Annotated in this window: 54 protein-coding genes and 1 tRNA gene (1 of these 55 only partly in view); 27 read left to right on the forward strand and 28 right to left on the reverse strand. The window is 62.9% G+C overall.

Features of this window, described 5'->3' with window-relative positions:
- Positions 1-189 precede the first annotated feature (189 nt).
- Together cpdR and NKI20_RS10970 are read left to right on the forward strand one after the other, a co-directional pair.
- Positions 190-552, forward strand: coding sequence for a cell cycle two-component system response regulator CpdR (gene cpdR / locus NKI20_RS10965; RefSeq protein WP_006199474.1), 363 nt, complete (start codon positions 190-192; stop codon positions 550-552).
- 116 nt (positions 553-668) lie between these two features.
- A tRNA-Val gene (locus NKI20_RS10970) sits at positions 669-743 on the forward strand.
- Between the two features lie 126 nt (positions 744-869).
- Here the strand turns inward: NKI20_RS10970 and NKI20_RS10975 are convergent.
- The gene (locus NKI20_RS10975) at positions 870-2,024 is read right to left on the reverse strand and encodes a dihydrodipicolinate synthase family protein (RefSeq protein WP_352830494.1); all 1,155 of its coding nucleotides are present in this window, start codon (positions 2,022-2,024) and stop codon (positions 870-872) included.
- A 241-nt stretch (positions 2,025-2,265) separates the two neighbouring features.
- On the opposite strand from NKI20_RS10975, the gene NKI20_RS10980 reads away from it, so the two are divergent.
- The 13 genes from NKI20_RS10980 to NKI20_RS11040 all read left to right on the forward strand — a co-directional run bounded on the left by NKI20_RS10980 (position 2,266) and on the right by NKI20_RS11040 (position 16,878).
- Positions 2,266-3,324, forward strand: a complete 1,059-nt coding sequence (locus NKI20_RS10980; RefSeq protein ID WP_352830497.1) for a LacI family DNA-binding transcriptional regulator — start codon at positions 2,266-2,268, stop codon at positions 3,322-3,324.
- Positions 3,321-4,337: a Gfo/Idh/MocA family protein gene (locus NKI20_RS10985; protein ID WP_352830500.1), complete on the forward strand. Its 1,017-nt coding sequence runs from the start codon at positions 3,321-3,323 to the stop codon at positions 4,335-4,337. Before NKI20_RS10980 ends, NKI20_RS10985 begins: the two co-directional genes overlap by 4 nt.
- Complete coding sequence (locus NKI20_RS10990; protein ID WP_352830502.1) at positions 4,334-5,935, forward strand: acyl CoA:acetate/3-ketoacid CoA transferase; 1,602 nt, start codon at positions 4,334-4,336, stop codon at positions 5,933-5,935. The genes NKI20_RS10985 and NKI20_RS10990 overlap by 4 nt, the downstream gene beginning before the upstream one ends.
- Positions 5,928-6,704: an enoyl-CoA hydratase/isomerase family protein gene (locus NKI20_RS10995; protein ID WP_352830505.1), complete on the forward strand. Its 777-nt coding sequence runs from the start codon at positions 5,928-5,930 to the stop codon at positions 6,702-6,704. Before NKI20_RS10990 ends, NKI20_RS10995 begins: the two co-directional genes overlap by 8 nt.
- Positions 6,705-6,713: 9 nt before the next feature.
- Positions 6,714-8,225: an aldehyde dehydrogenase family protein gene (locus NKI20_RS11000; protein WP_352830507.1), complete on the forward strand. Its 1,512-nt coding sequence runs from the start codon at positions 6,714-6,716 to the stop codon at positions 8,223-8,225.
- A gap of 58 nt (positions 8,226-8,283) precedes the next feature.
- The gene (locus NKI20_RS11005) at positions 8,284-9,537 is read left to right on the forward strand and encodes an ABC transporter substrate-binding protein (protein WP_031260305.1); all 1,254 of its coding nucleotides are present in this window, start codon (positions 8,284-8,286) and stop codon (positions 9,535-9,537) included.
- 88 nt (positions 9,538-9,625) lie between these two features.
- The gene (locus tag NKI20_RS11010) at positions 9,626-10,582 is read left to right on the forward strand and encodes a carbohydrate ABC transporter permease (RefSeq protein WP_023759717.1); all 957 of its coding nucleotides are present in this window, start codon (positions 9,626-9,628) and stop codon (positions 10,580-10,582) included.
- Entirely contained in the window at positions 10,579-11,523 is a 945-nt protein-coding gene (locus NKI20_RS11015) for a carbohydrate ABC transporter permease (protein WP_023759716.1), read from the forward strand. Before NKI20_RS11010 ends, NKI20_RS11015 begins: the two co-directional genes overlap by 4 nt.
- Positions 11,524-11,527: 4 nt before the next feature.
- On the forward strand, positions 11,528-12,643 hold the full coding sequence (locus NKI20_RS11020) for an ABC transporter ATP-binding protein (protein WP_352830511.1): 1,116 nt from the start codon (positions 11,528-11,530) through the stop codon (positions 12,641-12,643).
- Between the two features lie 4 nt (positions 12,644-12,647).
- Positions 12,648-14,147 (forward strand): GMC oxidoreductase, encoded by a 1,500-nt coding sequence (locus NKI20_RS11025; RefSeq protein WP_352830513.1) that lies wholly within the window; start codon positions 12,648-12,650, stop codon positions 14,145-14,147.
- Positions 14,144-14,905 carry a 3-ketoacyl-ACP reductase gene (locus tag NKI20_RS11030; RefSeq protein ID WP_352830516.1) on the forward strand — a complete coding sequence of 254 codons (762 nt, stop codon included), beginning with the start codon at positions 14,144-14,146 and terminating at the stop codon, positions 14,903-14,905. The genes NKI20_RS11025 and NKI20_RS11030 overlap by 4 nt, the downstream gene beginning before the upstream one ends.
- Before the next feature lie 12 nt (positions 14,906-14,917).
- The gene (locus NKI20_RS11035; RefSeq protein ID WP_352830518.1) at positions 14,918-16,546 is read left to right on the forward strand and encodes a GMC family oxidoreductase; all 1,629 of its coding nucleotides are present in this window, start codon (positions 14,918-14,920) and stop codon (positions 16,544-16,546) included.
- A 17-nt stretch (positions 16,547-16,563) separates the two neighbouring features.
- Entirely contained in the window at positions 16,564-16,878 is a 315-nt protein-coding gene (locus NKI20_RS11040; protein WP_352830520.1) for a Dabb family protein, read from the forward strand.
- Between the two features lie 105 nt (positions 16,879-16,983).
- On the opposite strand, the gene NKI20_RS11045 is transcribed toward NKI20_RS11040, so the two are convergent.
- The 14 genes from NKI20_RS11045 to NKI20_RS11110 form a co-directional block, all read right to left on the reverse strand.
- Positions 16,984-17,829: an EamA family transporter gene (locus tag NKI20_RS11045; RefSeq protein ID WP_352830523.1), complete on the reverse strand. Its 846-nt coding sequence runs from the start codon at positions 17,827-17,829 to the stop codon at positions 16,984-16,986.
- On the reverse strand, positions 17,826-18,728 hold the full coding sequence (locus NKI20_RS11050) for an endonuclease/exonuclease/phosphatase family protein (RefSeq protein WP_352830526.1): 903 nt from the start codon (positions 18,726-18,728) through the stop codon (positions 17,826-17,828). The genes NKI20_RS11045 and NKI20_RS11050 overlap by 4 nt, the downstream gene beginning before the upstream one ends.
- A 180-nt stretch (positions 18,729-18,908) precedes the next feature.
- Complete coding sequence (locus NKI20_RS11055) at positions 18,909-20,459, reverse strand: cation:proton antiporter (protein ID WP_352830528.1); 1,551 nt, start codon at positions 20,457-20,459, stop codon at positions 18,909-18,911.
- Between the two features lie 261 nt (positions 20,460-20,720).
- Entirely contained in the window at positions 20,721-21,785 is a 1,065-nt protein-coding gene (locus NKI20_RS11060; protein ID WP_352725244.1) for an ABC transporter ATP-binding protein, read from the reverse strand.
- An 11-nt stretch (positions 21,786-21,796) separates the two neighbouring features.
- The gene (locus tag NKI20_RS11065) at positions 21,797-22,588 is read right to left on the reverse strand and encodes an ABC transporter permease (protein ID WP_023759707.1); all 792 of its coding nucleotides are present in this window, start codon (positions 22,586-22,588) and stop codon (positions 21,797-21,799) included.
- Complete coding sequence (locus tag NKI20_RS11070) at positions 22,585-23,499, reverse strand: ABC transporter permease (RefSeq protein WP_023759706.1); 915 nt, start codon at positions 23,497-23,499, stop codon at positions 22,585-22,587. The genes NKI20_RS11065 and NKI20_RS11070 overlap by 4 nt, the downstream gene beginning before the upstream one ends.
- Before the next feature lie 63 nt (positions 23,500-23,562).
- Positions 23,563-24,669: an ABC transporter substrate-binding protein gene (locus NKI20_RS11075; RefSeq protein WP_352830531.1), complete on the reverse strand. Its 1,107-nt coding sequence runs from the start codon at positions 24,667-24,669 to the stop codon at positions 23,563-23,565.
- Positions 24,670-24,910: 241 nt separating this feature from the next.
- Positions 24,911-26,083, reverse strand: a complete 1,173-nt coding sequence (locus tag NKI20_RS11080) for an iron-containing alcohol dehydrogenase (protein ID WP_352830534.1) — start codon at positions 26,081-26,083, stop codon at positions 24,911-24,913.
- Between the two features lie 17 nt (positions 26,084-26,100).
- On the reverse strand, positions 26,101-27,486 hold the full coding sequence (locus NKI20_RS11085; protein WP_352830537.1) for an aldehyde dehydrogenase family protein: 1,386 nt from the start codon (positions 27,484-27,486) through the stop codon (positions 26,101-26,103).
- Between the two features lie 15 nt (positions 27,487-27,501).
- Positions 27,502-27,921, reverse strand: coding sequence for a type II toxin-antitoxin system VapC family toxin (locus NKI20_RS11090; RefSeq protein ID WP_352830540.1), 420 nt, complete (start codon positions 27,919-27,921; stop codon positions 27,502-27,504).
- Positions 27,911-28,348, reverse strand: coding sequence for a helix-turn-helix domain-containing protein (locus NKI20_RS11095; RefSeq protein WP_352830543.1), 438 nt, complete (start codon positions 28,346-28,348; stop codon positions 27,911-27,913). Before NKI20_RS11095 ends, NKI20_RS11090 begins: the two co-directional genes overlap by 11 nt.
- A gap of 60 nt (positions 28,349-28,408) precedes the next feature.
- The gene (locus NKI20_RS11100; RefSeq protein ID WP_352725235.1) at positions 28,409-29,779 is read right to left on the reverse strand and encodes a glutamine synthetase family protein; all 1,371 of its coding nucleotides are present in this window, start codon (positions 29,777-29,779) and stop codon (positions 28,409-28,411) included.
- An 88-nt stretch (positions 29,780-29,867) separates the two neighbouring features.
- The gene (locus NKI20_RS11105) at positions 29,868-31,430 is read right to left on the reverse strand and encodes an amino acid permease (protein WP_352830545.1); all 1,563 of its coding nucleotides are present in this window, start codon (positions 31,428-31,430) and stop codon (positions 29,868-29,870) included.
- A 53-nt stretch (positions 31,431-31,483) separates the two neighbouring features.
- A complete protein-coding gene (locus NKI20_RS11110) occupies positions 31,484-32,323 on the reverse strand; it encodes an N-formylglutamate amidohydrolase (RefSeq protein WP_352599562.1) in 840 nt (279 codons plus the stop codon).
- A gap of 233 nt (positions 32,324-32,556) precedes the next feature.
- Between NKI20_RS11110 and NKI20_RS11115 the strand changes: the two genes are divergently transcribed.
- The 3 genes from NKI20_RS11115 to NKI20_RS11125 all read left to right on the forward strand — a co-directional run bounded on the left by NKI20_RS11115 (position 32,557) and on the right by NKI20_RS11125 (position 37,867).
- Positions 32,557-33,384, forward strand: coding sequence for a MurR/RpiR family transcriptional regulator (locus NKI20_RS11115; protein ID WP_023759697.1), 828 nt, complete (start codon positions 32,557-32,559; stop codon positions 33,382-33,384).
- 194 nt (positions 33,385-33,578) lie between these two features.
- Positions 33,579-34,739 carry an efflux RND transporter periplasmic adaptor subunit gene (locus tag NKI20_RS11120; protein WP_352830549.1) on the forward strand — a complete coding sequence of 387 codons (1,161 nt, stop codon included), beginning with the start codon at positions 33,579-33,581 and terminating at the stop codon, positions 34,737-34,739.
- On the forward strand, positions 34,736-37,867 hold the full coding sequence (locus NKI20_RS11125; protein WP_352830551.1) for an efflux RND transporter permease subunit: 3,132 nt from the start codon (positions 34,736-34,738) through the stop codon (positions 37,865-37,867). Before NKI20_RS11120 ends, NKI20_RS11125 begins: the two co-directional genes overlap by 4 nt.
- Positions 37,868-37,903: 36 nt before the next feature.
- Here the strand turns inward: NKI20_RS11125 and NKI20_RS11130 are convergent, their stop codons facing one another.
- The 5 genes from NKI20_RS11130 to NKI20_RS11150 form a co-directional block, all read right to left on the reverse strand.
- Positions 37,904-38,314, reverse strand: coding sequence for a GtrA family protein (locus tag NKI20_RS11130; protein WP_023759695.1), 411 nt, complete (start codon positions 38,312-38,314; stop codon positions 37,904-37,906).
- The gene (locus NKI20_RS11135) at positions 38,311-39,120 is read right to left on the reverse strand and encodes a ChbG/HpnK family deacetylase (RefSeq protein WP_352830553.1); all 810 of its coding nucleotides are present in this window, start codon (positions 39,118-39,120) and stop codon (positions 38,311-38,313) included. The genes NKI20_RS11130 and NKI20_RS11135 overlap by 4 nt, the downstream gene beginning before the upstream one ends.
- Entirely contained in the window at positions 39,117-40,106 is a 990-nt protein-coding gene (locus NKI20_RS11140; protein ID WP_352830556.1) for a glycosyltransferase family 2 protein, read from the reverse strand. The genes NKI20_RS11135 and NKI20_RS11140 overlap by 4 nt, the downstream gene beginning before the upstream one ends.
- A complete protein-coding gene (locus NKI20_RS11145) occupies positions 40,099-41,262 on the reverse strand; it encodes a glycosyltransferase family 87 protein (RefSeq protein ID WP_023759692.1) in 1,164 nt (387 codons plus the stop codon). The genes NKI20_RS11140 and NKI20_RS11145 overlap by 8 nt, the downstream gene beginning before the upstream one ends.
- A gap of 278 nt (positions 41,263-41,540) precedes the next feature.
- Positions 41,541-42,782, reverse strand: a complete 1,242-nt coding sequence (locus tag NKI20_RS11150; protein WP_023759690.1) for an acyl-CoA dehydrogenase family protein — start codon at positions 42,780-42,782, stop codon at positions 41,541-41,543.
- A 115-nt stretch (positions 42,783-42,897) separates the two neighbouring features.
- On the opposite strand from NKI20_RS11150, the gene NKI20_RS11155 reads away from it, so the two are divergent.
- The 5 genes from NKI20_RS11155 (at position 42,898) to NKI20_RS11175 (ending at position 46,449) form a co-directional block, all read left to right on the forward strand.
- A complete protein-coding gene (locus NKI20_RS11155; RefSeq protein WP_352830560.1) occupies positions 42,898-43,713 on the forward strand; it encodes an SDR family oxidoreductase in 816 nt (271 codons plus the stop codon).
- 39 nt (positions 43,714-43,752) lie between these two features.
- Positions 43,753-44,238 carry a MaoC family dehydratase gene (locus NKI20_RS11160; protein WP_263495443.1) on the forward strand — a complete coding sequence of 162 codons (486 nt, stop codon included), beginning with the start codon at positions 43,753-43,755 and terminating at the stop codon, positions 44,236-44,238.
- A complete protein-coding gene (locus NKI20_RS11165) occupies positions 44,235-45,269 on the forward strand; it encodes a phosphotransferase family protein (protein ID WP_352830562.1) in 1,035 nt (344 codons plus the stop codon). Before NKI20_RS11160 ends, NKI20_RS11165 begins: the two co-directional genes overlap by 4 nt.
- Before the next feature lie 139 nt (positions 45,270-45,408).
- A complete protein-coding gene (locus NKI20_RS11170; RefSeq protein ID WP_352830565.1) occupies positions 45,409-46,053 on the forward strand; it encodes a TetR/AcrR family transcriptional regulator in 645 nt (214 codons plus the stop codon).
- Between the two features lie 147 nt (positions 46,054-46,200).
- Positions 46,201-46,449 carry a DUF680 domain-containing protein gene (locus NKI20_RS11175; protein WP_352830567.1) on the forward strand — a complete coding sequence of 83 codons (249 nt, stop codon included), beginning with the start codon at positions 46,201-46,203 and terminating at the stop codon, positions 46,447-46,449.
- Positions 46,450-46,491: 42 nt separating this feature from the next.
- Here the strand turns inward: NKI20_RS11175 and NKI20_RS11180 are convergent, their stop codons facing one another.
- From NKI20_RS11180 to NKI20_RS11215, 8 genes are all read right to left on the reverse strand, one after another.
- Positions 46,492-47,541: a Gfo/Idh/MocA family protein gene (locus NKI20_RS11180; protein WP_352830569.1), complete on the reverse strand. Its 1,050-nt coding sequence runs from the start codon at positions 47,539-47,541 to the stop codon at positions 46,492-46,494.
- Positions 47,542-47,589: 48 nt separating this feature from the next.
- Positions 47,590-48,375 (reverse strand): ThuA domain-containing protein, encoded by a 786-nt coding sequence (locus NKI20_RS11185; protein ID WP_023759683.1) that lies wholly within the window; start codon positions 48,373-48,375, stop codon positions 47,590-47,592.
- Between the two features lie 77 nt (positions 48,376-48,452).
- Positions 48,453-48,683 (reverse strand): hypothetical protein, encoded by a 231-nt coding sequence (locus NKI20_RS11190; protein ID WP_023759682.1) that lies wholly within the window; start codon positions 48,681-48,683, stop codon positions 48,453-48,455.
- A gap of 58 nt (positions 48,684-48,741) precedes the next feature.
- Positions 48,742-49,329: a sarcosine oxidase subunit gamma gene (locus NKI20_RS11195; protein WP_352830573.1), complete on the reverse strand. Its 588-nt coding sequence runs from the start codon at positions 49,327-49,329 to the stop codon at positions 48,742-48,744.
- Positions 49,322-52,315 (reverse strand): sarcosine oxidase subunit alpha, encoded by a 2,994-nt coding sequence (locus NKI20_RS11200; RefSeq protein WP_352830576.1) that lies wholly within the window; start codon positions 52,313-52,315, stop codon positions 49,322-49,324. Before NKI20_RS11200 ends, NKI20_RS11195 begins: the two co-directional genes overlap by 8 nt.
- On the reverse strand, positions 52,312-52,623 hold the full coding sequence (locus tag NKI20_RS11205) for a sarcosine oxidase subunit delta (RefSeq protein WP_023759679.1): 312 nt from the start codon (positions 52,621-52,623) through the stop codon (positions 52,312-52,314). The genes NKI20_RS11200 and NKI20_RS11205 overlap by 4 nt, the downstream gene beginning before the upstream one ends.
- Before the next feature lie 11 nt (positions 52,624-52,634).
- On the reverse strand, positions 52,635-53,057 hold the full coding sequence (locus tag NKI20_RS11210; protein ID WP_352830578.1) for a hypothetical protein: 423 nt from the start codon (positions 53,055-53,057) through the stop codon (positions 52,635-52,637).
- The gene (locus NKI20_RS11215; protein WP_127416521.1) at positions 53,057-54,310 is read right to left on the reverse strand and encodes a sarcosine oxidase subunit beta; all 1,254 of its coding nucleotides are present in this window, start codon (positions 54,308-54,310) and stop codon (positions 53,057-53,059) included. The genes NKI20_RS11210 and NKI20_RS11215 overlap by 1 nt, the downstream gene beginning before the upstream one ends.
- Positions 54,311-54,529: 219 nt before the next feature.
- Between NKI20_RS11215 and NKI20_RS11220 the strand changes: the two genes are divergently transcribed.
- From NKI20_RS11220 to NKI20_RS11235, 4 genes are all read left to right on the forward strand, one after another.
- Positions 54,530-54,898, forward strand: a complete 369-nt coding sequence (locus tag NKI20_RS11220) for a YrdB family protein (protein WP_352830582.1) — start codon at positions 54,530-54,532, stop codon at positions 54,896-54,898.
- A 193-nt stretch (positions 54,899-55,091) separates the two neighbouring features.
- Complete coding sequence (locus NKI20_RS11225; protein ID WP_352725199.1) at positions 55,092-55,478, forward strand: SET domain-containing protein; 387 nt, start codon at positions 55,092-55,094, stop codon at positions 55,476-55,478.
- Between the two features lie 323 nt (positions 55,479-55,801).
- A complete protein-coding gene (gene rpsU, locus NKI20_RS11230) occupies positions 55,802-56,080 on the forward strand; it encodes a 30S ribosomal protein S21 (RefSeq protein WP_023810129.1) in 279 nt (92 codons plus the stop codon).
- Positions 56,081-56,221: 141 nt separating this feature from the next.
- Positions 56,222-56,580, forward strand: the start of a protein-coding gene (locus NKI20_RS11235; RefSeq protein ID WP_352599519.1) for a tetratricopeptide repeat protein. It continues 484 nt past the right edge of the window; only the first 359 of its 843 coding nucleotides appear in the window; it begins with the start codon at positions 56,222-56,224; its stop codon lies off the right edge, out of view.

Consider the following 56,580-nt stretch of genomic DNA (forward strand, 5'->3'; position numbering starts at 1 on the left):
GCGCATCCTGACCCCGTTTAAAAGGTCAAGACTTACCGGACAGATCGTGTGCTACCTAAACCGGACATATCGTGTGCTACCGACACGCCGTCCGCGTTCACTTGATGTTTACCCTCACCTCCTCATATACAGGATGGTTAACGGGCTTGCCCAACGGCAATCTCGGGCGGGTGATTCGGACGGGACATCATGGCACGCATTCTTCTGGCGGAAGACGACGACGATATGCGTCGGTTCCTCGTCAAGGCGCTGGAGCGCGCCGGTTACCAGGTCAGCGATTTCGACAATGGCGCCAGCGCCTATGAGCGGCTGCGCGAGGAGCCGTTCTCGCTGCTGTTGACTGACATCGTCATGCCGGAGATGGACGGCATCGAGCTGGCGCGTCGCGCTACCGAGATCGATCCTGATTTGAAGGTCATGTTCATCACCGGTTTCGCCGCCGTTGCGCTGAACCCGGATTCCAAGGCACCGAAAGACGCCAAGGTGTTGTCGAAGCCATTCCATCTGCGCGATCTCGTCAACGAGGTCGAGAAGATGCTTCAGGCGGCCTGAGCCGCTTTCCAAGCGAGGCGCCGCACCTCTTCGCCACTGCGGCGAGACGACGCCTTCTTTCCTTTTTCCTGCTATTGACGCGCTGGATCAAAAATGGTGTATGCGCGGCTTCGGATGGGCGTGTAGCTCAGCGGGAGAGCACTGCATTGACATTGCAGGGGTCACAGGTTCAATCCCTGTCACGCCCACCATCCAATCCAGACATTGGCGAGCTTGAGCGCAATGCGCCCGTCCCGGCACTGACCAGAGCGGGCATGCGTGAGATGATATCCGGGTTAGAAGCCAGGACATTGGTTCCGCGAGGGGACAGTCCCAGCTCAGACGCCCGCAACGGCGCAGAGGCTCCTCATCCTGGCAACCGCCAGGTCCGGATCGGCCAGCAACCCAGCCTGGTCGGCAAGGCGGAAAATATCGGCATAGTGACGGATGCTGCGCGCCGATTGCATGCCGCCGACCATCGCAAAATGGTCCTGATGGCCGTTCAGCCAGGCCATGAAGACGATGCCGGCCTTGTAATATTCGGTCGGCGCCTCGAAGATTTTTCGCGATAGCGGCACGGTCGGCGCCATCAATGCGTCATAGCCGGCGCGATTCCTCTCCGCCAGTTTCGCCAAGGCGGCATTGGCGACCGGCGCGATGGCGTCGAAAATGCCGAGCAGCGCATGCGAATGTCTTTTCTCGTCACCGGCGATCAGTTCGGGGTAGTTGAAGTCGTCACCGGTGAACATCACGACGCCGTCAGGCAGGCGGGTCCTGAGCGCGATCTCCTTGCCGGCATCGAGCAGCGAGATTTTTATCCCTGCCACCTTGTCGGCGTGGCGTTCGATGATGGCGATGACGGTATCGAGCGCGGCCTCGAAATCGCTGCTGCCCCAGTAGCCCTTGAGCGCCGGATCGAACATGTCGCCCAGCCAGTGCAGGATGACCTTGCCGGAGGCCTGGCCGAGAATGCGGTCGTAAACATGCACATAGTCATCCGGGCCCTTGGCTGTCGCCGCGAGCGCCCGGCTGGCCATCATGATCACCTTGCCGCCCAGCCCTTCGATAAAACCGAACTGCTCCTCATAAGCGGTGATGACATCGTCGAGCGTCTTGGCAGCGGCCGGCGCCAGATGGTCGGTGCCAGCGCCCGAGGCCAGGTCGGCGCCATCGACGGTACGCGCCTCGGCGATCGAGCGGCGGATCAATTCCTGCGCGTTTGTCCAGTCGAAACCCATGCCACGCTGCGACGTGTCCATCGCCTCGGCGATGCGAAAGCCTAGCCGCCACAGATGGTGCCGGAATGCCATCGTCCTGTCCCAGTCGACCATCGGCCTGGACCACGGATCGGTCATCGCAAGCGGATCGGCAACGACGTGTGCGGCGGCATAGGCGATGCGCGTAAACCGCGCGCCGATCACCGGCTGCACCGGCTGGCCGGCAAGCGCGTAGCGGGCACTGCGGCCATCCTCGCCAGGCAAGGAAATGTCCATCGATCTCTCCCTTTTCCGCGCCTATAAATGGAACGTTCCAATAAATCAAGAACCTTTAGGATTCAGAGTTCATTCAGGCAAATGCTGCATTGCAACAGACAAAGCCTTATACAATATGGCGTTGGAGCACCTGCAATCGTTCATTCAGGGTCGGGAAAAGATCTGGGGTTGACTCAAGATCCAACCGATGATTAGAACGTTCCAATAAAACGTGATCATAAAGTTGGGAGGATGCATCTGGATGGCCAGCCGGGCCAAGGCGACGATATTCGACATCGCCCGTGAAGCAGGCGTGTCCAAATCGACGGTATCGCTCGTGCTCCAGGGAAGCGGGCTGATCCGGCCTGAGACAGCAAGCAAGGTTCGCAAGGCGATCGACGATGTCGGTTACGTTTACAACCGCGGCGCCGCCAACCTGCGCAAGGCTCACTCCAACGTCATAGGCATGGTCATCAACGATCTCACCAATCCTTTCTTCGCAGAACTGGCGGTCGGCATGGAACGCGTCTTCCAGTCGGCCGGGATCGTGCCATTCATCGCCAACACGGCTGAAAATCCGGTGCGCCAGGAGGAAGTGCTGAAATCGCTGATGGAGCAAGGTGTCGCCGGTCTCATCGTGTCGCCGGCCCGCGGCACGACGCCGGGCGCCTTTCGGCGGATCGAAACGGCGGGCCTGCCTGTGGTCTTCGCCATGCGCCGGCTGCCGGAAAGCCGCATCCCCGTGATCGCGCCGGACAATCATCGCGGCGCCTATCTCGCCACCGCTCATCTGATCGGCAAGGGACATCGCCGGCTGGTCTTCTTCGGCGGCTCGTCCGATCTGGTGGTCTATCATGAGCGGCTTGGCGGATTTCGCGAAGCCTGTGAGACGCAGGGGATCGCCGCCCGGGACGCACTTGTCGTCGAAGGCGAGACCAGCCGCAGAGGTGGTATCGCGTGCCTGGAGACCGCTCTCGCGATGGCTGAACCGCCGACCGCGGCACTCTGCTTTAATGACGCCGTCGCCTTTGGCGCGATGCTGGCGCTGCGCAAGCGTGGGCTTGAGCCGGGCGCTGATTTCGCCATCGTCGGCTTCGACGACGTGGCCGAGGCCGAGCATCATATGCCGGCTCTGACCAGCGTCGCGGTGGACTCGGCGGGCCTGGGCGAACGTGCCGCGCATGTCATGCTGAAAATGATCCAGTCGCGCACCACGCGGGCCGAGGACCATATCGGCGCGGTCAATCTCGTGGTCAGGGAAAGCTGCGGCCCGGATCGCCGCACCCGAAACAGCCTCGCAGGTTCGAGGAGCGCGACATGAGCGTCAAATGGGGCTTGATCGGCGCCAGCACGATCGCCAGACAGTTCATGATCAACGCCATCCGCGCGCAAAGCGACGGCGAGGTCGCGGCAGTAATGAGTTCCAGCCCCGAGCGCGCCACCGCCTATGCCGGGGAAAACAACATTCTGCTTGCCGTTTCGACGCTCGATGGCCTCCTCGGCGCCGATATCGACGCCGTCTACATCTCGACCACCAATGAATTGCACCTCGAGCAGGCGCTCGCCGCCGTCAGGGCGGGAAAGCACGTGCTGTGCGAAAAGCCGCTGGCGCTAAGCAGCAGCGACGCCCGCAAGATGGTTGCCGCCGCCAAGGCCGCCGGCGTCGTGCTCGGCACCAACCATCATCTACGCAACGCCGGCGCGCACCGCACCATGCGCGAGGCGATCGCCGCCGGCCGCATCGGCAAGCCGATTGCCGCGCGCGTCTTCCATTCCGTCTATCTGCCTGAGAATCTGCAGGGCTGGCGCATCACCAAACCCGAAGCGGGCGGCGGCGTGGTGCTCGACATCACCGTGCATGATGCCGACACGCTGCGCTTCGTGCTCGGCGACGATCCGGTCGAGGTTTCCTGCTTCACGCAGTCGGCCGGCATGGCCGGCAGCGGGCTGGAGGATGGCGCCATGTGCATCTGGCGCTTCAAATCGGGCGTCATTGCGCAGTCGCATGAGGGCTTCACCACCAAATTCGCCGGCACCGGCTTCGAGGTGCACGGTTCGGAAGGGTCGCTGATCGCCAGCAACGTGATGACTCAGAAGCCGATCGGCTCGGTGCTGCTGCGCACGGCAGCAGGCGAAGAGGAATTGAGCTTCGACCGCGAGGATCTTTATGCGCGCTCCGTGCGCCAGTTCCACACCGCGATCCGTGGCGAGGGCCGGCCTGCCGCAACCGGCGAGGACGGCATCTGGTCGCTGACCGCTGCCGAAGCAGCGCTGCAATCGGCAAGTTCCGGCAAGGCCGTCAGGATCGACCCGAAACTCGGGAGCATGAATTGAGCAAGGTCGTTTCCGCAACTGAAGCCGCCGGCCTTATCAAGGACGGCATGGTCGTGTCGGTGTCCTCGTCGAGCGGCCTCGGCTGCCCTGACGCCGTGCTGGCCGCGATCGGCGAGCGCTTCGATGGGGAAGGCCATCCGAAGAACATCACCACGCTGCATCCGATCGCCGCGGGCGACATGTATGGCGTCAGGGGTATCGACCATCTGGCCAAGCCCGGCCTGCTGAAGCGGACTTTGTGCGGTTCCTATCCGTCCGGCCCCTCCTCTTCCGAACCGCCGCAGATCTGGAAGATGATCGGCGACAATTCGGTCGCCGCCTACAACGTGCCGTCCGGCATCCTGTTCGATATGCACCGCGAGGCTGCCGCCAAGCGGCCGGGCGTGCTGACCAAGGTCGGTCTCGACACCTTCGCCGATCCCCGCCACCAGGGCTGCGCCATGAACGCCGCCGCCAGCGAGCCGATCGTTTCCGTGCAGCAGTTCGACGGCGAGGAATGGCTCTATTTCCGCTCCATCGTGCCGGATGTCTCGATCATCCGCGCCACCACGGCGGACGAGCGCGGCAACCTCACCTACGAGCATGAGGGCGCCTATCTCGGCGGGCTGGAGCAGGCGCTTGCTGCCCGCAACAATGGCGGCATCGTCATCGCGCAGGTCAAGCGCGTCGTCGAGAACGGCACGCTGAAGCCGCATGACGTACGCGTGCCCGGCGTGCTGGTCGACCATATCGTCGTCGCGCCCGACCAGTTGCAGACGACGCTGACGCCTTACGATCCGGCAATCTCGGGCGAGATCTTCCGGCCGCTGTCGAGTTTCCGCAACGCGGAGATGAATATCCAGAAGGTGATCGCGCGCCGCGTCGCCATGGAATTGCGCGACGGCATGGCCGTCAACATCGGCTTCGGCATTTCCGCCAATGTGCCGCGTATCCTGCTCGAGGAAGGCCAGCATGGCAAGGTCACCTGGGTCATCGAACAGGGCGCGGTCGGCGGCGTACCGCTGCTCGATTTCAAGTTCGGCTGCTCGTCGAATGCCGACGCCTTCATGCCCTCGCCGCACCAGTTCATCTATTTCCAGGCCGGCGGCTTCGATGCGTCGCTGCTGTCCTTCCTGCAGATCGACCGCCATGGCTCAGTCAATGTCTCGAAGCTTTCGGCGCGGCCGCATGTCACCGCCGGTGCCGGCGGCTTTGTCGACATCACCGCGCGGGCGAAGAAGATCGTCTTCTCCGGGTTTTTCAACGCTGGTGCCAAGCTCTCGCTGGCCGATGGCGGCATCCGCATCGACCAGGAGGGCAAGGTCAAGAAGGTGGTCGCGGAGGTCGAGCATATCTCGTTCTCGGGCAAGCGCGCGGTCGCGCAAGGGCAGGACATCACCTACGTCACCGAGCGCTGCGTGATGAAGCTGACGCCAGAAGGCTTGGTCGTCACTGAACTGGCGCCTGGCATCGACCTGCAACGCGATGTGCTGGCGCAGTCGGAAATTCCGTTGGGCGTTGCCAAGGACCTCAAGACGACACCAGAGGCGCTCTACCTGGACCAGCCAATAGGCCTGTCGCTGAATGACGGCGCCTCGCTCGGAGGCGTGGATGGCTGAACGTCTCGTCACCTTCGAGCAGGATGGCGCCATCGGCACCATCACGCTGCGCCGGCCGGAGAAATTCAACGCGCTCGACATCCCGATGCTGCGGGCGCTAGCGACGGCGCTCGACGCGGCTGAGATGGCGGAAGGCGTGCGTGTCGTGCTGCTGCGCGGCGAGGGCAAGGGTTTTTGCGCCGGCGGTGATGTCGAGGCCTGGGCGCAGATGAGCGCGGCCGATTTCCAGGTGCAATGGGTGCGCTACGGCCACCGTGTGTTCGACCGGCTGGCGCGGCTGCGGCAGCCGACCATCGCGGTCCTGTCCGGCCATGCGCTGGGCGGCGGCCTGGAACTGGCTGTGGCCTGTGATTTCCGCGTCGCGGAAACACAGGTGAAATTGGGCTTCCCGGAAACCTCGATTGGAGTGGTGCCCGGCTGGTCCGGCACGCAGCGCGCGGTGCGTCGTTTCGGTGCACAGACGGTGCGTCGCATGGCGCTGGGCGGCGAGATCTTGCTCGCGCCCGAAGCGAGGGCCCTGGGTGTGGTCGACCGGGTGGTCGAGACCGGCAAGGCCCACGACGAAGCCAGGACTTGGGCCGAAAAGATCGCCGAGCGCGGGCCGCTGGCGACGGAGGCCGCCAAGCTGATGATCGCTGTCGCCGAAGGCGAGGAAAGTGCGGCCGCCACCGAAGCGCTGGCCAGCGGCTTCATCGCGATGTCCGGCGATCTCAAGGCCGGTGTCGGCGCTTTCAAGGCCAAGCACAAACCGGCCTTTTCGAGATCCTAGAGGAAACACATGAACGCACCTCTCAAGATTTCCATGCCGGCCGAGGCGTCCGCGGCGCCGAAGGCGTACAAGCTGCTGATCGACGGCAAGCATGTCGATGCCCGCGACGGCCGCACGATTGCGCGCCAGAGCCCCGGCCACGGCTTCACCGTCTCGCACTATGCGCAGGCCGGCGAGGCCGAAGTGGAAGCCGCTGTGCAGGCTGCGCACAAAGCTTTCGAAACGGGCCCATGGCCGCGCATGAAAGCTGCTGAACGTGCCGCGATTCTGCTCAAGGCGGCCGACTTGATCGAGGCGCGGCTCGAAGACATCGCCCGGCTCGACGCGCTGGAATCCGGCAAGCCGATTGCTCAGGCGCGCGGCGAGATCGGTGGCGCCGTCGACATCTGGCGCTACGCCGCCTCGCTCGCCCGCACACTGCATGGCGAATCCTACGCCAATCTCGGCGATGCCATGCTGGGTGTCGTGTTGCGCGAGCCGATCGGTGTCGTCTCGATCATCACGCCCTGGAATTTCCCCTTCCTGATCGTCAGCCAGAAACTACCCTTCGCGCTCGCCGCCGGCTGTACGGCGGTGGTCAAGCCGAGCGAAATGACCTCGGCTTCCACCTTCGTGCTCGGCGACATCCTGATGCAGGCCGGCCTTCCTGCCGGCGTTGTCAACATCCTCGCAGGGCTCGGCGCCGATGTCGGCGCCCCGATGGTCAGCCATCCGCTTGTCGAGATGGTGTCGTTCACCGGCTCGACCCGCGTCGGCAGAATGACGATGGCCTCGGCCGCGCAGTCGCTGAAGAAAGTCTCGATGGAACTCGGTGGCAAGAACGGCCAGATCGTTTTCCCCGACGCCGACCTCAAGGCGGCCGCCGACGCGGCGGTGTTCGGCGGCTTCTTCAATGCCGGCGAATGCTGCAATGCCGGCAGCCGGCTGATCGTGCACGAGGCGATCGCCGACGATTTTCTCGGAGCCGTCAAGGCGCTCACCGCCAGGCTGAGGGTCGGCGATCCGCTCGATGACCGAACCAAGGTCGGCGCGATGATCTCATCCGATCATCTGGCAAAGGTGACAGGTTACGTGGCAGCAGCCGCGACCGAAGGCAGCAGTGTTTACAGGGGCGGCCAGCAGCTGGCCTCCAATGCCGGTCAATACCTCGATCCCACCATCATCCGCGGCGTCACCGAGGATATGGCCATTGCGCGCGAGGAAGTGTTCGGCCCGGTGCTCTCGGTGCTGACTTTTGGATCGATTGAAAAGGCGTTGCACATCGCCAACGACACGCCCTATGGTTTGTCGGCGGGCGTGTGGAGCGCCAGCATCGACACTTGCATGTCGATAGCGCGTGGGGTGCGTTCGGGGACCGTCTGGGTGAACACATTCATGGAAGGTTATCCCGAGCTGCCTTTCGGAGGCTACAAGCAGTCCGGTCTCGGACGCGAACTCGGCAAACGCGCCGTCGAGGACTATACCGAGGAAAAGACAATCCAGTTTCATCGCGGCCAACGCACCGGATGGTGGGTCGGCTGAGTTGAGAAGAACCCGGTGGGCCTCCACCGGTCGTGTAATGAAACAAGGGAGGAAGTACATGTTGCGCAAACTGCTTATCGGAACGGCTCTCGCATCGGGTCTGGCTTTCGCGGCCCATGCCGCGGACGTCAAGGAAGTCCAGATGCTGCATTGGTGGACGTCGGGCGGCGAAGCGGCTGCTCTCAACGTCCTCAAGGGCGACCTGGCCAAGGAAGGCTATGCCTGGAAAGACGTGCCGGTGGCCGGTGGTGGCGGCGACGCTGCCATGACCGCGCTGAAGGCGATGGTCGCGGCCGGCAATTACCCGACTGCCTCGCAGATGCTCGGCTACACCGTGCTCGATTATGCGGCGGCCGGCGTCATGGGCGATCTGACCGAGACGGCGAAGAAGGAAGGCTGGGACAAGTCCGTTCCGGCAGCCCTGCAGAAGTTCTCGGTCTACGAAGGCAAATGGGTCGCGGCTCCGGTCAATGTCCACTCGGTCAACTGGCTGTGGATCAACAAGGCCGTCATGGACAAGATCGGCGGCACCGAGCCGAAGACCTTCGACGACTTCGTTGCCCTGCTTGACAAGGCCAAGGCAGCAGGCGTGATCCCGCTCGCTCTCGGCGGCCAGAACTGGCAGGAAGCCACCATGTTCGACTCTGTCGTGCTGTCGACCGGCGGACCTGAGTTCTACAAAAAGGCCTTCAACGACCTCGATGACGCTTCGCTCAAGTCCGACACGATGAAGAAATCGTTCGACAATCTCGCCAAGCTGGTCACCTATGTCGATCCGAACTTCTCGGGCCGCGACTGGAACCTTGCCACCGCCATGGTCATCAAGGGCGATGCCCTCGTGCAGGTCATGGGCGACTGGGCCAAGGGTGAGTTCCACGCCGCCAACAAGACCCCGGGCACGGACTTCCTTTGCTACCGCTTTCCGGGCACCGACGGCTCGGTGATCTACAACTCGGACATGTTCGGCATGTTCAACGTTCCGGACGACCGCAAGGCCGCCCAGATCGCACTGGCCACCGCTACCCTGTCGAAGAGCTTCCAGTCGGCCTTCAACGTCGTCAAGGGTTCGGTTCCGGCTCGTACCGACGTTCCGGATACCGACTTCGACGCTTGCGGCAAGAAGGGCATCGCCGACCTGAAGGCAGCCAACGAAGGCGGCACGCTGTTCGGTTCGCTGGCCCAGGGCTATGGCGCGCCTCCGGCGGTCGCCAATGCCTATAAGGATGTCGTCTCCAAGTTCGTCCATGGCCAGATCAAGACCTCGGACGAAGCCGTGACCGAACTGGTCAAGGCCATCGACGACGCCAAGTAAGCGCAACACAAGAAAACGCCTTCCCTGCTCCGGTGGGGAAGGCTCCGATCCGCGAAACCGTTGGTCGCGCGTCGACGGGAGGAGCTTCATGAGCACGGTAGCGACAAGCCAGATCAAGCTGACGCCGGAGCACGCACGCCCGCGCGCCTCGGTGCGCTCGCGCCTGCAGGACGCGCTGCCGAAGATCGTGCTGGCGCCGAGCTTCGCCATCACCATCGTCTTCGTCTACGGCTTCATCCTGTGGACGATCTACCTGTCCTTCACCAATTCCAAGACCTTCCCGTCCTATGCCATCACCGGCTCGCGTGCTTATCAGCGGCTGTGGGGCTGGACCTTCGACACCGACCCGCCATCGAGCTGGTACACGTCGATCACCAACATGGGCATTTTCGGTTTTCTCTACATCTTCATCTGCCTGGCGCTCGGCCTGTTCCTGGCCATCCTGCTCGACCAGAAGATCCGCGGCGAAGGCGTGCTGCGGCCGATTTATCTCTACCCGATGGCGCTGTCCTTCATCGTCACCGGGGTTGCCTGGAAATGGTTCCTCGATCCCGGCCTCGGCCTCGAGCAGACCTTGCATCAATGGGGTTGGACGAGCTTCCATTTCGACTGGATCAAGAACAAGGATTTCGTCATCTACACGGTGGTCATCGCCGGTGTCTGGCAGGCCTCGGGCTTCATCATGGCGATGTTCCTGGCCGGTCTGCGCGGCATCGACGGCGAGATCATGAAGGCGGCGCAGATCGATGGCGCCACCACCTTCCAGCTTTACCGCCGCATCGTCATCCCGCTGCTGCGGCCGATCTTCCTGTCGGCCTTCATCGTGCTCGCGCACCTCGCCATCAAGTCGTATGACCTTGTCGTGGCGCTGACCAGCGGCGGCCCCGGCGGCTCGGCCTGGCTGCCCTCTAATTTCATGTACGAGTACACCTTCAAGCGCAACGAGATGGCCGTCGGCTCGGCCAGCGCCGTGATCATGCTGATGACCATCATCGCCATCATCGTGCCCTATCTCTATTCGGAACTCAGGGAGAAGCCGCGATGAGCGCCGTCACCACTCCCGCCCGTCAGGCCTCAGGCGGCGTCAACGTCAAGCTCATCAACCGCGTCGTCATCTACGGGCTCTTGGCGCTGTTTGCGCTGTTCTACCTGATGCCGCTGTTCGTCATGCTGGTGACCTCGTTCAAGACCATGGAAGAGATCCAGAACGGCAACATGCTGGCGCTGCCGCAAGCGCCGACCTTCGACCCATGGATAAAGGCGTGGAGCGAAGTTTGCTCGGGCCTGACCTGCGTCGGCATGAAGGGCTATTTCTGGAACTCGATCAAGATGGTGGTTCCGGCAGTCATCATCTCGACCCTGCTCGGCGCGCTCAACGGCTATGTGCTGACAAAATGGCGCTTTCGCGGGGCGACGCTGGTGTTCGGGCTGATGCTGTTTGCCTGCTTCATCCCGTTCCAGTCGGTGCTGTTGCCGATGGCGACCATTCTTGGCAGCATCGGCCGTTTCGGCGTGACTTTGCAGAATGCGACCGGAACGAGCTTCGGCCTCGGTAATTCGACAGTCAACCTGGTCTTCGTCCACGTCGTCTACGGCATCGGCTTCACCACGCTGTTCTTCCGCAACTACTACGAGACGTTCCCAACCGAACTGGTCAAGGCGGCGCAGGTCGACGGGGCAAGCTTCTTCCAGATCTTCCGGCGCATCATGCTGCCCAACTCACTGCCTATCATCGTTGTGACGGTGATCTACCAGTTCACCAACATCTGGAACGACTTCCTGTTCGCCTCCGCCTATGCCGGCTCCGGCGACGTAATGCCGATGACGGTGGCGCTCAACAACGTCGTCAACACCTCGACAGGCGTCGTCGAATACAACGTCAACATGGCCGCCGCGATGATCGCGGCACTGCCCACCCTTCTCGTCTATGTGCTCGCCGGCCGCTACTTCGTGCGCGGTCTCATGGCTGGCGCCGTCAAAGGATAATCTGATGGCTTTTCTGGAAATTGATGGTCTGAGAAAGCGCTTCGGCCAGGTCGAGATCCTGAAAGGGATCGATGTCGAGCTTGAGAAAGGCGGCTTCCTGGTGCTGGTCGGCCCGTCCGGCTGCGGCAAGTCCACGCTGCTCAACACCATCGCCGGGCTGGAGACAATCACCTCGGGCGAAATCCGCGTCGACGGCCGCCAAATCAACGATCTGCATCCCTCCAAACGCGACATCGCCATGGTGTTCCAGAGCTACGCTCTCTACCCGAACATGACTGTGGCCGGAAACATCTCGTTTGGCATGGAGATGCGCGGCGTGCCGGCGGCGGAGCGCCAGAAGGCGATCGACAAGGTAGCCAAGGTGCTGCAGATCGGTCACCTGCTGCAGCGCAAGCCGAGCCAGCTTTCCGGCGGCCAGCGCCAGCGCGTCGCCATGGGCCGGGCCCTGGTGCGCGACCCCAAACTGTTCCTGTTCGATGAACCTTTGTCCAACCTCGACGCCAAGCTTCGCGTCGACATGCGCATCGAGATCAAGCGCCTGCACGCCACCACCGGCACCACCATCGTCTACGTCACCCATGACCAGATCGAGGCGATGACGCTGGCGACCAAAATCGCTGTCATGCGCGACGGCGAGGTACAGCAGTTCGGCACCCCGGCCGAAATCTACAACAACCCGACCAATCTCTTCGTCGCCGACTTCATGGGGTCGCCGGCAATGAACCTGATCCCGGCGACGATCGGCACCAACGGCAACGCGCTGTCCGTCGTGCTCCAGCGTGAGGCGCGCGCGCCGATCAACCTGCCGATGGCCAATGCACCGGCCGGCCTGTCGGCATTTCAGGGCAAGCCGATCATCTTCGGCGTCCGCCCTGAAGCGCTGACCGATCCGGAAGGCGCCGAACGCAACGCCTCGAACATCGCCACGGCCGACTGCCATATCGAGGTCGTCGAACCGGCGGGCTCCGACACCTTCGCCGTCACCAATCTCGGAGGCAAGGGCGTGGTGGCGCGGCTGCGTGCCGACGCCAACATCCAGCCGGGCACCAACACGCCGCTCGCCTTCAACCTGACAAAGGCAGTGTTCTTCGATCCGGCGACCGAGAACCGCATTCGCTGACGCTATGAGCAACCCGGACATCGTCATCATCGGCTCCGGCATTGGCGGCGCTACGATCGCCTGCGGCCTTGCCGGCAGCGGCGCCTCGATCCTGATGCTGGAGCGTGGCGAGCCGTTGCCGGCGACGCCGCACGCGCGTGACACGCGTTCGATCTTCGTCAACGGCCACTACCGGCCGAAGGAGATGTGGCGCGAAGCCGGAGGTGCTGCCTTCAATCCCGGCAACTACTACTATGTCGGCGGCAATTCGAAATTCTATGGCGCTGTGCTGATCCGCTACCGCAAGGAAGACTTTGCCCCCATGGAGCACTTCGGCGGCGTCTCACCGGCCTGGCCGTTTTCCTATGAGGAGTTCGAGCCCTGGTATTCGAAAGCCGAACAGCTGTTTCGCGTCCGCGGCGCACTGGGCGAAGACCCGACAGAGCCGTTCCACTCGATCCCGTATGCCTACAAGCCAGTGCCCGACGAAGCCCCCATCGCCCGCGCCCGCGCCGAACTCAAGAGCCTCGGCCTACATCCGGCCTCGCTGCCGCTCGGCGTCGACATCGACACCTGGCTGAAGGATGGCAGGACCGGCTGGGACGCGTTTCCCAATACCGGTCAGGGCAAGGTCGACGCGCAGACCGGACCGCTGACTGCGGCACTTGCAGACACCAATATCCAGCTTGAGACCGGCGCCTACGTCGAATATCTCGAAGCATCGACAGATGGCACAACCATCGCTGCAATTCACTATCGGCAGAATGGCGAGGCGAAGAAGGTCACGCCGAAGCTGGTCATCCTCTCCGCGGGTGCGGTCAATTCCGCCGTCATCCTGCTGCGCTCGCCCTCGCCAGACGGCAAAGGCCTCGCCAACCGCTCCGACCAGGTCGGCCGCAATTTCATGAACCACAATTCGAGCGCCATGCTGGCGATCGACCCGCGCCGCAGGAACGATGCCGTCTACCAGAAAACGCTGATGCTGAACGACTATTATCTGTCCGACGGCAAGGGCGGCAAGCCGCTCGGCAATGTCCAGCTTCTCGGCAAGATCGACGGCAACATGCTGAGGGCCAATGTAAAGTTCGCGCCGAAATTCGCGCTCGATTTCATGGCTCGTCATGCGGTCGACTGGTACCTGATGTGCGAGGATCTGCCCGATCCCGAAAGCCGCATCATGGTCGACGGCAAGGACATCGTCATGCAGTGGCGGCGTTCCAACATGCAGTCACTTGACGGGTTGACCAAGGTGATGCGCGAAAACTTCCGCGCCTGCGGTTATCCCCTGGTGCTGTCGCGGCCTTTCGACAAGCGCACCCCTTCGCACCAGTGCGGCACGGTCAAGATGGGCGACGATCCGGCGACCGCGCCGCTCGACCCCTTCTGCCGATCCTTCGATCACCGGAACCTGTTCGTCGTCGACGGCAGCTTCCTGCCGAACTCGGCCGCCGTGAACCCGGCCCTGTCGATTGCGGCACAAGCACTGCGCGTCGCCGACCATATCCGCAAGACGGAGCTCCAATGACCCGGCCATCTGCCATCATCACCGGCGGCACACGCGGCATCGGGCTTGCATGTGCTCAAGCACTGGCGGACAGCGGCTTCGACATTCTGATCGCCGATCTTGCCGACCAAGCTTCAGACGAACTTGCCGCCGACATCATCTCGCGCGGCTCAAAGTTCGCCTATGTGCGTTGTGACATCGCCGACCTCGATGACCACCCAGCCCTCATCGCCGCCGCCACGGGGGCCTTCGGCCGCATCGACTGCCTGGTCAACAATGCCGGCGTCGGCGCTGCCATGCGCGGTGACCTGCTGGACCTCAAACCGGAAAATTTCGACCGCACGCTGGACATCAATCTGCGCGGCACCGTCTTCCTCAGCCAGGCTGTCGCCAAGGCAATGCTGGCTACACCGGGCGACCACACGAAATCGATCATCACCATCACGTCGGTCAGCGCCGAAATGGCATCGTCCGAGCGGCCCGACTACTGCATCTCCAAGGCCGGGCTTTCGATGTGGGTGAAGAACCTGGCGCTGCGGCTGGCGCCCGAAGACATCGGCGTGTTCGAGGTGCGGCCCGGCATCATCCGCACCGACATGACATCAGGCGTGGCCGCCAAATACGACGCCCTGATCGACGGCGGGCTGGTGCCGGCCAAACGCTGGGGCGAAGCGGCCGACATCGGTGCGGTGGTGGCGACGCTCGCCGGCGGCAAGCTCGGTTTTTCGACCGGCTCGATCATCAATGTCGACGGCGCGCTCTCCGTGCCGCGACTGTAAGTGGACAGTGTCATGACCGACTACATCATCGTGGGCGCCGGTCCGGCCGGCTGCGTTCTGGCCAACCGATTGAGCGAGGATCCGGGCAATTCGGTCCTGCTTCTGGAGGCCGGCGGCAAGGACTGGCATCCCTATATCCATATGCCGGCCGGCTTTGCCAAGATGACCAAGGGCATTGCCTCCTGGGGCTGGTCGACCGTACCGCAGAAACACATGAAGGACCGCGTCTTCTGGTACACGCAGGCCAAGGTCGTCGGCGGCGGCTCGTCCATCAACGCCCAGATCTACACGCGCGGCAATGCCCGCGACTATGATGCCTGGGAGAAGGAAGAGGGTCTCGCCGGCTGGGGCTATCGCGATGTGCTGCCTTACTTCAAACGCGCCGAGAACAACCAGCGATACGCCAACGACTTTCACGGCGACCAGGGTCCGCTCGGCGTGTCGAACCCGATTTCGCCGCTGCCGATCTGCGAGGCCTATTTTCGAGCCGGCCAGGAAATGGGCATCCCCTTCAACCCGGACTTCAATGGCGCCAGCCAGGAGGGCGTCGGCTACTACCAACTGACCCAGAAGGACGCCCGGCGCTCCTCCGCGTCGGTCGCCTATCTCAGACCGATCCGCTCCCGCAAGAACCTCACCGTCAGGACCGATGTGCTGGTGACGCGCATCGTCGTCGAGAAGGGCCGCGCCATCGGCGTCGAAATTGTCGACAGGCCAGGCGGCGAGAAGAAAATCCTGCGCGCCGAGCGCGAGGTGATCGTCTCGTCCGGCGCCATCGGCTCGCCGAAACTGTTGATGCAGTCGGGCATCGGTCCGGCCGATCATCTCAAATCGGTCGGCGTCACAGCGGTTCATGACCTGCCCGGCGTCGGCTCCAACATGCAGGATCATCTCGATCTGTTCGTCATCGCCGAATGCACCGGCGACCACACCTATGACAACTACGCGAAGCTGCACCGCACGGCCTGGGCCGGCCTGCAATACCTGCTGCTGAAGAAGGGGCCGGTGGCCTCCAGCCTGTTCGAGACCGGTGGCTTCTGGTACGCCGACCCGACTGCCGCTTCGCCCGATATTCAGTTCCATCTCGGTTTGGGCTCCGGCATCGAGGCCGGCGTCGAGAAGCTGAAAAATCCGGGCGTCACTTTGAACTCGGCCTTCCTGCGCCCGCGCTCGCGCGGCACGGTGCGGCTGAAGAGTGCAGATCCCGCCGATCACCCGCTGATCGATCCGAACTACTGGTCCGATCCCTATGACCGCGCCATGTCGATCAGGGGGCTGAGACTGGCGCGTGAGATCATGCGGCAGAAGGCGCTCGCCCCCTATGTGCTGCGCGAGGTGCTGCCCGGTCCATCGCTCGCCAGCGACGACGAACTGTTCGACTACGCCTGCCGCAGTGCCAAGACCGACCACCATCCGGTCGGCACCTGCCGCATGGGTCATGACGACATGGCTGTCGTAACACCGGATCTGCGGCTGCGCGGCGTCGAGGGGCTGCGCGTCTGCGACGCCTCGGTGATGCCGCGCGTCCCCTCCTCCAACACCAATGCGCCGACCATCATGGTCGGCGAAAAGGGCGCCGACCTGATCCTCGGCCGCGAGCCGCTGCCGCCGGCTGTGTTTTCCGGAAACCGAGCCGCTTAGCCACTAAGGAGCAAGAAATGATCAGGCACTGTGTTTTCGCCAGATTCCGCAACGATGTTCCCGCCGCTGAACGCAAGGCGATCCATGCCGACCTCGAGGCGCTGCGACAGGTTATCGACGGCATGGACGCGGTAAATTTCAGCGCCAATGTCAGCCCGGAGCCGTTCGCGCGCGGCTTCACCCACGGCTTCACCATCGACTTTCGCGATGCCGCCGCGCGCGACGCCTATTTGGTGCATGAGGCGCATCAGCGCGCCGGCGCAAGACTGGTCGCGGCGCTCGAAGGCGGCACGGACGGACTGATGGTCTTCGACCTGAGGATTGCTCCTTAAGATAAAACGCCCACGTCCAATCGAAAAATTGGGGCACATTTATAAATCTGTGCTTAGTTTCGTCGCCCCATTGGTGAAATGGGTGATCGCGAGACGACACCTGGACTAACCGAGCCTGAGCGCAACGACACCGGCGACGATGCTGACCGCGGCGGCACCGCGCCAGCCCGTCATCTTCTCGCCGAGCGCGAAGACCGAGATCATCATGGCAAACAGGATCGAGGTCTCGCGCAGCGACGCCACCGAGGCGATCGGCGCCTTGGTCATCGCCCACATCACGATCCAGTAGGCCGCGCCGCTGAGCACGCCGGTGAACAGTCCTGCCTTCCAGTCGCGCGCCAGCACCGGCAGCGCCTTCGGCCCACGGAAGATAAGGCACAGCACCAAGGCGCCAAAAGCATCGCAGATGAACAGCCAAGCGGCATAGCTCTGCGCCGTGGCGGCCAGCCGTGCGCCGCTGCCGTCCGACAGTGTGTAGCTGGCGATGAAAATCGAGGTGGCCAGCGCAAAGCCGACCGCGCGCAAGTTGAGCCTCTCCAGATGCGCACCGCCGCGAAACGACATCACCAGCGTGCCGGCAGACAACAGAAAGATACCCAGAATGGCAAGCGGGGCCGGAACCTCGGCGACGACGAACATGCCGCCAAGCGCCGCCAGCAGCGGTGCGGTGCCGCGCGCCAGCGGATAGGTCTGGGCGAAGTCGCCGGCCCTGTAGGCGCCGATCAGGAAAGTCCGGTAGCCCATGTGGAAAAACACGGAGGCGATGATGTAGGGCCACACTTGCGCTTTTGGCATTTCGACGAAGGGCTGCACCAGGAGGGCCGCGGCACCCATGCCTAGCGTCATCAGCGTGATCGACAGGAAGCGGTCGAGATGGACCTTGACCAGCGCGTTCCAGGTCGCATGCATGGCGGCGGCCGCAAGCACTGCGAAGAAGACGAAAAGTGTCATGGGGCGATGCCGGGTGTTTCCAGGTCGATGTCGACCCGAAGCGGGAAATGATCCGACGCAACCTCGCCGATGTCGGCACTGATCGAACGCACGCGCCCGGCGAACATGCCGCCGACGAAGCAATGGTCGAGCCGCCGCTTTCCTACCTTACCGTCGATGGTCTTCACATGGGTGTGGAAATCCGCGGCCGGCTCGCTGGCAATGGCGGCGGCATCGACGAAGCCGTCGAGATAAGCAGCACCGCGATGGTAGGGCGTGCTGCCGACGATGCGGCGATACTCGGCACTGCCCGGCTCCGTGTTGAAATCGCCCATCCAGATCGCCGCCAGTGGATTTTCCGGCTCAGCTTCGCCGCTGGTCCAATTGCGTACGGGCTCGTCGTCGACACCACTCCACGGCCCGCCATCCGACGGTGCCCGCCGGTGCTCGGCCATGAGATAGTCGATCTGCTCCAAGCGCTCCTCGACCGCGATATGGGCGAGATGCAGCGACAACACCCGCACCGGGCCCGCTGGCGTGCGGATCATGCATTCGAGTGCCGCATTGCGCGTGTTGAGCGGCCGCAGCGTACGGCGCATCGGCAGCGCATGCAGTCGCGACCAGACGATCGGCAGCTTCGACAGCACCATGGTGCCGAACTGCCGACGCCGGTTGACAAGACGACCGTCGCGCCGCTCGCTGGCATCCATGTCGAAGGCCGGGCCGTAGACCCAGTGATAGTCCGGCAGCAGGCGGGAAAGCAGTTCCGGCTGGTCGTCATAATTGCTGCGCTGCCAGTGCCGCTCGACCTCCTGCAAGGCGATGATGTCGGCACCGGCAACGATGCCTGCGGCGCGCGCCAGATCATAGCGGCCGTCGCCGCCGAACCCGTACTGGATGTTGTAGCTGACCAGCTTCATTGCTTATCCGGCTCAATTTTGAATGGCAGTAGCGGTTCGGCAGATTGGTTGCAATGTGCCGGGCGGGCGACGGGGCTGGGCCAGCCGCTGGAAAAGTGGAACCCGGTTTTTGGAATAGATCATTACTCAAACGGGAATAAGAGCCTGCTTCATCTTGATTCCATCGGGATGGAGCAGGCTCTATGTCGTCAGCGGTTGGAACCGGCCGGGTGGCGACGCCGCCAGCTCGGTCCAATCGATCTCTTCCTCGAGGCGGTGATAGGCTTCGTCACCGATCGTGCCGTTGCGGCGCAGTTCCTCCAGCACGTCGCGCTGGCTCTTGATGGCATAGAGGCGCAAGCGGTCATATTCGGTGGCCGCCTGGGCATCGTCAGGATTTTTGGCGATCTTGCGTTGAGCGGCATATTGCTCGCGCACCGCAGCCGCCGCGTCCGATGTCTTGCGGCTCAATATGTCGAGGGCGGCCTGCATGACCAGAACGCGTGCCTGCGCAACCTCTCGGTCGACCGTTTCATCCGGGTCGAGATTGAGCAGGCGCAGCAGCGGTTTCAAGCTCATGCCCTGGAGCACCAGCGTGCCTAGCACGACCGTGAAGGCACCGAGCACGATCGGGTCGCGGGCGGGGAATTCAGCCGGCAAGGCAAATGCCGCCGCAAGCGTCACAAGACCGCGCATCCCGCACCAGCCGATAAGCATGCCGCCGCGCAACGATGGCGCATCTCGCTGACGATCCGCGTTGCCGAAACGGGCCAACCACCTGATGGCCGCGCCGCAGCCCAGCACCCAGGCCAGACGGGAAACGATGACGATGGCAAGTACGGTCCCGGCCAGCAAGAAGGCATCGGTCTGCTCCTCTCCGGCAAGCCTGCCGACAATCGAACGCGCCTGCAGGCCCATCAGCACGAAAGCCAGCACGTTGAGCACGAACACCGCCGTTTCCCAAACCGAATAGGAACTGATGCGGTTTCTGGCCGGCATGCGGCGCGGCGCGGTGCGAGCGATTGTCATGGCATAGACCACGATGGTGATGATGGCGGAAAGGCCCAGCCTGTCGGCCAGGATCCAGACCCCGAATGTGCCGGCAAATTGCACCACAGTGCCGCTCGCGGGGTCTTCGATACGGTCCAGCGTCATCAGGGACAGCCGGCCAAGCAGATAGCCGGCGGCAAGGCTGCCCAGGGTGGACAGCAGGATCATCGGAACGGCGCTGCTCAGCAGGATGGAGCCTGCTGCCGCCGAAACCGCCATCCGGTAAATCAGCAGCGCGGTGGCGTCGTTGAGCAGGCTCTCGCCTTGCAGGATGGCTGTGATTCGATGCGGCACCTTGAACTGGCCAAGCACGGCCGACGCCGCCACCGCATCGGGCGGCGCCACAATGGCGCCGAGGGCTATGGCCGCGGCGATCGGCAGGCCTGCCATCGTCCACCCGACCAGAGCAACGATCGCCGTCGTGAAAAGGACAGCACCAAGTGCCAGCAGCACAAGCGGCACCCTGTAGCGATTGAGGTCACGCAAAGACGTATCATAGGCGGCATCGAGCAGCACCGGCGCGATAAACAGGGCAAGCGCCAGTTCCGGGTCGATCTCGATCGTCGGCACGCCAGGCACGAAGGCGATGCCCACCCCTGCCAGCGCCAGCAAGGAGGGATAGGGGACCTGCACGCGCCGCGACAGCGCCGTCAGCGCAACGGCGATCAACAGCAGAATGAGTGTCAGTTCGAACAGGGCCATGGCTTGTTATAGCCGGGAAGCGGGATTGTCGGCAGTGGCAAAGCAGCTGGAAAACGCTTGGCCGGCAAGCTCAGGCTGGCAGGCAATGTACCCCTACCCGGCTTTTCTTCCACCTCTACTGATTTCGGCGAGCGCATCGATCAGATGTCGAAATCACCGCGCCGTTATTGGAAGCCTATGCCACGCGAATGGAAGCACTGCCGGTTTTTCAGGCGGTGTTGCATCCATTCATGGTGCCAGCCTGAGGGAGAGCTGTCACGCCTAGTGCAGCACCAGCATATCGCTCGACGAGAACGATATCTCGGCCTTTTCACCCACCGCGGGAGGCGGCGTTGCCGGGCTGTTGAACGTATCGAGCGAGACCGTGCTGCCGCCAATGCCGACGCGAACCCGGATCACCGATCCGAGGAAATGCACTTCTGAAATTTCTCCCGAAAGGCTGGAGTCACGGCCGGGCTGGCGGCCCAGCGAGATCGCCTCGGGCCGCAACGCCAGCGACAGCGTGTCGCCCGACTTGGAACCGTTGAGCTTGCCCTGCAGCGATATCTGTTCGGAATTGACCCGCACCGTGCCCGCAGCGGGATCGGTGACGGTTCCCTCGAGCACGTTCAGCGTGCCGACGAAATTGGCGACGAACTTGGTTGCCGGGCGGTTGTAGATCTCGAACGGCGTGCCGACCTGCTCGGCCTTGCCGCCATACATGACGGCGATGCGGTCGGAGATCGACAGCGCCTCTTCCTGGTCATGCGTGACGAAGATGGTGGTGATGCCGAGCTTCTTCTGGATCGAGCGGATTTCCTCGCGCAGCGACACGCGCACCTTGGCGTCAAGCGCCGACAGCGGCTCGTCAAGCAGCAGCAGCTTCGGCTTCGGCGCGATGGCGCGGGCCAGCGCGATGCGCTGCTGCTGACCGCCCGAGAGTTGATAGGGATAGCGATCCGCCATCTGCGGCAGCTTGATGATGCCGAGCATCTCGGCGACACGGGCATCGATGTCCGCCCTCGGCATGCCCGCGACCTTGAGGCCGAAGCCGATATTCTGCGCCACGGTCAGGTTCGGAAACAGCGCATAGGCCTGGAACACCATGCCGACATTGCGCTGGTTGGGCTTCAGCCTTGTGATGTCCTTGCCACTGACGACGATCTTGCCGGCGCTCGGCTCCTCGAAGCCGGCGACCATCCGCAGCACGGTGGTCTTGCCGCAGCCGGACGGGCCAAGAAAGGAGACGAATTCGCCGCTCTCGACGTCGAGATTGAAATCCTCCACCACCGTGGTGGCGCCGAAGGATTTTCGAACGTGCTGGATGGACAGAAACGGATCGGCCATGGCTTTGACTTTCAGTTCGGACGGTTCGCCGATCTCGGCGCGAAGCGGGACAGGATCTGGATCAGCGACATGCAGCCCCAGGTAATGGCGAAGGCGATAATGGCGAGCGCTGCCGGCTCATAGGCGCGGTTGGCGCCGATATTCTGCAGATAGGGGCCGAAAGCCGGCCGATTGAGCAGGCTCGCCATGGTGAACTCGCCAATGACGATGGCGAAGGTCAGGAAGGCGCCCGACAGCACCGCGATCAGCACATTGGGCAGGATGACACGGGTGATGATCGTCCCCCAACCAGCACCAAGGATCTGTGCCGCTTCCGTTAGGGTACGCACGTCGATGGTGCGAAGCCCAGTGTCGACGGCGCGATACATATAAGGCAGCGCCAGTGTCGCATAGCCGATGACCAGCAAGGCATTGGTGCCTGTATCGGTCGCCAGGAACGGCAGCGGCGAATTCGACCCGTACATTCTGATGTAGCCGAAGACGATGACGATGGCCGGGATGACCAGCGGCAGCAGCGTGATGAACTCGACGATCGGCCGCAACTGCGGCAGGCGAAGCCGGATCCAGTAGGCAGCAGGCACCACGATGAGCACACCCAGAATGATGGTGAAGACGGCGGCAAGCACCGAATAGCCGAAGGTCGCCTGGAAGCGGGCATCGCCGAGCACGACCTTGTAGGCGTCGAAGGAGTACTCGCCACGCCGCATGCGCATGGAGAACTCCACGGTCGCGATCAGCGGAATGAAGAAATAGGCCGCGCCCAGGGCGAAAACGAGCCAGGCCCAGAACTTTCCCGACTTCATTTCAGCCACCTCTCGGAACGGGTCCGGAACCAGATGTAGAAGACATTGGCTAGGCCGGTAATGAAGATCATGCCGAAGGCTATGGCATAGCCAAGATGGGCATTGTGCAGCACGTCACCGCGGATCTGCGCATAGAGCAGGATCGGCACGATGTTGAGCGACGAGCCAGTCAACGCATAGGCGGTGGCTATCGCGCCGAATGCGTTGGCGAACAAAAGGATGACGGTGCCGAGAAAGCTCGGCCAGATCACCGGGATGACAACCATGCGCCAGTATTGCGCCATGGTCGCCCCAAGCGTTGCGGCGGCCTCGCCCCATTCCTTCTTCAGCCCATCGATTGCCGGTACGATGATCACCACCATCAGCGGAATCTGGAAGTAGACATAAGTCAGCGTCAGTCCCCAGAATGACAGGATGTTGAAGCCATGCGCATAGATGTTGAGACCGAACAGGGTGTTCAGGATCACCGTCGCAAGGCCGAGCCGGCCGAGCGTGGCGAGGAAGGCGAAGGCCAGCGGCACGCCGGCAAAATTGGAAGCGACCCCGGAAAAGGTCAGCGTCGCCGAGCGTATCCACTCCGGCAGGCCGCCGCGCACAATGGCGATGGCGATGGCGAGACCTGCGAAGGCGCCGATCAGCGATGAGGCGAGGCTGACCTTGATCGAAATCCAGTAGGCGGCAATGATCGAAGGCTGCGCCAGTGCGGCAATATTTTCGAAGGTGAATTCACCCGCCTCATTCTGGAACGCGCCCAGCATCAGGTAGAGCGTGGGCAGGATCAGGAACATGATGGCGAAGATGAAGAACGGCGCGACACCCAGCCATTGCGTGGGCAGCCGCATGCTGCGTGCTTCGGCGGGAGGCGCTGTCTTGCCGGTAACAGCGTGGTCGGACATTGAGATATCGGTCATGCGCCGGCTACCGTCTTCGAGAGAAGGACCGGGCGACCCAGAGGCCGCCCGGCATGGTGTAACTTACTTGACGTTGGCGCCGACAACGGCATCCCAGTTCTTGGTGATGGCTTCCTTCGCCTTGCCCTGCTCGTCGAGCGTCGGGAACGCCGCGGCCGCATAGGATTCAGCCGGCGGCAGCTTGGCCAGCACGTCCGCCGGGATCTTGTTGTTCTTGGCAAGATCGTTGAAGCGGATCGGGTGGCAATAGCCCTTCAGCCAAGCGATCTGGCCTTCGTCGGAATAGAGGTATTCCAGCCAGAGCTTGGCTGCGTTCGGGTGCGGCGCGTAGGCGCTGATCGCCTGCACGTAGACGCCGGCGACGACACCGGTCTTCGGCACGACGACGTCGACGGGCGGGTTGCCCTTCAGCGTGTCACGGCCGGCGAGCGCGTTGTAGTCCCAGGTGACGAGGATCGGAGTCTGACCCTGGGCGAGCGTGGCGGCCTTGCCGATGACCGGCACGAAATTGCCGGCGGCGTTGAGCTTCTTGAAGAAGTCGAGGCCAGCGGTGCCGGCTGCCTCGCCAGCAGCCGCACCCGATGACAGCCCAGCGGCATATACCGCTTGGATGGCCTGGTTCGACGCGCGCGGATCACCGGCCAAAGCGACCGAGTTGGCGAATTCCGGCTTCAGCAGGTCGGCCCAGTCCTTCGGCGATTCCTTGACCAGATCCTTGTTCACCTGGAAGGACAGCACGCCGTAGTAGTCGCCGGTCCAGAACCCTTCGGCATCCTTGGCGCTGTCTGGGATCGAGTCCCAGGTCGACACCTTGTAAGCCTGGATCAGGCCATCCTTCTTGGCCGACGGGCCGAACGACAAGCCGACGTCGATGACGTCGGGCGCCTGCGGGCCCTTGTTGTCCTTGTTGGCCTTGATCGCCTCGACCTCGTCGCCGGATCCGGCATCGGGGTTGAGTTCGTTGACGGTAATCCCAGGATACTTGGCCTTGAAGCCATCGATGACGGCACCGTAGCCGCACCAATCATGCGGCAAAGCGATGGTAGTGAGCTGGCCTTCCGCCTTGGCGGCCTTGACGAGATCGTCCAGCGAAGCCGCGGACGAAATCACCGACGACACCATCAGGGTCGCGGCCGAAAGGGAAAGCACTTTCCCCGTGAATTTCAACATGTGTTCTCTCCGTTGAACTGACGCCGTTGGACGCCTGCGATGCGGTATCGTTTTCATGTGACAGCCAGATGAAAGCTTTATGAAACCGGCTGCTCGCAGTGCGAAAAGTAAACTCTTTTTAACCGGCTGTAGCAATCGCTTCGCGATTCTTTTTCCGGCTAACTAATTTCTGCCTTGCCCGTCATCCTCCCCCTTGTTTTTGTAGCCCCTTTTCAAATCACTTTGCGATGCGGAAAACGCCTCAGACCGTGCCGGCGATGGCGTTTTCGAGCAAGGTCAGCGCCGCCTTCTTGGTCAGCTTGACCGGGTTGCCGCCTGCGGTCGGATCGACCACGGCCATGTCGGCGATCAGCGCCTTGCGCTTCTTGTCCATGTCGAGCCCTTTGATCAGGCCCGGCAACGCGTGCGGTACCTTCAGTTCCTTGCGCAGCTTGATGACTGCCTTGGCAAAGCCGTCGAAGCCGCCCTTGATGCCGCAATAGGCGGCGAGCCGGCCGATACGCTCCTCAATGGGATCACGATTGAAGGCCAGCACATAGGGCATGAACACCGCGTTGGTCATGCCATGATGAGTGTCGTAGAGCGCGCCGACTGGATGCGACAGCGAATGGATGGCGCCAAGCCCCTTCTGGAAGGCGGTGGCGCCCATCGCGGCTGCGCTCATCATATGGGCGCGCGCGACGAGATCCTTGCCGTTGGCAAAAGCCTTCGGCAGGTTCTCGAAAACCAGCCTCACACCTTCGACAGCGATGCCATCGGCCATCGGATGATAGCCCGGCGCGCAAAAGGCTTCGAGACAATGGGCAAGCGCATCCATGCCGGTGCCGGCGGTGATGAAGCCGGGCATGCCGACCGACAGTTCCGGATCGGCGATGACGATGGCCGGCAGCAATTTGGGATGGAAGATGACCTTCTTGGTGTGGGTCGCCTCGTTGGTGATGACGCCGGCGCGGCCGACTTCCGATCCGGTGCCCGCGGTGGTCGGCACGGCGATGATCGGCGCGATGGCCTCCGAATTGGCGCGCGTCCACCAGTCGTCGACATCCTCGAAGTCCCACACCGGCCGCGTCTGCCCGGCCTGGAAAGCGATGAGCTTGCCGAGATCGAGCGCCGAACCGCCGCCGAAGGCGATGACGCCGTCATGCTTGCCCTTCTTGAACACGGCGATGCCGGCGGTCAGATTGGATTCGACCGGGTTCGGCCTGACCTCCGAGAAGACGCCATAGGGGACCTTAGCGTCGTCAAGGATCTTCAGCGTCGAGGCGACGACCGGCAGCTTCGCCAGGCCTGGATCGGTGACGAACAGCGGCCGCTTGATGCCGGTGGCCGCCAACGCCTCAGGCAATTCCTTGATGCGCCCGGCGCCGAAGCGGACGGTGGTGGGGTAGTTCCATTTGGAGATCAGCTTGGACATTTTTGTCTTTCAATAAATCAGATGGCTTCGCGCAGATGGAAAGATTTCGGCCTGGTCAGATTGTCATAGCCGATGGCCGACAAGCCCGCCCCCTTGCCGGTATCCTTGACGCCGGTCCAGACCAGCGCCGGGTCGAGGTAGTCGCAGCGGTTCATGAACACCGTGCCGGTCTCGACGCGGTTGCCGATCGCCACCGCATGCTCGGTATCGCGCGTCCAGATCGAGGCCGTCAGCCCGTAGGGACTGTCGTTCATCAGCGCGATCGCCTCTTCGTCGTTGCGCACCTTCATGATGCCGACGATCGGGCCAAAGCTCTCCTCGCGCATGACGCTCATCTGATGGTCGACATTGGTCAGCACTTCCGGCGCCAGATAGGGCGAACCGGCTTTGTCGTTCGCCACCTTCATGTTGATGTGCGCCACCGCGCCTTTGCGCAGCGCCTCGGCCTTCTGCTCACGGATCAGGTCGGCGAAGCGCGCCTGCGCCATCGGCCCCATCGTCGTCGCCTGGTCGAGCGGATTGCCGACGACATAGTTCTTCGTCTCGGCGATGAAACCTTCGACAAACTCGTCATAGACTTTCTCGTGCACATAGACGCGCTCGATGCCACAGCAGCACTGGCCGGAATTGTAGAAGGCGCCGTCGACCAGATTGGCGACCGCATGGTCCATCTTGGCATCGGGCAGCACATAGGCCGGATCCTTGCCGCCAAGCTCTAGGCCGAGCGTCATGAAGGTGCCCGCCGCCGCTCTTTCAATGGCGCGGCCGCCGGCGACCGAACCGGTGAAATTGACATGGTCGATCTTGCCCGAGCCGAGCAGCTTCTCGGTCTGGGCGTGGTTGAGCACGATATTCTGGAACACACCCTTCGGCAGACCGGCCTTCTCGAAGGCCTGCTGAAAGCGCTCGCCAACCAGCAGCGTCTGCGCCGCATGCTTGAGGATGACGGTGTTGCCGGCCATCAGCGCCGGCACGATGGTGTTGACGGCGGTGAGGTAAGGATAATTCCACGGCGCGATCACCATGACCACGCCGAGCGGATCCTTCTTCACATAGCGGCGGAAGCCATCCTTCGGGTTAGAGGCTGGCACGGACTTGAGCGCCGCCTCGGCGATCTCGACCATGTAGTTGGTGCGTTCCTTGACGCCGCCGAACTCGCCGCCATAGCGAACAGGCCGCCCCATCTGCCAGGCAATCTCCGGCACGATCTCGTCGGTCATCGCGACCAGCGCTTCCAGCATCGCCAGCATGTACTTGCCGCGCTCGACGATCGGTGTCTCAGCCCACTTCTCCTGCGCCGCTTTGGCGCGCTCGACCGCGGCGTTGATCGCCAGGTCCGTTGCCACGGGCCTTTCGGCATAGATCGAGCCATCGACGGGGGATATGAGTTTCACGGTTTCCAATTAAACGTCTCCAAATCAACAAGGAACTGTTTTGACGAAGCCAGCCGAGCCATAGGCAAGGATCGCGCGATCGCGGGTGATGATTTCCAAATTCTTCGAGCGCGCCGTAGCTATGATGATCCGGTCTGTTGGATCATTGTGAACGACGCCGGGCAGGAACGAAGACTCGACCAAGAGCTCACTGTCGATTCCTTCAACACTCGTTGCACCAGCCTTCACGAACCGTTCAAACCATGCGAGCGGTGACTTGATGAACGGAAGCCGGCCTTTAGAAACCAGCATTCCGATTTCCCAAGCGGACATGACGGAAACGGCGATCACGTCGCCATTTTTCCGCGCGCTTGTCACCCTCTCAACCGCCGCTCTCGCGACCGGTTGTTCCGTCGACAGCCACAGTATGAAGCATGTGTCCAGGAGCACCCCATCAGTCGTCATACACCTTGCCCCAATCCGGATCCGCGGGTGCGGTGTAATCGACGTCCGGAAGAAGCGTGAGCGTCCCAGCCATGCATCCAAACAACGGATCGCCGCCTCGAGGCGGCACGATGTATTCTCCAGCGGTGTCGTTTACGTCTAACGCATTCTCGAAATCCACCTGCCCCTCCATGAAGCCGGGACGACGCTCCGCCGCCTTCGCATCCGAAGAGCCCAGGTGGATCAACACCTCGCTTTCCGGCTGGCCGAAAATTTCAGCGATCTTGCGTATTTCATCAACTTGCATACGCCGCTCGCCGTTCAGCGTCCGCGACAGGGCGCTGTAGTGCATGTTCATTTGGGTGGCCATGCGGCGCACCGTCAGGTTGCGCTCCTTCATCTGACTGTCAAACCACACCTTGTCGACATTGGCTTTGCCTTGGGGCAATCCTGCCTCCCGTATGTTGCGATGCCATAATTACAACATAGTGCGAAAACAGCAACACTGTCAATATCGCTCGAACCCTCTATGCAGTTCCCAATCCGTAATCCGGCGGTCGTATTCGAACTGCTCCCACTTGGCGGTATGGACATAGTGTTCAAGCACGTCCTCGCCGAGCGCCTCCTTCAGCATCATCGAGTTCGTCAGCGTCTCGGTGGCATCGCGCAGTGTCTTCGGGATCTCCGGCAGGCGAGATGCCTGATAGGCATCACCGACAAACGGCTTTTGCAGTTCCAGCTTCTCGTCGATGCCGGCAAGACCGGCCGCGATCAGCGCCGCGAAGGCAAGATAGGGGTTGAGGTCGGCGCCGCCGATGCGGCACTCCATGCGGATGCCCTTGGTGCCCTCGCCGCACAGCCGGAAACCGGCGGTGCGGTTGTCCTCGCTCCACATGATCTTGGTCGGCGCGAAGGTTCCAGCCTGGAAGCGCTTGTAGGAGTTGACGTAAGGCGCCAGGAACCAGGTGAATTCGTTGGCGTATTTGAGTTGGCCTGCCGCCCATTGCTGGCCGAGCGTCGACAGCGTCCACTCCGCATTTTTGTCGAAGAACAGCGGCGTCTTGCCGTCGGCGCTCCACAGCGAATTGTGGATGTGGCTGGAATTGCCGGCGAGCCCGTAATTGTATTTGGACATGAACGAAATTGCCTTGCCCTCGGACTCGGCGATTTCCTTGGCGCCGTTCTTCAGGATGACGTGGCGGTCGGCCATGTCGAGCGCCTCGGCGTAGCGCACATTGATCTCTTCCTGGCCGGGACCCCATTCACCCTTGGAATTCTCGATCGGGATGCCGGCCGCTTCCATCTCGTTGCGAAGCCGGCGCATGACGCCTTCTTCCTTGGTGGTGATGCCGATCTGGTAATCGCCGATATAGGGCGATGCCGTGTCGAGGCCCTGCCAATGCTTCTTGCGGGCGGAATCGTAGGTCTCGTTGAACAGGTAGAATTCCAGCTCTGAAGCGAAATAGCCGATATAGCCGCGCTCCGTCAGCCGCTTGACCTGCTTCTTGAGGATGGCGCGCGGCGAGTGCGGCAGGTCGTCATGCGTGTGGTGGTCGAGCACGTCGCAGATCACAAGTGCGGTCTTTTCCAGCCAGGGAATGCGCCGAAGCGTGGCCAGATCCGGCTTCATAACGAAGTCGCCATACCCTTTCGACCAGCTCGCCGCCTTGTAGCCGGGCACGGGCTCCATATCGATGTCGGCGGCCAGCAGATAGTTGCAGCCATGCGTTTCGTCGTGCGCGGAATCGACGAAGTATTGCGCCAGGAACCGTTTGCCCGCCAGTCGGCCCTGCATGTCAACGATGCAGGCCAGCACCGTGTCGATCTCGCCGCTGGAGACCGCTTTCTTCAATTGATCGAACGAGAAATTTCCGGCCATTCCTTTGGCACTCCAGCGCTTGACGATTGAAAGGGGCTAACGAAACCATGGCCGGCAAAAACGCCGGTCATGGCCATGATGGTTGATGTCAGTAGCCGGTTTCGCCGACGGCCAGTTCGGCGGCCGCGATGGCAGCCTTGCGCTTGGCAATCTGGTCGCCGATCGGTGGACCCTGGAAGCGGCGGTTCTCGAAACCGAACCAAAGCACGGCGGTCAGCACAATGAAGCCAATGGTGATGTATAGCACCTTGTCGTTCGGCGGCTGGATGGCGATGTAGAAGATGATCGCCATGCCGACAACCGACAGGACGCAAAACAGCTTGAACAGCCCGGCGCCGAGGTTCCACGGGCCCGGATTCGGCCATTTCGCCGTTCCGAAAGTCATCATGCCGAGCACGATCGGAATGATGAACGACAGGAACAGGAACACCAGCGTAGAATTGACGACGATGGTGTAGATGTTGGTGCCGCCGATCGAAATGAACTGCGCAAGAAAGACATAGATGATCTCAAGCACCGCAGCGGTCCAGATCGCGTTGACCGGCGTGCGCCAGGTCGGGTTGACTTTGGCGAGCGACGCGGAACCAAACGGCATGCCACCATCACGCGAGAAGGCAAACAACATGCGCGAAGCCGAGGTCACCGTGGCCAGACCGCACAGGAACTGCGAGATCAGGATTGCGAGATACAGCAACGTCTTCAGCCAGACGGGCATGATCGCGTCCATGGTGGCGAAGAACACGTTCCAGCCCTGCTTGGCGCCGGCGGCCAGGTCGGGGATTGCCAGAACGATTGCGCACAGCATCACCCAACCGATTAGCGAAGACCAGAGCACGGACGAAACGATCGCCTGCGGCACCGAGTGTGCTGCTTTCTCTGTTTCTTCGGAGGTATGCGCTGACGCGTCGTAGCCGGTGATGGTGTAGACTGGCAGAAGCAGGCAGAGCAGGAACAGGTAGCTCATGGAGTCGGACTGCGGGAAGACACCGCCACCGGCGTCGCCCGAATAGTTGGTGAATGTCCACAACCGCGTGATATCGATCGCGGGCGCAAACACCAGGCAAGCCACGATCAGTACTGCCGTCGCACCCAGGATGATGAAGCCCGAAGCATCCGTCAGCATGGCCGTGAGCCTGATGCCAAAATGGTTGAACACCGCCTGCAGCACCGTGATGAAGGTAACGAACCCGACGATCTCGCCAGGCGTTCCGGTGATGCCAAACCAGCTTCCGAACGTTCCGACAAAGAAGAATGCGGTGCCGATATTGATCGCCCCCAGCACGGTGATCAGGCCGAGCAAATTGAGCCAGGCGGTCAGCCAGCCGGTGAAGCGGTTTCCGAGGATCGAAGACCAGTGATAGAGGCCGCCAGCGGTCGGAAATGCCGAGGCAATCTGCGCCATCGCAAGGGCAAAGCAGGCCGAAACACAACAGCCGACGATCCAGCCGATGCCCGCCGCGGCGCCGCCGATCGACCCAGTGGCTTGTGCAAAGGAATTGATGCCACCCGAAAGGATGCAGATGATCGAGAACGAGATCGCGAAATTCGAGAAGCGGCTCATGCTTCGCGACAATTCCTGGGCATAGCCCATACCGTGGAGAACCTTGAGGTCCTCCTTCTTGTCAATGTCTGTGTAACCCGGTGCTATCATTGGAAGTCCCCTGTTGTTTCCGAGCGAGATGCGTCAATCTCATCTCGCTCTGGCTAGCCGATTGAACTGACTTTCCGACTGAATGCGATCTGGCCGACTGAATGCGATCTGGTCTGTCCTGCCTCCTCCGGCTCCAGATCCGAAAAAATGCCCGTGAGCAGATCCGCCCATTTCCGCTGCCCGGTCTCGCCGGAAATTTCATCATTGCGGATTTCGATCATCGCGCAAGGCAAGCCGCGCGAGCGCGCGTGGCGTTCCAGCGTGAAATAGACGCGGTCGGCCGGCGAATAGGGCTCGTTGACGCCGACGGTGACGCCGGCAAGCCGCTTCAGCGCCGATATCAGCGGCGCCGCCAACCGGCGGTCTTCGTCATGGATGATGCCGATATGCCAGGGCCGATTCTTACCCTTGAAGATCGGGGTGAAAGAATGGATCGACACCAGTCGCGTCTCTCGGCCCGACGCCAACCGATCCTCGATCGTCTTCTCGATAGTGTCATGGAACGGGCGCCATGCGAGCGCTACACGGGCCTCCCGCTCGTCGGCGGAGAGTCCCTGGTTCGCTGGAACGACGGTTTTCTCGCTGACACTGACACTCATTATGAGGTCGGGCGCGTCGAGCGGCCGGTTGCAGTCGATGACGAGACGCGAGATACGGGTTTCGATCAGGGTGGCATCGAGCGCCTCCGCCATGCGGCGGGCAACCGGCAGCGCGCCGGGATCCCAGGCGATGTGGCGCGACAGGTCCTCGGCGGCAAGGCCGAGCGTGCCGAATTCAGCGGGAAGGAAGTTCGAGGCGTGATCGCAAGTCAGCACAAAAGGGCTCGATCCGCCGGGGTTCGTCACCCTCACGGTATCAGACGCTGCAAGGCTGGCGGGCCGTGCTTTCTCCATAGTCTGCTGTCCCCGGGGACGCTGTATCGTATGTTACGTATTTTGTGTCATTGCGTCCCTATGGATGATTTCATACAGTTTGGGCGACTTTGTCAAATGCGATTTCGGAAAAGACCTTCGACCAGGCCGAAGCGTTTTGCAGCCAGGTAGAATCACTTGGCGTCGCAGAAATGGGACCAAGACAAACAGACGGAGCGGAATGGTTACCATCCCGCTCCAAGGGTGGGGAAAAGATGATTTCCAGTATTGCCGAACTGATTGCCGACCGCATCGGCACGATGCCGGCCGGAGAACGGCGCGCGGCCCAGACGCTGATCGCCAGTTACCCGATGATCGGCTTGAAGACGGTTGCCGAATTCTCGGCCACGGCCGGTGTCTCTTCGCCGACGATCCTGCGTTTCGTTGCCCGGCTCGGCTTCCAGAACTATCCGGAATTCCAGTCGAGCCTGCAGGACGAACTGGCGGCGCAATTGCAGTCTCCGGCGACGAGGACGCTCAACCCGCCCTCGCCCGGCGGCGGCACGGTGTCACCAATGCTGGAAGCGACGCTCGACAATATGCGCGAGACGTTCAGGCACCTGTCCGACGGGCAGCTTGCCGACATCGCCGCCCGGCTCGTCGACCGGCGCGGCAAGACATTCCTGATCGGCGGCCGCTTCACCGATCCGCTGGCGCGCTACATGGCCGCCCACCTCGCCGTCGTTCAACCCGATGTCTTTCACCTTGCCGGCCAGGAAAGCATGTGGCGCGACAGGCTGATCGACATGGGCAAACGCGATGTGCTGGTGATCTTCGACATCAGGCGTTATCAGGACAGCCTCGCTCGCTTTGCCGAGAAGGCGCATCAGCGCGGCGTGCAGATCGTGCTGTTCACCGACCAGTGGCTGTCGCCGATCGCGCGTTTCGCCCGCCATGTCATCGCTGGACGAACGGCTGTGCCGTCGGCGTGGGATTCCTCCGCTGCCCTCTTCGTCGTTGCGGAAATGCTGATCGGCGCTGTCACCAGGCAACTGGAAGCAGAGGGCGCCAAGCGCATTCGCGAGATGGAAAGTCTGCGTTAGTGCATGTAACGACGACCCCAAAGGTTACGCATGTTTTCTCAAATGTTACATATATTTAATGTGCGCGGCCCTTGGAGACTTGTCATAAAAACGCGATATCGGGGTGGCTTCTTGCCTTATAATAGCCTCGCTGCGTCTGCTTCATTTCGGGAAACCCGGTAGACGGAAGGATTGCTTTGCCAACCGGAGTGCCGATGGCCGCCTGGAAACAGATAATTTTTGCGCTTGTGGTGCTGGTGGTGGCATCCGCCTGGCTGCGCTTTTATCCGGGCGCTCACGACGTGCTGGCACGCTGGGGCATTGACTGGGCTTATGCGGCAACGTCCCCGGCTGAAAGCGGCGCCGCCAACGCGAAGCAGGCAATCGGCCGCGGAGGTGACAACCAGCGGGTGAACGTGGTTGCCCTGGCGGCCACTTCGGCTGTTATCAACGACCGCCTGCAGGCGATTGGCACCGGTCGTGCCAATGCCTCGGTGAGCGTCAATCCCTACAGTTCCGGCCGCCTCGCCGAGTTGCTGGTCGAATCCGGCAGCCATGTCGACAAGGGACAGATCATCGCGACACTCGATTCCGAGACCGAAACGATCGCCCAGGACCGGGCCAAGCTCGCCTTGCAGGACGCACAGGCCAAGCTCGACCGCGTCAAGTCATTGCGTGCCTCCAACGCCGCGACGCCGGTTGCCGTGGCCGACGCCGAAGTGGTTCTGGCGGGCGCCAAGCTGGCGCTTCAGGACGCGGAACTTGCGCTGCAGCGGCGGTCGGTTCTGGCGCCGATTGCCGGCACTGTCGGCATCCTGCCGATCTCCGCCGGCAATTACGTGACCAACCAGTCGGCAATCGCCACGCTTGACGACCGCTCCAGCATTCTGGTCGATTTCCTGGTGCCGGAGCGTTTCGCCGCCGCCGTCAAGGTCGGCGCGCAATTGACAGCGACGCCGATCGCCAATCCCAGCAATGCCTATACCGGAACGGTTTCGGCCATAGACAATCACATCGATGAGAAGAGCCGCACCCTTCTGGTCAAGGCCAAGATCGCCAATCCGGCCGATTCCCTGCGCGCCGGCATGTCGTTCGGCATCAGCATGAAATTCCCGGGACAGACCTATCCGGCCGTCAGCCCGCTGGCGATCCTGTGGGGTTCGGACGGCGCCTATGTCTGGCAGATCGAGGACGGCAAAGCCAGGCGGGTCCCCGTGCGCATCATCCAGCGCAACACCGAGACCGTGCTGATCGACGCCGAGATCGACAGCGGCGACATGGTGGTCACCGAAGGCACCCAGAGCGTCAGCGAGGGCGGCACCGTCCGCCTTGCCGGCGAAGAGCAGCGTGCCGTGGAGGCGGCCGAGGGCTCATGACCGGAACCATCAACGCAGCCAGCGATACCGGCTTCACTGCGCTGTTCATCCGCAGGCCGGTGATGGCCTTCGTTCTGAACACCCTCATTGCCGTTGCTGGCCTTGCCGCCTTCTATGGCGTCGAGATTCGTGAACTGCCTGACGTCGATCGTGCGGTCGTTACTGTTTCCACCGCCTTCGAAGGGGCGGCGGCAGAAACCGTCGACCGCGAGTTGACCGACACGATCGAGGGCGCCGTCGCCCGCGTCTCCGGCGTCAAGTCGATCTCGTCTTCTTCCTCGTTCGGTTCGAGCCGCGTCACCATCGAGTTCAACGACGGTGTCGATCTCGACGTTGCCGCCTCGGACGTGCGTGATGCCGTCGGCCGCGTCGCCAACCAGATGCCAGATACCGCCGATCCGCCGCGCATCGTCAAGGCCGACGCCAATTCCGAACCGGTGATGCGATTGGCGGTGACCTCGGACAAGATGTCGATCCAGGACATGACGGTGGTGGTCCAGGACCAGATCGAGGACGAACTGGCCGCAGTGCCCGGCGTTGCCGACGTCCAGGTCTATGGCGACCGCGACAAGATCTTCCGCATCGACGTCAACCAGAACAAGCTTGCCAGCCTCGGCTTTACGGTTGCCGACCTCAGGACGGCGCTTGGCTCGGTCGCCTTCGATTCGCCGGCCGGTTCGATCACCACGACCAACCAGGACCTGATCGTTCGCACGACGGCCGACGTGACCACGCCGGAAGAGTTCGAAAACATCATCATCGGCGGCACGACACGCATCCGCGACGTCGCCACCGTCACGCTCGGCCCCGATGTCGGCCAAACCACGCTGCGTTCGGACGGCAAGACCGGCATTGGCGTCGGCATCATCCGCCAAGCGGAATCGAACACCTTGGACATCTCGACCGGTGTCCAAGCGGCTGTCGCCAAATTGCAGCAAAACCTGCCAAAGGGCATGTCGATCAAGGTCACCAGCGACGACGCGGTCTTCGTCAAGGGCGCGGTGCACGAGGTCGAGATCGCGCTTGGCCTGTCGGTGACCATGGTGCTGCTCGTCATCTATGTCTTTCTGCTCGACTGGCGCGCCACGCTGATCCCGGGCCTGTCGATGCCGGTCGCCATGATCGGCACCATCGCCGCCATCTACCTGGCCGGCTTCTCGGTCAACATCCTGACCCTGCTCGCCCTGGTGCTGGCGACCGGACTGGTCGTCGACGATGCCATCGTCGTGCTCGAAAACATCGTGCGGCGGCGCAACGAAGGCATGGGTCCGCGCGCCGCCGCCGTGCTCGGCACACAGGAGGTGTTTTTCGCCGTCATTGCCACCACTTTGACGCTGGTCGCCGTCTTCGTGCCGATCTCGTTCCTGCCCGGCCAGACCGGCGGCCTGTTTCGCGAATTCGGCTTCGTGCTTGCCATGTCGGTGCTTCTGTCCTGCGTGGTCGCGCTGACTCTGTGCCCGATGCTCGCTTCGCGCATGCTGACCAGTGCATCCCTCCACCACGAAGGCGGTCACGGCGTCGGCGCCCGCATCGGCGGCGTGCTCAATACTGCCTACAAGCGCAGCCTGCACGCGTGCCTCGATGCACCGTGGATCGTGCTCCTGGTCGCGGTGCTGTTTGCCGGCATCGCCTTCACGCTGTTCGGCACCATCCGCCAGGAACTGACGCCGACCGAGGACCGCGCCGCCGTGCTGCTGCGCATCAGCGCCCCACAAGGCGTCAGCCTCGACTACACGACACAGCAGATGCAGAAGATCGAGAAACTGATCCAGCCGATGCGCGATTCTGGCGAGATCCGCAGCACTTTCGAGAATGCCGGCCAGAACGGCTCCTACAATTCCGGCTTCATGGTGATGACGCTGGCGCCGTGGAACGAGCGCAGCCGCAGCCAACAGGAGGTCATGGCCGAGATCAGCCGATTGACCAAACAGGTGCCGAGCGTGCGCATCTTCCCGGTGCAGCCCAACAGCCTCGGCATCCGCGGCGCCGGCAACGGCCTGCAGTTCGCGCTGGTCGGCAACGATCGCAAGGCGCTCAGTGACGCAGCGGTGAAGATCATCGCCGAGATGCAGAAGGATCCGCGCTTCCAGACCCCGCGCCTGTCGATCGACCCGACGCAGCCGCAACTCGCCGTCGCGATCGACCGCGAGCGCGCCTCCGACCTCGGCATCGACATCACTGGACTGGCCAACACCTTGCAGGCCATGCTCGACGGCAACGACGTCGTCGACGTCTACATCGCCGATCGCAGCTATGGTGTGAAGCTGGTCTCGACCACAAATCCGATCAACGACCCGACCGACCTGGAAAACATCTTCCTGAAAACGGCCGACGGACGCTTCGTGCCGATGTCGACAATCGCCACGCTGACCGAGCGTGCCGTGCCGCCATCGCTGTCGCGCGAACAGCAGCAGCCTTCGGTGGCCATCACATCCAACCTTGGCGGCGACTTCGCACTCGGCGCCGCGCTGACCCGCGCCGAGGAGATCGCCACGCCGCTGTTGCCGCCCGGCAGCCGCATCCTGCCGCTGGCCGAGGCCGCGACGCTGGGCGAGACCAACAGCGCCATGGTCACCATCTTCGGCTTCGCCCTGGTCATCATCCTTTTGGTGCTGGCCGCCCAGTTCGAAAGCTTCGTCAGCGCCGTCATCATCATGGCGACGGTACCGCTCGGTCTTGCCTGCGCCATTTTCGCGCTGCTCTTCTCGGATACCAGCCTCAACGCCTACAGCCAGATCGGCCTGGTCTTACTGGTCGGTGTCATGGCCAAGAACGGCATCCTGATCGTCGAATTCGCCAACCAGCTGCGCGACCGCGGGCTTGGCGTGCGTGAGGCGATCGAGCAGGCCTCGATCATCCGCGTGCGGCCGGTGATGATGACGATGATCTGCACCGTGCTCGGCGGCTTGCCGCTGGTGCTGGCGAGTGGCGCAGGGGCGGAGGCGCGCGTCGCGCTCGGCTGGGTCATCGTCGGCGGACTGGGGCTTGCCACCGTCTCGACGCTGTTCCTGACGCCGGTCGCCTATCTCCTGCTTGGCCGCTTCGTCACCCCGAAGACCCATGAGGAGGCCCGGCTGAAGCGCGAGCTCGAGGAAGCCGTCTACACCAATGCGGAGCCGGCCGAGTAGAGACATTCCGGGAAAACTGAGAAGCGGCTTTCGCCGCTATTTCAGCAACCGGCCTTCGATCGACCAGCGCGCGGCGAGGAAATTAAGCACCGCGGCGATGACGACACCGGAAATCTTTGCCGGCCAAACTCCAACGGTCGTTGCGAACAGCGCGATCGAAAGGCTGGAGACGCCGAGCGAAATCAGACCCCCAAGCGAGGCGAAGCGAAGGAACGCATCATGCAGCCGGATGGCTCGATTGCGCTCGAACGACCAGAAGCCGTTCGCCGCGAACGAAAATATGACGGCGACAAACCAGGCACCGATGTTGGCGGGCAGCGGCGGCATCTGCAGCTTGAGCAGCAGGGAGAAGCTGGCAAGGTCAATCGCTGTGTTGGCGAGTCCGACAATGGCAAAGCGGACGATCTTGTTGCCGGTCGAACGCGGGGGCCGCTCGGCGTCGCTCATCCCTTGCCACCCATGATTGCGACACCGGCGCGGGCCAGGCAGGCGCCGAACGCATCCGATGCCAGGGTCGCGAATTCGACCTCGCGCACGCCTTGCATCGGGTCGCGCGCGCGCAGGGTCGCGTCGACATGGCCGGGGTGACACATGAACAGCCCATGTTCCGGCAACGCCTCGACGGCGGCCTGCAGCACGGAAGCGAATTTTTCGGGTTGGCGCCAGTCATAGATGCCGGCGAGCGGCTCGAAAACGGTAAAGCCGGCGCGCCGCATCGACCGGTTGAAGCCGGAGGCGAGCGCGGCGATCGCGGCGACTTTCGGCGCCGCAGTCAGAGCCGGGGCGCCGCGTAGCGCCGGCTTGTCGCTTTCTTCGCCAAGACGCGCGCGCAGCCATTTGCGCACGACGGGAAGGAAATGCACATGCTGGTGCCCGTCGATGAAATCGGGGCGGCGCCCGAGTGCTTCGACGAAGCGCCTGTATTGGGCGTCGAGCTCGGCATGAACATCGCGATCATTGACGCGGCCGCGTAGGATCGGCAAGGCCAGCGTGCGGAGTGGCGGCAGCCGACCTTCCGGCGCCAGGCTCGACCTGCCGGTGATGGCAGGCTGGTCGGTCAAGGTGAGATGCAGCCCGACCGCGACATGGCCGCAAAGAGGTTTTATGCGCGCCGCCTCCTTTGGCCATTCCGGAAAGCCGGACATACAGCTGGTGCCGGTCAGGCGGCCGCGATCGAGCAGATCGAGAATCCCATCGGAGACGCCGGGCGCCAGGCCATAGTCGTCGGCGATCAGGCGGATGCGCCGCGTCATGTGTCGAGAGCGCCTGCCACCGATCTGTCGGCGGAGACCTCACTGCGAACGACATCGCGCACGAGATAGACCGGCCGATCCTTGCTTTCGCTGAGCGTGACCCAGACATATTCGCCGATCAGGCCAAGCAGCGTCAGATTGAGGCCGCCGAGCAGGACGACGGCGACCAGCAGGCTGGGATAACCCGGAACGGCAATGCCGTAGAAGATCACCTCGAAGAGCACCTTGGCCCCGTAAACCGCGCCCGCAAGTGCCGCGAGCAGTCCGCTGAGGCTAATCAGGCGCAGCGGAATGACGGAAAATGAGGTGAAGCCTTCCAGCGAGAAGGCGATCAGGTTGAGTCGGCTCCATTTCGACGTGCCGCTGGCCCGGCTCTCCGGCGAATAGGGCAACGCCTTCTGGCGAAAGCCCGCCCAGGCAAACAGGCCCTTGTTGAAGCGACGCTTGTCGCGCAGACTGGTCAGCGCACGCGCCACGGTGCCGCGCATGACGCGGAAGTCGCCGGCATTCGCTGGAATGTCGAAACGCTGGCTGCTGTTGATCAGGCTGTAGAAAAGTCGGGCCAGCTGGCTGCGCCGCCAGCTCGCCTCGCGCCGGTCGTTTTGTGCATAGACGACATCGACATCAGGATGTTCCACCAGCTCGGCGATCAGCTTCAGGCTGATGTCCAGGGAATGCTGGAGGTCGGCGTCCATGATCAGCACCATGTCGCCGCGCGACCGATCGAGGCCGGCTAGCACGGCCACCTCCTTGCCGAAATTGCGGCTAAGGCGGACGATCTCCCACGACCCCGTCAGCGCCTGCGAAAACCGTTGGGCGCCATCGTCACGGCTGCCGTCATCGACCAGGATCTTGTGCACGGTCATTCCGAACCGCTGTGCCACGGCCGCTTCGAGTTCGCCGAGCAGGCGTGCGAAGGCCGATGCCGATTGCGCCTCGTTCAAGAATGGCGCGACGATATCGAGTGTCGGCCGCAATTCAGTCATTTGCGATCCCTGCATTCACCACCTTTACCCGCGCCGTGGCCCAGAACCACCAGATCAGCGAACCCGCGATGAACGTAACCGCGATCGGCCGGAACCATGGGTAGAGCAAGTCGTGCACATGGCGATCGATGCCGGTCAGTCCGGTCGCGAACAGCACCGTCGACAACACCGAGGCCAGAACGCCACCGCGTTCTTCGCGCCACAACAGCGCGATGGCGAGACCGGCGGGTACCGCGATCATTGCATAGGTGTTGGGCTCGACGCGCGGGTTGAAGACGCACATGTAGAAAGTGGCCGTCAGGAAGATCGCCAGCCCCGCCGGTCCGCGTTCCAGCTTGCGGTCGAACCAGATGACCGCCGAAAGCGTAAACAGGGCCATGACGATGCGCATGATCGTGGCGCCGAATTCCGGAATGGGCAGCCCTATCCTGGTGAACGGCGCCGTGAAATCAGTCGGCACGAAATGGCTGGTGTTCTCGACGGCCATCGAGGTCAGCATCCTGGCGAAGACACGATACTGATCGTTGAGATAGCCGGGAGGAGCGAAAGCGTAAGGTAGGGCGAGGACGAACAGTACGGCCAGCCCCAGCACCGGTATCAACCGGAGCCGAAGGGCTCCTACCAACAACAGCATGATGATCGCGGTCGGCTTGGCGATGACGGCAAGCGAAGCCCAGAAGAACGTCTCCACCCGCCGTCCCTCCAGCGCCGACAGGGTGAGAAGCCAGCAAGCGCCGGTCAAGAGGATCGTCGCCTGGCCGTTGCGGATCGCCCCCGCTGCCATTGGCAAGGCGAGGAAAAGACCGAAAGAAAGCAGCCACGTCAATTCGCCGCCGCCGAGCTTGCGCACCTGTCGCATCGCGGCATAGGTCAGCACCGCAAAGCCAAGGCTGTGCCAAACCACGCCGCCCAGCTGCGGACCGAGTTTGGCTATTGGAATATACAGCGCGGCAAAGGCTGGCGCGTAAAGATACCCCATCTCGGATTGGGTGTCGTAGAGTGGCAGACCGGCCAGAAGCGCCTCGCTGCCGTCTATATAGGCCTTCCATACCGTGCGCGTATGGGGTGACCACAGGACCAGGACAAGAACGACCAGGAACGCTCCGATCCACAGGCTGAACCCCAAACGGTCGAAGACCGGCTTGGATATCGTCATCAAATCACCCTACACCCGCCCGGATCAGGCGCTTGCCCACGTCGTCCGGAATTCGATGGCGGCGACATATCACGGACAAAGCGGCGTGGCATAGGGGGTCGCAAGATGGGAACAGAGGCCGACGATCCGGGCAGCGGCCAGATACCGGACATTCTTCCGGCTCATGTCCAAGTTTCTCGCGTCTTTCGGATTGGGCCAAGGCTGGATGAACACCTTGCCGTTGGGCCAGTTCCGCGCCATGGCCTCGGCAAGCGGTCGCCGGAAGATGATACCGGCGCTCAGACCTTTTCCTGCGAGTATTTCTTCAGCTCCGTCCGCGCCACCTGCCGGCGATGGACGGCGTCAGGCCCGTCGGCAAGGCGCAATGTCCTCAGATGCGTCCACGACCGCGCCAGCGGCGTGTCCTGGCTGATGCCTTGCGCGCCGAACATCTGCACCGCCTCGTCGGTGACCTTGAGCGCGACGCGGGGCGCTATCACCTTGATCTGGCTGATCCAAGGGGCGGCGGCCCGCGCGTCGCCCTGATCGATCATCCATGCCGCCTTGAGGCAGAGCAGGCGGGCCATCTCGATCTCCATGCGGCATTCCGCGATGATGTCGAAATTGGCGCCGAGCTTTGCCAGGGGCTGGCCGAAAGCCTCGCGGCGCATGGAACGCTGGCACAGCATTTCCAGCGCCATCTCGGCTTGGCCGATGGCGCGCATGCAATGATGGATGCGGCCGGGGCCGAGCCGCCCTTGCGCGATCTCGAATCCCCTACCCTCGCCTACGATCAGGTTCGACGCCCTAATCCGCACATTGTCGAAGCGAAGATGCATATGGCCATGCGGCGCGTCATCGTCGCCATAGACCTGCATGGCGCGGACCTTGGTGACGCCTTTGGTGTCGGCGGGCACCAGGATCATGGAATGGCGGCGGTGCTTTGGCTCGCTGTCGCCCCCGGTCCGGACCATGACGACGTAGATGGCGCAGCGCGGATCGCCGGCGCCCGATGCCCACCATTTCTCGCCGTTCAGCACATAGTCGTCGCCCTGCCGCTCGCAGCGCATTGCAATGTTGGTGGCGTCGGACGAGGCGACATCCGGCTCGGTCATCAGATAGGCCGAGCGGATCTTGCCCTCGAGCAGCGGCTCCAGCCACGCTTTCTTGTGATCGGCCGAGCCGTAGCGTTCCAGCACCTCCATATTGCCGGTGTCCGGTGCCGAGCAATTGAAGGTTTCCGCACCGAGATGCGACTTGCCCATCTCCTCGGCCAGATAGGCGTATTCGACCGTGGAAAGGCCGTAGCCGCGCTCCGAGCCGGTCAGCCAGAAATTCCACAGGCCGCGCTCTCTCGCGGTCCTTTTCAGCCCTTCGAGGATCTCGCTCTGGCGCGCCGTATAGACCCATCGATCGCCTTCCTTGCCCACTTCGGCGAGAAATTCCTTGTCGAGCGGCATGATCTCGTCGCGCACCATGGCCGCGACGCGCGCGTGGATCGGCCTCAGCCGCTCGGTCATGCCGAGATTCATGTCCGTCATCGGTCGCTAACCCTCCATGGATGCCAGGCATTTTGTCGGTGGCAAGGATGACTGTACTTCGGATAGCCTTGTCAACGCGAACTGTTTGCCCGCACGCCGAGCGCGGAGGACTGTGATGAGCTATCTGGACGAGCTGTTTTCGGTGGCCGGCAAGACCGCGTTGGTGACGGGTGCCGCAACCGGCATCGGCCGCATGGCGGCGACAGCGCTGGTGCAGGCCGGCGCCAGCGTGATGATCGCTTCGCGCAAGGGCGAGGACTGCATCAAGGTCGCCGCCGAACTGAATGGACTTGGCGCACCCGGCCGCGCCGAAGGGTTTGCGGGTGATGTCTCCAGCGAGGCCGGCATTGCCGCACTCGTCGCCGAGGTCAAGGCGCGGACCGACAGGCTCAACATCCTGGTCAACAATGCCGGCGTTTCCTGGGGCGCGCCGCTCGAAAGCTTTCCCTATTCGGCGTGGGCGAAAGTGTTCGGCGTCAACGTCACCGCGGTCTTCCATCTGACCCGTGAATTGCTGCCGCTGCTCGATGCCGCCGCCAGCGATGCCGACCCGGCCAGGGTCATCAATCTCGGTTCGGTGATGGGCACGCAACCGCTGGCCGACGACGCCTATTCCTACACGGCTTCGAAGGCCGCGGTTCACCATCTGACACGCACCCTGGCGCTTGAGTTCGCCGCCCGCCGCATCACCGTCAACGCTTTCGCCCCCGGCCCCTTTCAGAGCCGGATGACGGCGTTTGCCACTGGGACGGAAGAACAAGCCAGACATGTCGGAAACCATGTTCCGATCGGCCGTATCGGCGCACCGGATGACATTGCCGGCGCAACGCTCTATCTGTGCAGCCGTGCAGGAAGCTACGTCACAGGCGCCGTCCTGCCGATCGACGGCGGACAGTCGGTGCAGCATGGGCTGACGCTGTTCAAGGAATAACATTTTCCGGCCACAGAAGCCGGAGGTGAACTGGAGGACGTGAGCGTGGAACCGATCAGTCTCGATGTGCTTCTGGCCAATGTCGGCAAGGAAGTTGGCGTGTCGCCGTGGCGGGTGGTCACGCAACGCATGATCGACCAGTTCGCCGACGCCACCGACGACCACCAGTTCATCCACTGCGATCCGGAGCGGGCCATGCGCGAGACGCCCTTCGGCGGCACCATTGCACACGGCTTCCTGTCGCTGTCGCTATTGTCGGCGATGACCTTCGAGACCATGCCGCCGCTGGAAAACAGCAAGATGGGCGTCAACCACGGCTTCGATTCGCTGCGCTTCCTGGCGCCGGTGAAGACCGGCGCGCGCATTCGCACACGTTTCGTGCTGGCCGACGTGAAGGTCAGACCGTCGGGCTGGGTGCAGACGGCGCATGACGTGACGATCGAGATCGAAGGCTCGAAGAAACCGGCGCTGACGGCACGCTGGTTGACGCTGACCTTGATCGAACGCCAGCCCGAGACGGCATGAGCGATACGAACGTCCTCGACCAGGCGGCGCTCGCGCCTTACCTCGAGGCAAACATACCGGGCTTTTCCGGGCTTGCCGCAATCGAAAAATTCAAATCCGGCCAGTCGAACCCGACCTATCTGCTGACGGCGGCAAGCGGCCGTTACGTGCTGCGTGCCAAGCCGCCGGGCAAATTGCTGAAATCGGCGCATCAGCTCGACCGCGAATTCAGGGTGATGAACGCGCTTGCCGGCACCGCCGTGCCCGTGCCGGAGATGCTGCATCTCTCGTCGGAGGACTCGCCGATCGGACGTATGTTCTACGTCATGGATTTCGTCGACGGCCGCATTTTCTGGGATCCGGCGCTGCCGGAGGCCGGCGATAACGATGAACGAGCTGCCATCTACGATGCCATGAACGACACCCTCGCCGCGCTGCATGATGTCGACGTCGGGGCCGTGGGTCTCGGCGATTTCGGCCGGCCGGGCAACTACTTCGAGCGCCAGCTGGCGCGCTGGACCAGCCAGTACCGTGCCTCGGAGACCGGCACCGTGGCCGATATGGACCGGCTGATTGCCTGGCTGGAAACGCACATGCCCGAAGATGACGGCAGCGTCTCGCTGGTGCATGGCGACTACCGGCTGGACAATCTGATCTTCGCTTCCGATCGGCCTCAGGTGGTGGCGGTGCTCGATTGGGAACTGTCGACATCAGGCCATCCCTTTGCCGATATCGCCTATCAGTGCATGCAATGGCGCCTGCCTCACGCCTCAGGTTTTCGCGGCCTGGGCGGTATCGATCGTGCCGCACTCGACCTGCCTTCCGAGGAGGATTACGTCGCCAGCTACTGCCGGCGGCGCGGGCTCAGTGGTATCGGCAACTGGACGTTCTTCCTCGCCTTTTCCTTCTTCCGGCTGGCGGCAATCTGTCAGGGCGTCTTCAAACGGGCGCTGGACGGCAACGCCTCCAATCCCGAAAAGGCGAGAACCTATGGCGAGGCGGTGAAACTACTTTCGCATCTCGCTGCCCGACTGATCGACAAGGAGGCGTGACGATGGCCGCTTCGACGCAGCAACAATGCCGGTCGCGGATTCCGCCGGCGGGCTTGTTGGGAACCTGTCACACCCTTGTCCGTTTTCGTACAGCGTATATAATTTGGGCCAGCACCAACCCGAACAAAGGCACCTATCTTTGCCGCCGAGTGTCCAGACACGCCGCGAGAAACAAAAGGCCGAACTGCGCTCCGAACTGGTCGAGGCCGCGCACAGGCTCGTTCAGGAGGAAGGCTATGAAGGCCTGACCATCCGCAAGCTGGCCAAGCGGGTCGGCTACGCACCGATGTCGGTCTATTCCTATTTCGCCGACAAGCAGGACATCCTGTTCGCACTCGCCGAGGATGCGTTTGAGACGCTAGCCCGCCGCATCGAGGAGCACCCATCCGACGATCCGATCGAGGCTTTGCAGGCCGTCATGACCGAATATGCCGCCTTCGGGCTCGGGAATCCCAACGAATACCGCACCGTGTTCATGACCGAGAAGACGAAGCTGCCGGAAGGCAGGAGCTACGAGGACATGGAAGAGGGCAACCCGGCGATGAAGGTGCTGATCAGCAGGGTCGAGGCCTGCGTGGCCGCCGGCAAATTGCAGGGCGACCCGCGCGCCATCGCCACCATGCTGTGGGCGGTCGGCCACGGCACGATCTCGCTGCTGATCACCTTTCCGTTCTACCCCTTCGGCGATCCGCAGGCTTTCGTGAAGCGCATGTGCGATTTCACGCTTGCCACGCTCAGCACGCAAAACGTGCCGCCTCTGACCCACACGCCGGTCAACTGCTGAGCGCCAGTTTCCTTTCGAATCCTTGGTTAACAAAAAGTTCATCGTACGCGTACGATTTTGCCTTGAACTTCGCGATCGACGGACGTATGTGTACAGTGCATCGTACATGTACGAAAAGAATTCGCCCGTCGAAAACGGAGACAGACTATGAAAAAGACACTCCTCACCCTCGCCGCCGTGCTGGCACTTTCGGGCTCGGCCTTCGCCGCCAGCACGACCCACCTGGTCAAGCATGCGTCCGCTGCAACCTGCGTAGACACGAAGACCAACGTGAAGCTCGATTGCGCGTCGACCGGCTCGGTCGAGAAGAAGGGCGCCACGGAAAACACCGCTGAAGGCAAGGGCCCGCGGCTCGGCATCAGCATCGACCCGTGGATCGTGCCGAGCTCGTTCTAAGATCCGCCGAAATCGCGTACGGCCGGCAAAAGCCGGCCAGCTTCAGGCGACCAGGATCGGCAGCTTGGCCGCTGAACTCTCGAAGGCCGCGTCTATCAGTTTCTGCATGTCCGCGGCGCGCCGGAAGGACGGATCGCCATTTCGGCCTGCATCCAGCGCGTCGGCAAAGCGCCGGGCGTTACGCTTGACATTGGGCAGCGGCAGCGTTCGCCAGCGCTGAAGATCGACATCCCCACCCAGGCAGGCCGACAGGTTCGACACCTTGCCATCGGTCTCGACCTTGATGGCGCCCTTGGTGCCGTGCAGGGCCAGCGACAAATCGTTGGTATGGCCAGTCATGTAGCGGCTTGCCACGATCGTGGCGAGCGCGCCGGAATCGAGACGCGCCGTCATCGCGACGCTGTCATTGGCATCCAGCACATAATCGCCGATGCGCTCGCCCTCGGCCTTCGGAAACGTCACCAGATCGGCATGCAAGCTGACGATATCCTGGCCGGCGCCATACGTGGCGAAGTCCAGGATGTGAATGCCGACATCGCCGAGAACGCCGGTCGAACCGTGCCGGCTCGACAGGCGCCATAGCCATTTGTCCTCGACCCGCCAGTCGCCCCATGATTTGCTGATCAGCCAGCTCTGTCGGTAGCTCGCCTCGACATGGCGCAGCTCGCCGATCTCGCCGGCCTGCACCATGCGCCGCGCTTCCTGGATTGCCGGTGAGTTGCGATAGGTCAGGTTGACCATGTTGACCACCCCGGCTGCCTCTGCCGCTTCGGTCATTGCCAGCGCGTCGGCGTGGTTCGGCGCCAGCGGCTTTTCGCAAAACACATGCTTTCCCTCGGCAAGCAGCGCCAGCGTCGTCGCCAAATGTGCACCATCCGGCGTCGCGTTGATGGCGGCATCGAAATGGCCCCAGGCGACCGCCGCCTCCAGGCTCTCGAAGAAATCTCCGATCTTGCTGGCAGCGGCGAACGCGGCCGCACGGCCGGGCACCTGATCGACGCAGGCGACGATGCCGCAGCCGGCAATCCCGGCGAACTCCTCGACATGATGCCCGGCGATGCCGCCCGTGCCGAGCAGAAGAATTCGATGCATCAGTTCAGGCCCCCAATCACCTCACGCCGCAATCGACTCACGCGCCGATCAGCCAAGACCCCTGTCGCCATCGGCATGCAGGCGCAGGCCTTTTTGGACGATCTTCTCCTTGGCGGCATCCGTCGGCACGTTCGGGGCATTGGTGATGCCGGACCAGGCCGGCGCCGGGTTGCGCGCCCAGTGCACCGCATTGCGCAGCACCTGCCGCACGCCTTCGTTGTGATAGATTGGATAGGTCTCGTGACCGGGCGAGAAGTAGAAGATCCTGCCGGCGCCGCGCTGGTAGGTCAGCCCGGACCGGAACACCTCACCGCCCTCGTACCAGGAGACGAACACCGTCTCGAGCGGCTCCGGCACGGCGAAGGGCTCGCCATACATTTCGGTCTCGCCGATCTCCAGGCACTCGCCGATGCCCTGCGCGATCGGATGGCCGCGGTTGATCGCCCAGACGCGCTCGCGCTCGCCCGCCTCGCGCCATTTCAGCGAACAGGGCGTGCCCATCAGCCGCTTGAAAATCTTCGAGTAATGCCCGGAATGGAGCACAATCAGCCCCATGCCTTCCCACACCCGCTTCTGCACCCGCTCGACGATCTCGTCCTTGACCTCGCCATGCGCCGCATGGCCCCACCACAGCAGCACGTCGGCGGCGGCCAGGCGCTTTTCGCCCAGGCCGTGCTCGGGCTCCTGCAAGGTGGCGGTGGTCGCCTCGATGCCCTTGTCCTGGTTGAGCGCCGCGGCAATGGTGCCATGCATGCCCAAGGGATAGAGGTCGCGCACGGCGGCATTGGTCTGCTCGTGGACATTCTCGCCCCAGACGATCGCTTTTGTCGGCATTTTCATCTCCCAAAGCGCTTTAAATAGCATGCCCAACGGGATTGAGAAGGTCCGATCCGATCTGGTCCGATGGAAAACTATGCCTTGCGCTTCTTGCGCCCGGGCACGGTCTTGGCCTGGCCCGGCTTCGCCGGAGCGCCCGAGATGGACGATCCAGTGATCGACACCGGATCGCTGGCCGGGAACGTGTCTTCGAGGCCTTCCTCGAGTTCCTCTTCGGCGCTCGGCGCTTCGTGCCGCTCCTGTTCGAGCGAACGGACGGCCGACGTCTTTTTGACCGGCGACTTGGGCGCGGAATTCGACGGCATCGGCATTCTCCCTCGGCGTGAGGATGCAGAACGAGCCTGCCCTGCAAACGTTCCGGGTTCAGACCGCTGCGTCGCGCGATCCCTCGGACAAAAAAGTAAAGACATAGTCCGAGAAGGAACGCCAGCATTCAACCCTGAAGGCGTCCGGCGCCGTGCGCAACAGCACGATCTCGGTCTTGCCGAGGATGGTTCGCGACGCCGCTCCAACCGGGAAGCCATCGGGCCACAGGTCCTGCGGGCAACCCGCATTGATCGTCGCTGCTGCCCCGGTGCCCGTCACGGCGATAGCGATGTTGCGATGCGAGATGCCGACCGCCGAGTGCAAGGCGGAAACCCCAGCACAATCGGCCAGCGGATCCTTGCCCGCCTCATCGATGACCAGCCATTCGTCGGGGCCGAGCCACAAGGCGGTTCGCCCGCCCTTCGAAGCGGACGTCTTCGGCTTTTTCGGCAAGGTCACGCCGAGCGCCTTGGAAAGCGCTGCAAGCGAGGCCTCCGGTGCGCGCAATGAAATGCGCTCGGCCGGCGGCAGCACCTCGACCTTGACGCCGGTAGCGGTCGTGCTGCGTCCGGCCAGCGCCGGACGGCGTTCAACCGAAGGCGATGTGGCCGGCGCCGTCTTTCTTGCAGCAGCAGCCTTAGCCATTGAGGCGCCCTCCCGTCTCGTCGAAGAACACCATGCTGGCAACCTCCACTTCGATCACACCGTTCGGCATCGGCACAAACAGCGTGTCGCCCATGCGGTCGCGTCCGCCAGCGACCAGCGCCAGCGCGATCGAGCGGCCGCAATTTTCCGACCAATAGCTCGAGGTGACATGGCCGATCATCTTCATCGGGATCGCCTGCTTCGGATCCTCGACAATCTGCGCGCCCTCTTCCAGCACCACCTTCGGGTCTTTGGTTTTCAGGCCGACCAACTGCTTGCGGCCCTTCGCGACAAGGTCGGGTCGCGTCAAGCCGCGGATGCCGACGAAGTCCGTCTTCTTCTTGCCGACCGCCCAGTCGAGACCGGCATCGTTCGGCGTCACCGTGCCGTCGGTATCCTGGCCGACGATGATGTAGCCCTTTTCGGCGCGCAGCACGTGCATGGCCTCGGTGCCGTAGGCGGCAGCGCCGTGCTTCTGGCCCTCGGCCCACAGTGCTTCCCAGACAGCCTGCCCGTAATCGGCCGGCACGTTGACCTCGAAGCCGCGCTCGCCGGTGAACGACATGCGAAACAGCCTGGTCGGCACGCCGCAGATCTTGCCTTCGCGCACCGACATATGCGGCAGCGCCTCGTCCGACATGTCGATGCCTTCGACCAGCGGAGCGATGATGTCGCGGGATTTCGGTCCCTGCACCGCGATGACGGCCCATTGCTCGGTGATCGAGGTCAGCCAGACGTTGAGATGCGGGAACTCTGTCTGGAGATAATCCTCCATGTGGTTCATGACGCGCGGCGCGCCGCCGGTCGTCGTCGTCACATGGAAACGGTCTGGCGCCAGCCTGCCGACTACACCGTCATCATAGATGAAGCCATCCTCGCGCAGCATGATGCCGTAGCGGCAGCGGCCGGGCTCCAACTTCTCCCATGGGTTGGTGTAGAGCAGCTCCATGAATTTCGCTGCGTCCGGACCGACCACTTCGATCTTGCCCAGCGTCGAGGCATCGAACAGGCCGGCCGTCTTGCGCACCGCGACGCATTCGCGGTCGACCGCGGCATGCATGTCCTCGCCCGCCTTGGGGAAATACCAGGCGCGTTTCCACTGGCCGACATCCTCGAACACCGCGCCTTGCGCCTCGGCCCAGGGATGGATCGCAGTCTTGCGCGTCGGGTCGAACAGCGGACCCCGAGCATGGCTGACGATCGCGCCGAAGGTCACCGGCGTATAGGGCGCCCGGAACGTGGTCAGGCCGACCTCCGGGATCGGCTTGCCCAGCGTCTCGGCGGCAATCGCCAGGCCGTGCATGTTGGAGGTCTTGCCCTGGTCGGTCGCCATGCCGTTGGTGGTGAAGCGCTTGACGTGCTCGATCGAGCGCATGCCTTCGTGCACCGCCTGGCGGATGTCCTTGGCGGTGACGTCGTTCTGGAAGTCGACGAAGGCTTTCACCGTCGTGTCCGGCCCGGCTCCGGGCGCCGCACCCAGCATACCGCGCGACCAGTTTTCCGAGGCATCGACATTCGGCTTGCTACCCCTGGCGGATTTCGCGCCCGCATCCTTGGCCGCCTTGGCGCCCGCCGCATAGGCTTCGTCGACCGCCGCGGACAGCCCGTCGGTGCCGTTGCAGGCGCCGACAGAGACGCAGTCCTGCGCATAGGTGCCCGGCACGAAGCGCTTGGTCTCGTCGTTGAAGGCGACCTTGCCGCGCGACTGCGAGAACAGATGCACCGAAGGCGTCCAGCCGGCCGACATCAGGATCGCATCGACCGGGATGGTGCGTTCGCCGCCGCCATTCTTCGGCTGCACGGTCATCGACGACACCCGCAACTTGCCGCCTGCGCGGATAACGGCACGGCCGAAATTCACCTCGATGCCGAGTGCCCTCGCCTCGTCGATCAGCGGCCCGGTCGGGTTGTCGCGCAAATCGACGATCGCCGCCACGTTGACGCCGGCCTTCTTGAGGTCGATTGCCGCTGCATAGGCGGAATCATTGGCGGTGTAGACGCCGACATTTTTGCCGACCGCAACGCCATAGTGGTTGAGATAGGTGCGCGCCGCTCCTGCCAGCATGACGCCCGGCCGGTCATTGTCGGCGAACACCATGTGGCGCTCGATGGCGCCGGAGGCCAGCACCACGCGCTTGGCCCTCACCTGCCACAGCCGCTCGCGCGCCAGATCGTGGCCGGGGGTCTTCAAATGATCGCTGACACGCTCGACCAGCCCGACGAAATTCTGCGCATAATAGCCGAACGCCGTCGTGCGCGAGAGCACGCGTACATTGTCCATGGCGGCGAGCTTGGCCACCGCACCTTGAGCCCAGGCAAAGCCGTCCTGGCCGTCGATTTTCGCACCGCTCTCGAACCGTAGGCTGCCGCCGAACTCGGCCTGTTCGTCGGCAAGGATGACGCGCACGCCGGTCTCGGCTGCGGCAAGCGCCGCCGCGATGCCGGCGGCGCCGCCGCCCAGCACCAGGACCTCGCAATGCGCATAGCGCGACGAATAATGGTCCGGGTCCGGTTGGTCCGGGGAAACGCCAAGTCCGGCCGCGGCGCGGATCTTGGGTTCGTACAGGCTCTTCCATGCAGCCTTCGGCCACATGAAGGTCTTGTAGTAGAAGCCGGCCGAAAACAGCGGCGAAGCAAAGTCGTTGACCGCGCTGACGTCGAAGGACAATGAAGGCCAGCGGTTCTGCGACTGCGCGTCCAGCCCGTCATAGAGTTCCTGCACGGTGGCCCGCACGTTCGGCGTCTTGCGTGCCGCGTCGCGCTTGATCTCGACCAGCGCGTTCGGTTCCTCGGCGCCCGCCGACAGGATGCCGCGCGGACGATGGTACTTGAACGAGCGGCCGACAAGATGGACGCCATTGGCGAGCAGCGCCGAAGCCAGCGTGTCGCCCTCGATGCCGGTATAGGACTGGCCATCGAAACTGAACCGCGCGGTCTTCGCCTGCTTGAAGCGACCGGCGCCGGGAATGCGGAACGCGCCGATCATTTGGCAACCACTTCGTTGGAGTTTTTGGGCAACTTGGACGGTTTCGGCTCGCCAGCCTTGTAGGTCATGACGAACTTGTCGGTGACGGTGTCGCGCACGGCGTTGAAGAAACGGGCGCAGCCATGCATGTGCCGCCAGCGCTCATAAATGATACCCTTGGGGTTCGAGCGGATGAAGAAGAACTTCTCGAAATCGTCGTCGCTCTCGCCGGCCATGTTGGCCGAGCGCGCGATATGCGCCTCGCCGGCGTTGCGGAACTCGAGTTCCGGGCGCTCTTCCTCGCAATAAGGGCAGCGGATGAGAAGCATTGTCCTGGTTCCTACAATTCGCCGTGGCCGACGCGGGCGCCCGCCGGTTGATCGCAAAGCTTCTGTCCCAACGTCGCGAACGGTGCGACGAGCCGGATGCGCTCTTCCACGCTTGCAGCGGGACGAAACAGATCGCGAGACGCCATGTTGCCGAGGGTGAGTTGCATCGGATCGGTTGTGACGATGACCTGACGTGGCTGGAACGTCTCGTCCTCCTCGAGCCCTTCGGACCGTCCCTCGAAGAACATCACCACCCTCTGGCCGCCGCTCCAGACGCAGGCCAGCGTGCCATCGTCGACCGAAAATGGCCAGTCGGCCTCGTTGTCGGCGCGACTGATCGGCTGCAGCCGCACTTCATCCGCCGAAGGAAAATGGAACATCCCCTGTTCCCCCGCCAGCATCAGCGGCATAGCTACAGCCATCTGCGCCATCATCAGTGCGCCACCGCCGCCGCCGCCGCCTCGTCGATGAGCCGGCCGGTGCGGAAGCGTTCGATGGTGAAGGGTGCGTTGATCGGGTGTGGATCGTCCTTGGCGATCGTGTGGGCAAAGACATGGCCCGAACCGGGTGTCGCCTTGAAGCCACCCGTGCCCCAGCCGCAATTGACGTAGAGGCCGGGCACCGGCGTCTTGGCCAGGATCGGCGAGCGGTCGGGCGTGACGTCGACGATGCCGCCCCAGGAGCGCAGCATCTTCATGCGCGTGAAGATCGGGAACATCTCGCAGATGGCGTCGAGCGTGTGCTGCAATATGTGCAGGCCGCCCGTCTGCGAATAGGAAACATACTGGTCGGTGCCGGCGCCGATCACCAGTTCGCCCTTGTCAGATTGCGAGATATAGGCGTGCACCGTGTTCGACATGACAACGCAAGGCACCACCGGCTTGACCGGCTCCGACACCAGCGCTTGCAACGGATAGCTCTCCAGCGGCATGCGCACGCCGGCCATGTTCATGATGACCGAGGAATGGCCGGCGGCAACGACGCCGACCTTCTTGGCGCCGATGAAGCCGCGCGTCGTGTCGACGCCCATGACGGCGCCATTGGCGGCCCGCTTGACCCCGGTGACTTCGCAGTTCTGGATGATGTGCACGCCGCGCGCCGAAGCGCCGCGCGCATAGCCCCAGGCAACCGCATCGTGCCGCGCCGTGCCGCCGCGCCGCTGCAAGGCCGCACCGACGACTGGATAGCGCGCATCCTTGGAGGTGTTGAGCGGCGGGCAGAATTCCTTCGCCTGCTCCGGCGTCAGCCATTCATTGTCGATGCCGTTCAGCCGGTTGGCGTGGACGTGGCGCTTCAGCACCTGGACGTCGTGCACGTTGTGGGCGAGCATCATGACACCGCGGGCCGAGTACATGACGTTGTAATTGAGCTCCTGGCTCAGCCCATCCCACAGCTTCAGCGCGTGGTCGTAAATGCCGGCGCTCTCGTCATAGAGATAGTTGGAGCGGATGATGGTGGTGTTGCGGCCGGTATTGCCGCCGCCGAGCCAGCCCTTTTCCAGCACCGCGACATTGGTGATGCCGTGCACCGTGGCGAGATAGTAGGCTGTGGCCAGGCCATGGCCGCCGGCGCCGACGATGATGACGTCGTATTCCTTCTTGGGCTCAGGCGAGGACCACTGCTCCTCCCAGCCCTTGTGGCCGCGCATGGCCTCGCGGGCGATGGCGAATACCGAATATTTCTTCAACGTCCCAACCTCGCCCCAGAAAAGGCCTCGCGAATAACGGCCGGGCGTTCATTCGATCCCGGCGCGCGAGGTGTATCACTAGCGAAACAGCGCTTCCACCCTTGCGCTGTTTGCGACGGCGCTTGCCGTTTTGCGCCACGGCGAAAAAGCCGCATGCGATCTGGCAGCTAAGGCACCGTTCGGTCACACTGTCTGTCGCGAGACTCTGGAGGATTATTTATGGGCAATGCCTGGTGGAATCTGACGTTGCGCTTCCTGCTGGAGCTTGCAGCCTTGCTCGGGCTCGGCATCGCCAGTTGGGCCCTCTCACACGATTGGTGGCGCTGGGTCGCTGCGTTGGCCATACCGCTCGTTGCTGCTGCGCTGTGGGGAACCTTCGCCGTGCTCAATGATCCGAGTCGGTCGGGCCGCGCACCGGTGCCTGTGCCCGGCGCGGTGCGGCTGGTGATCGAACTTGTCATCCTGTTCGGTGGTGCGGCTGGGTTCTATCTGGCAGGCCAAACGACCACGGGCATCGTCATGGCCCTGCTGATCGTCATAAGCTACGCATTCTCGCTCGATCGCCTGGCGTGGTTGTTGCGGCAATAATTCGCCCCACTGGCCTCGCCTGTTTGGCGAGCGCCGAGGAAGGCGAGGCGTGTCGATCAACCGGACGTGAAGTCTTTTTGCGGCCAGGACGCATGTTCGTAGTCATAGCGCAGACCGCCGGTCTTGCTTTTTCCACGCGATTTGGCGATGCCGTTTCGAAACGGGTCTTCTTGCCAAAACGGGTCCTGCCAACATGATGCTGATCAGAACCTACGTGGCTGCGAGCGCGATCGAGGGCGTCGGCATGTTCGCCGCCGAGCCGATCAGGAAAGGCGCTTCGATCTGGCGGCTCGATCCGGATTTCGACCGGTTGATCCCGATGGACAAATACGAGGCGGCACCGCCGCCTCTGAGGGAATTGCTCGAGCGCTATGCCTATCCGAGCCCGGACCGGCCTGGCTTCATGGTCTATGAGGTCGACAATGGGCGCTTCATGAACCATTCGGCCAACCCGAACACGGATTTTTCGCAGTATGGTGGGGCCACCGCGACCCGCGACATCGCCGAGGGCGAGGAGATCACCTGCGACTACGGCGAGTTTTTCGAGGATTTTGAGCGGCTGCATTTGGCAACGGCATAGAGATCTGCTGGGGAGTGGGAGGCAAGCTGGCCTCGGCTTGGCCGCCATCATTCGTCTGAAGCGACTGCCTTGCCGCCTTGGCCATAGCTTGCCCCGTGACGGCAACTATGCTAGTGTTTTGGGTATGGCGCTGATTTGCGCCGGGACCCCGCCCATGAGGCGGGTTTTTTGTTTCGGCTTCGGCGCCATTCTTCCATTTCGACTGTGGACAGCGCGGCCTGATTCTGCTATCAGCCGCCCCAATTCGTGGTGTAAACCGCCGCGGAGGCTAGTGGCTATGGCCGCTTGCCTGTTGACATCAAACCCGAAAGACAGGATTGCCCGTGCAGGTACTCGTCCGCGACAATAACGTTGATCAGGCGCTTCGCGCTCTCAAGAAGAAGATGCAGCGCGAAGGCATTTTCCGCGAAATGAAGATGCGCGGTCACTACGAGAAGCCGTCCGAAAAGCGCGCCCGTGAAAAGGCTGAAGCTGTCCGCCGCGCCCGCAAGCTGGCCCGCAAGCGCGCCCAGCGCGAAGGCCTGCTGCCGATGACGCCGCGCCCCGTTGCTGCTGGCGCCGCCGGCGGTGCAGGTGGTGCTCCGCGTCCGCCGCGGTTCTAACGCCAATTTTTCGTCCTTTTCGAAGGATATCAGAGGTGGCGCGATGCGGAATCGCCGCCACCTTTTTGTTTTGGTTGTGACCCGGCCCGGAGGGGGGAACCGGACCAGAGCGACGCGGCTTGAAGTGAGGACAGGGCAGACATGAACGCAACAAGCGTGGAGCGCGGGACCGCATTGCGTGGTTTCGCCCTGACAGTGGCCCTGCTCTCCGGATTGGCGCTTGCCGGCTGCCAGACGTCAGGCCCGACCGGCGAATTCAACAACATCGACAAGGCGCAGGGGTCGAGCGAGAACATCTCCTCGCTGTCGGCGGTCATCCAGCGCAATCCCCAGGATCCCGAAGCCTACAACGTGCGCGGCTCGGCCTATGGCCGTGGCGGCCAGTACCAGGCGGCGCTCAAGGATTTCAACCAGGCCATCCAACTCAACCCGAATTTCTTCCAGGCTTATTCGAACCGCGCGCTCATCCAGCGCTTCCTCGGCAATCAGACGGCCGCGCT

Origin of the sequence: Mesorhizobium sp. M0830, assembly GCF_040319965.1 — a bacterium.
Taxonomy (GTDB): Bacteria; Pseudomonadota; Alphaproteobacteria; order Rhizobiales; family Rhizobiaceae; genus Mesorhizobium.

Bases quoted from the DNA above. Each gene is read 5' to 3' on its own strand.
- NKI20_RS11020 (WP_352830511.1), top strand. From the start codon at position 11,528: ATGGCTTTTCTGGAAATTGATGGTCTGAGAAAGCGCTTCGGCCAGGTC.
- NKI20_RS11115 (WP_023759697.1), top strand. From the start codon at position 32,557: ATGATTTCCAGTATTGCCGAACTGATTGCCGACCGCATCGGCACGATG.
- NKI20_RS11125 (WP_352830551.1), top strand. From the start codon at position 34,736: ATGACCGGAACCATCAACGCAGCCAGCGATACCGGCTTCACTGCGCTG.
- NKI20_RS11175 (WP_352830567.1), top strand. From the start codon at position 46,201: ATGAAAAAGACACTCCTCACCCTCGCCGCCGTGCTGGCACTTTCGGGC.
- NKI20_RS10995 (WP_352830505.1), top strand. From the start codon at position 5,928: ATGGCTGAACGTCTCGTCACCTTCGAGCAGGATGGCGCCATCGGCACC.
- NKI20_RS11225 (WP_352725199.1), top strand. From the start codon at position 55,092: ATGATGCTGATCAGAACCTACGTGGCTGCGAGCGCGATCGAGGGCGTC.
- NKI20_RS11090 (WP_352830540.1), bottom strand. From the start codon at position 27,921: ATGACGACTGATGGGGTGCTCCTGGACACATGCTTCATACTGTGGCTG.
- NKI20_RS11120 (WP_352830549.1), top strand. From the start codon at position 33,579: ATGGCCGCCTGGAAACAGATAATTTTTGCGCTTGTGGTGCTGGTGGTG.
- NKI20_RS11025 (WP_352830513.1), top strand. From the start codon at position 12,648: ATGAGCAACCCGGACATCGTCATCATCGGCTCCGGCATTGGCGGCGCT.
- NKI20_RS11200 (WP_352830576.1), bottom strand. From the start codon at position 52,315: ATGATCGGCGCGTTCCGCATTCCCGGCGCCGGTCGCTTCAAGCAGGCG.
- NKI20_RS11190 (WP_023759682.1), bottom strand. From the start codon at position 48,683: ATGCCGTCGAATTCCGCGCCCAAGTCGCCGGTCAAAAAGACGTCGGCC.
- NKI20_RS11065 (WP_023759707.1), bottom strand. From the start codon at position 22,588: ATGAAGTCGGGAAAGTTCTGGGCCTGGCTCGTTTTCGCCCTGGGCGCG.
- NKI20_RS11165 (WP_352830562.1), top strand. From the start codon at position 44,235: ATGAGCGATACGAACGTCCTCGACCAGGCGGCGCTCGCGCCTTACCTC.
- NKI20_RS11075 (WP_352830531.1), bottom strand. From the start codon at position 24,669: ATGTTGAAATTCACGGGGAAAGTGCTTTCCCTTTCGGCCGCGACCCTG.
- NKI20_RS10975 (WP_352830494.1), bottom strand. From the start codon at position 2,024: ATGGACATTTCCTTGCCTGGCGAGGATGGCCGCAGTGCCCGCTACGCG.
- NKI20_RS11070 (WP_023759706.1), bottom strand. From the start codon at position 23,499: ATGACCGATATCTCAATGTCCGACCACGCTGTTACCGGCAAGACAGCG.
- NKI20_RS11005 (WP_031260305.1), top strand. From the start codon at position 8,284: ATGTTGCGCAAACTGCTTATCGGAACGGCTCTCGCATCGGGTCTGGCT.
- NKI20_RS11220 (WP_352830582.1), top strand. From the start codon at position 54,530: ATGGGCAATGCCTGGTGGAATCTGACGTTGCGCTTCCTGCTGGAGCTT.
- NKI20_RS11100 (WP_352725235.1), bottom strand. From the start codon at position 29,779: ATGGCCGGAAATTTCTCGTTCGATCAATTGAAGAAAGCGGTCTCCAGC.
- NKI20_RS10980 (WP_352830497.1), top strand. From the start codon at position 2,266: ATGGCCAGCCGGGCCAAGGCGACGATATTCGACATCGCCCGTGAAGCA.
- NKI20_RS11180 (WP_352830569.1), bottom strand. From the start codon at position 47,541: ATGCATCGAATTCTTCTGCTCGGCACGGGCGGCATCGCCGGGCATCAT.
- NKI20_RS11140 (WP_352830556.1), bottom strand. From the start codon at position 40,106: ATGACTGAATTGCGGCCGACACTCGATATCGTCGCGCCATTCTTGAAC.
- NKI20_RS11210 (WP_352830578.1), bottom strand. From the start codon at position 53,057: ATGATGGCGCAGATGGCTGTAGCTATGCCGCTGATGCTGGCGGGGGAA.
- NKI20_RS11015 (WP_023759716.1), top strand. From the start codon at position 10,579: ATGAGCGCCGTCACCACTCCCGCCCGTCAGGCCTCAGGCGGCGTCAAC.
- NKI20_RS11195 (WP_352830573.1), bottom strand. From the start codon at position 49,329: ATGGCTAAGGCTGCTGCTGCAAGAAAGACGGCGCCGGCCACATCGCCT.
- NKI20_RS11000 (WP_352830507.1), top strand. From the start codon at position 6,714: ATGAACGCACCTCTCAAGATTTCCATGCCGGCCGAGGCGTCCGCGGCG.
- NKI20_RS11060 (WP_352725244.1), bottom strand. From the start codon at position 21,785: ATGGCCGATCCGTTTCTGTCCATCCAGCACGTTCGAAAATCCTTCGGC.
- NKI20_RS11205 (WP_023759679.1), bottom strand. From the start codon at position 52,623: ATGCTTCTCATCCGCTGCCCTTATTGCGAGGAAGAGCGCCCGGAACTC.
- NKI20_RS11035 (WP_352830518.1), top strand. From the start codon at position 14,918: ATGACCGACTACATCATCGTGGGCGCCGGTCCGGCCGGCTGCGTTCTG.
- NKI20_RS11135 (WP_352830553.1), bottom strand. From the start codon at position 39,120: ATGACGCGGCGCATCCGCCTGATCGCCGACGACTATGGCCTGGCGCCC.
- NKI20_RS11045 (WP_352830523.1), bottom strand. From the start codon at position 17,829: ATGACACTTTTCGTCTTCTTCGCAGTGCTTGCGGCCGCCGCCATGCAT.
- NKI20_RS11030 (WP_352830516.1), top strand. From the start codon at position 14,144: ATGACCCGGCCATCTGCCATCATCACCGGCGGCACACGCGGCATCGGG.
- NKI20_RS11145 (WP_023759692.1), bottom strand. From the start codon at position 41,262: ATGACGATATCCAAGCCGGTCTTCGACCGTTTGGGGTTCAGCCTGTGG.
- NKI20_RS10985 (WP_352830500.1), top strand. From the start codon at position 3,321: ATGAGCGTCAAATGGGGCTTGATCGGCGCCAGCACGATCGCCAGACAG.
- NKI20_RS11130 (WP_023759695.1), bottom strand. From the start codon at position 38,314: ATGAGCGACGCCGAGCGGCCCCCGCGTTCGACCGGCAACAAGATCGTC.
- NKI20_RS11080 (WP_352830534.1), bottom strand. From the start codon at position 26,083: ATGTCCAAGCTGATCTCCAAATGGAACTACCCCACCACCGTCCGCTTC.
- NKI20_RS11055 (WP_352830528.1), bottom strand. From the start codon at position 20,459: ATGGCCCTGTTCGAACTGACACTCATTCTGCTGTTGATCGCCGTTGCG.
- NKI20_RS11185 (WP_023759683.1), bottom strand. From the start codon at position 48,375: ATGCCGACAAAAGCGATCGTCTGGGGCGAGAATGTCCACGAGCAGACC.
- cpdR (WP_006199474.1), top strand. From the start codon at position 190: ATGGCACGCATTCTTCTGGCGGAAGACGACGACGATATGCGTCGGTTC.
- NKI20_RS11150 (WP_023759690.1), bottom strand. From the start codon at position 42,782: ATGACGGACATGAATCTCGGCATGACCGAGCGGCTGAGGCCGATCCAC.
- NKI20_RS11050 (WP_352830526.1), bottom strand. From the start codon at position 18,728: ATGAAGCTGGTCAGCTACAACATCCAGTACGGGTTCGGCGGCGACGGC.
- NKI20_RS11010 (WP_023759717.1), top strand. From the start codon at position 9,626: ATGAGCACGGTAGCGACAAGCCAGATCAAGCTGACGCCGGAGCACGCA.
- NKI20_RS11155 (WP_352830560.1), top strand. From the start codon at position 42,898: ATGAGCTATCTGGACGAGCTGTTTTCGGTGGCCGGCAAGACCGCGTTG.
- NKI20_RS11040 (WP_352830520.1), top strand. From the start codon at position 16,564: ATGATCAGGCACTGTGTTTTCGCCAGATTCCGCAACGATGTTCCCGCC.
- NKI20_RS11105 (WP_352830545.1), bottom strand. From the start codon at position 31,430: ATGATAGCACCGGGTTACACAGACATTGACAAGAAGGAGGACCTCAAG.
- NKI20_RS11110 (WP_352599562.1), bottom strand. From the start codon at position 32,323: ATGGAGAAAGCACGGCCCGCCAGCCTTGCAGCGTCTGATACCGTGAGG.